Origin of the sequence: Pseudoclavibacter sp. RFBB5 (genome assembly GCF_002931555.1) — a bacterium.
GTDB lineage: Bacteria > Actinomycetota > Actinomycetes > Actinomycetales > Microbacteriaceae > Pseudoclavibacter.
In genome coordinates, this window is the sequence record NZ_PSTZ01000009.1 from 1 (window position 1) to 57,671 (window position 57,671).

General features: G+C 68.2%; 44 protein-coding genes, 1 tRNA gene, 1 pseudogene and 1 riboswitch (1 of these 47 running past the window's edge). Of the genes and pseudogenes, 14 read left to right on the forward strand and 32 right to left on the reverse strand.

Going from position 1 to position 57,671, the window contains the following annotated elements; genetic code table 11:
* Window positions 1–196: 196 nt before the first annotated feature.
* The 3 genes from C5B97_RS13910 to C5B97_RS13920 all read right to left on the reverse strand — a co-directional run bounded on the left by C5B97_RS13910 (window position 197) and on the right by C5B97_RS13920 (window position 4,776).
* Window positions 197–2,965: a phosphatidylglycerol lysyltransferase domain-containing protein gene (locus C5B97_RS13910; RefSeq protein ID WP_104312654.1), complete on the reverse strand. Its 2,769-nt coding sequence runs from the start codon at window positions 2,963–2,965 to the stop codon at window positions 197–199.
* Between the two features lie 140 nt (window positions 2,966–3,105).
* Window positions 3,106–3,423, reverse strand: coding sequence for a hypothetical protein (locus C5B97_RS13915; protein WP_146080824.1), 318 nt, complete (start codon window positions 3,421–3,423; stop codon window positions 3,106–3,108).
* Between the two features lie 48 nt (window positions 3,424–3,471).
* Window positions 3,472–4,776, reverse strand: coding sequence for an esterase family protein (locus C5B97_RS13920; RefSeq protein WP_104312656.1), 1,305 nt, complete (start codon window positions 4,774–4,776; stop codon window positions 3,472–3,474).
* A 434-nt stretch (window positions 4,777–5,210) separates the two neighbouring features.
* Here C5B97_RS13920 and C5B97_RS13925 point away from each other — a divergent pair, with 434 nt between their 5' ends.
* Complete coding sequence (locus C5B97_RS13925) at window positions 5,211–6,641, forward strand: amino acid permease (RefSeq protein ID WP_104312657.1); 1,431 nt, start codon at window positions 5,211–5,213, stop codon at window positions 6,639–6,641.
* 384 nt (window positions 6,642–7,025) lie between these two features.
* Window positions 7,026–7,133 (forward strand): annotated as a pseudogene (locus C5B97_RS18325) (recombinase family protein); the annotation flags it as partial.
* A gap of 206 nt (window positions 7,134–7,339) precedes the next feature.
* On the opposite strand, the gene C5B97_RS13935 reads toward C5B97_RS18325, so the two are convergent.
* A tRNA-Lys gene (locus tag C5B97_RS13935) sits at window positions 7,340–7,412 on the reverse strand.
* A 109-nt stretch (window positions 7,413–7,521) separates the two neighbouring features.
* Between C5B97_RS13935 and C5B97_RS13940 the strand changes: the two genes are divergently transcribed.
* Window positions 7,522–7,953 carry a DUF1801 domain-containing protein gene (locus C5B97_RS13940; RefSeq protein ID WP_104312658.1) on the forward strand — a complete coding sequence of 144 codons (432 nt, stop codon included), beginning with the start codon at window positions 7,522–7,524 and terminating at the stop codon, window positions 7,951–7,953.
* Here the strand turns inward: C5B97_RS13940 and C5B97_RS13945 are convergent.
* Window positions 7,868–9,010 carry an acyltransferase family protein gene (locus C5B97_RS13945; RefSeq protein ID WP_104312659.1) on the reverse strand — a complete coding sequence of 381 codons (1,143 nt, stop codon included), beginning with the start codon at window positions 9,008–9,010 and terminating at the stop codon, window positions 7,868–7,870. The two genes, C5B97_RS13940 and C5B97_RS13945, sit on opposite strands and share 86 nt — an antisense overlap.
* A 77-nt stretch (window positions 9,011–9,087) precedes the next feature.
* Between C5B97_RS13945 and C5B97_RS13950 the strand changes: the two genes are divergently transcribed.
* From C5B97_RS13950 to C5B97_RS13960, 3 genes are all read left to right on the forward strand, one after another.
* Window positions 9,088–10,143, forward strand: a complete 1,056-nt coding sequence (locus C5B97_RS13950; protein ID WP_104312660.1) for a MauE/DoxX family redox-associated membrane protein — start codon at window positions 9,088–9,090, stop codon at window positions 10,141–10,143.
* A gap of 114 nt (window positions 10,144–10,257) precedes the next feature.
* Window positions 10,258–10,533, forward strand: a complete 276-nt coding sequence (locus C5B97_RS13955; RefSeq protein ID WP_104312661.1) for a hypothetical protein — start codon at window positions 10,258–10,260, stop codon at window positions 10,531–10,533.
* 154 nt (window positions 10,534–10,687) lie between these two features.
* On the forward strand, window positions 10,688–12,640 hold the full coding sequence (locus tag C5B97_RS13960; RefSeq protein ID WP_104312662.1) for an amidase: 1,953 nt from the start codon (window positions 10,688–10,690) through the stop codon (window positions 12,638–12,640).
* Between the two features lie 89 nt (window positions 12,641–12,729).
* On the opposite strand, the gene C5B97_RS13965 is transcribed toward C5B97_RS13960, so the two are convergent.
* From C5B97_RS13965 to C5B97_RS13985, 5 genes are all read right to left on the reverse strand, one after another.
* Window positions 12,730–13,617: a bifunctional methylenetetrahydrofolate dehydrogenase/methenyltetrahydrofolate cyclohydrolase gene (locus C5B97_RS13965; protein WP_104312663.1), complete on the reverse strand. Its 888-nt coding sequence runs from the start codon at window positions 13,615–13,617 to the stop codon at window positions 12,730–12,732.
* The gene (glyA, locus tag C5B97_RS13970) at window positions 13,614–14,888 is read right to left on the reverse strand and encodes a serine hydroxymethyltransferase (RefSeq protein ID WP_104312664.1); all 1,275 of its coding nucleotides are present in this window, start codon (window positions 14,886–14,888) and stop codon (window positions 13,614–13,616) included. The genes C5B97_RS13965 and glyA overlap by 4 nt, the downstream gene beginning before the upstream one ends.
* Before the next feature lie 49 nt (window positions 14,889–14,937).
* A riboswitch (ZMP/ZTP riboswitch) is annotated at window positions 14,938–15,021 on the reverse strand.
* Between the two features lie 3 nt (window positions 15,022–15,024).
* Window positions 15,025–15,654: a Pr6Pr family membrane protein gene (locus C5B97_RS13975; protein ID WP_104312665.1), complete on the reverse strand. Its 630-nt coding sequence runs from the start codon at window positions 15,652–15,654 to the stop codon at window positions 15,025–15,027.
* 104 nt (window positions 15,655–15,758) lie between these two features.
* Window positions 15,759–16,643, reverse strand: a complete 885-nt coding sequence (locus tag C5B97_RS13980; protein ID WP_104312666.1) for an AraC family transcriptional regulator — start codon at window positions 16,641–16,643, stop codon at window positions 15,759–15,761.
* 237 nt (window positions 16,644–16,880) lie between these two features.
* Window positions 16,881–20,354: a bifunctional proline dehydrogenase/L-glutamate gamma-semialdehyde dehydrogenase gene (locus tag C5B97_RS13985; protein WP_104312667.1), complete on the reverse strand. Its 3,474-nt coding sequence runs from the start codon at window positions 20,352–20,354 to the stop codon at window positions 16,881–16,883.
* Window positions 20,355–20,436: 82 nt separating this feature from the next.
* On the opposite strand from C5B97_RS13985, the gene C5B97_RS13990 reads away from it, so the two are divergent.
* The gene (locus C5B97_RS13990; protein ID WP_104312772.1) at window positions 20,437–21,420 is read left to right on the forward strand and encodes a LysR family transcriptional regulator; all 984 of its coding nucleotides are present in this window, start codon (window positions 20,437–20,439) and stop codon (window positions 21,418–21,420) included.
* Here the strand turns inward: C5B97_RS13990 and C5B97_RS13995 are convergent.
* Window positions 21,392–22,627, reverse strand: coding sequence for an MFS transporter (locus C5B97_RS13995; RefSeq protein ID WP_258068280.1), 1,236 nt, complete (start codon window positions 22,625–22,627; stop codon window positions 21,392–21,394). The genes C5B97_RS13990 and C5B97_RS13995 overlap by 29 nt on opposite strands.
* A 173-nt stretch (window positions 22,628–22,800) precedes the next feature.
* Between C5B97_RS13995 and purU the strand changes: the two genes are divergently transcribed.
* Window positions 22,801–23,655 (forward strand): formyltetrahydrofolate deformylase, encoded by an 855-nt coding sequence (gene purU / locus C5B97_RS14000; RefSeq protein ID WP_104254092.1) that lies wholly within the window; start codon window positions 22,801–22,803, stop codon window positions 23,653–23,655.
* A gap of 571 nt (window positions 23,656–24,226) precedes the next feature.
* On the opposite strand, the gene C5B97_RS18255 is transcribed toward purU, so the two are convergent.
* Window positions 24,227–24,532: a hypothetical protein gene (locus tag C5B97_RS18255; protein ID WP_258068281.1), complete on the reverse strand. Its 306-nt coding sequence runs from the start codon at window positions 24,530–24,532 to the stop codon at window positions 24,227–24,229.
* Here C5B97_RS18255 and C5B97_RS18380 point away from each other — a divergent pair.
* Window positions 24,515–24,775, forward strand: coding sequence for an endonuclease domain-containing protein (locus C5B97_RS18380; RefSeq protein ID WP_368845303.1), 261 nt, complete (start codon window positions 24,515–24,517; stop codon window positions 24,773–24,775). The genes C5B97_RS18255 and C5B97_RS18380 overlap by 18 nt on opposite strands.
* Before the next feature lie 325 nt (window positions 24,776–25,100).
* On the opposite strand, the gene C5B97_RS14010 is transcribed toward C5B97_RS18380, so the two are convergent.
* The 4 genes from C5B97_RS14010 to C5B97_RS14025 all read right to left on the reverse strand — a co-directional run bounded on the left by C5B97_RS14010 (window position 25,101) and on the right by C5B97_RS14025 (window position 31,411).
* Complete coding sequence (locus C5B97_RS14010) at window positions 25,101–27,251, reverse strand: anthranilate synthase component I (protein WP_258068282.1); 2,151 nt, start codon at window positions 27,249–27,251, stop codon at window positions 25,101–25,103.
* Window positions 27,252–27,275: 24 nt separating this feature from the next.
* The gene (locus C5B97_RS14015) at window positions 27,276–29,066 is read right to left on the reverse strand and encodes a hypothetical protein (protein WP_104312670.1); all 1,791 of its coding nucleotides are present in this window, start codon (window positions 29,064–29,066) and stop codon (window positions 27,276–27,278) included.
* Between the two features lie 16 nt (window positions 29,067–29,082).
* Window positions 29,083–30,081, reverse strand: coding sequence for a malate dehydrogenase (locus C5B97_RS14020; protein ID WP_104312671.1), 999 nt, complete (start codon window positions 30,079–30,081; stop codon window positions 29,083–29,085).
* A gap of 112 nt (window positions 30,082–30,193) precedes the next feature.
* The gene (locus tag C5B97_RS14025) at window positions 30,194–31,411 is read right to left on the reverse strand and encodes an NADP-dependent isocitrate dehydrogenase (protein WP_104312672.1); all 1,218 of its coding nucleotides are present in this window, start codon (window positions 31,409–31,411) and stop codon (window positions 30,194–30,196) included.
* 86 nt (window positions 31,412–31,497) lie between these two features.
* On the opposite strand from C5B97_RS14025, the gene C5B97_RS14030 reads away from it, so the two are divergent.
* Window positions 31,498–31,974, forward strand: coding sequence for a GNAT family N-acetyltransferase (locus C5B97_RS14030; RefSeq protein ID WP_104312673.1), 477 nt, complete (start codon window positions 31,498–31,500; stop codon window positions 31,972–31,974).
* Window positions 31,975–32,005: 31 nt separating this feature from the next.
* Here C5B97_RS14030 and C5B97_RS18260 read toward each other — a convergent pair whose 3' ends face one another.
* The 4 genes from C5B97_RS18260 to C5B97_RS14050 all read right to left on the reverse strand — a co-directional run bounded on the left by C5B97_RS18260 (window position 32,006) and on the right by C5B97_RS14050 (window position 37,355).
* The gene (locus C5B97_RS18260) at window positions 32,006–33,307 is read right to left on the reverse strand and encodes a dimethylarginine dimethylaminohydrolase family protein (RefSeq protein WP_258068283.1); all 1,302 of its coding nucleotides are present in this window, start codon (window positions 33,305–33,307) and stop codon (window positions 32,006–32,008) included.
* Between the two features lie 66 nt (window positions 33,308–33,373).
* Window positions 33,374–35,035 carry a bifunctional phosphoribosylaminoimidazolecarboxamide formyltransferase/IMP cyclohydrolase gene (gene purH, locus C5B97_RS14040; RefSeq protein WP_104312674.1) on the reverse strand — a complete coding sequence of 554 codons (1,662 nt, stop codon included), beginning with the start codon at window positions 35,033–35,035 and terminating at the stop codon, window positions 33,374–33,376.
* The gene (gene purN, locus C5B97_RS14045) at window positions 35,032–35,640 is read right to left on the reverse strand and encodes a phosphoribosylglycinamide formyltransferase (RefSeq protein ID WP_104312675.1); all 609 of its coding nucleotides are present in this window, start codon (window positions 35,638–35,640) and stop codon (window positions 35,032–35,034) included. The genes purH and purN overlap by 4 nt, the downstream gene beginning before the upstream one ends.
* 62 nt (window positions 35,641–35,702) lie before the next feature.
* Window positions 35,703–37,355 (reverse strand): DUF6350 family protein, encoded by a 1,653-nt coding sequence (locus tag C5B97_RS14050; protein WP_104312676.1) that lies wholly within the window; start codon window positions 37,353–37,355, stop codon window positions 35,703–35,705.
* A gap of 32 nt (window positions 37,356–37,387) precedes the next feature.
* Between C5B97_RS14050 and C5B97_RS14055 the strand changes: the two genes are divergently transcribed.
* Window positions 37,388–37,756: a chorismate mutase gene (locus C5B97_RS14055; RefSeq protein WP_104312677.1), complete on the forward strand. Its 369-nt coding sequence runs from the start codon at window positions 37,388–37,390 to the stop codon at window positions 37,754–37,756.
* 194 nt (window positions 37,757–37,950) lie between these two features.
* Here the strand turns inward: C5B97_RS14055 and C5B97_RS14060 are convergent, their stop codons facing one another.
* From C5B97_RS14060 to C5B97_RS14080, 5 genes are all read right to left on the reverse strand, one after another.
* Window positions 37,951–39,813, reverse strand: a complete 1,863-nt coding sequence (locus C5B97_RS14060) for an ABC transporter ATP-binding protein (RefSeq protein WP_104312678.1) — start codon at window positions 39,811–39,813, stop codon at window positions 37,951–37,953.
* Window positions 39,810–41,735: an ABC transporter ATP-binding protein gene (locus tag C5B97_RS14065; protein WP_146080825.1), complete on the reverse strand. Its 1,926-nt coding sequence runs from the start codon at window positions 41,733–41,735 to the stop codon at window positions 39,810–39,812. The genes C5B97_RS14060 and C5B97_RS14065 overlap by 4 nt, the downstream gene beginning before the upstream one ends.
* A gap of 199 nt (window positions 41,736–41,934) precedes the next feature.
* Window positions 41,935–42,819, reverse strand: coding sequence for a succinate--CoA ligase subunit alpha (gene sucD / locus C5B97_RS14070; RefSeq protein ID WP_068479974.1), 885 nt, complete (start codon window positions 42,817–42,819; stop codon window positions 41,935–41,937).
* A 32-nt stretch (window positions 42,820–42,851) separates the two neighbouring features.
* Window positions 42,852–44,021 (reverse strand): ADP-forming succinate--CoA ligase subunit beta, encoded by a 1,170-nt coding sequence (gene sucC / locus C5B97_RS14075; RefSeq protein ID WP_104312680.1) that lies wholly within the window; start codon window positions 44,019–44,021, stop codon window positions 42,852–42,854.
* Window positions 44,022–44,186: 165 nt separating this feature from the next.
* Window positions 44,187–46,646, reverse strand: coding sequence for an ATP-dependent helicase (locus C5B97_RS14080; protein WP_104312775.1), 2,460 nt, complete (start codon window positions 46,644–46,646; stop codon window positions 44,187–44,189).
* 58 nt (window positions 46,647–46,704) lie between these two features.
* On the opposite strand from C5B97_RS14080, the gene C5B97_RS14085 reads away from it, so the two are divergent.
* Window positions 46,705–47,664 carry an aldo/keto reductase gene (locus C5B97_RS14085; RefSeq protein ID WP_104312681.1) on the forward strand — a complete coding sequence of 320 codons (960 nt, stop codon included), beginning with the start codon at window positions 46,705–46,707 and terminating at the stop codon, window positions 47,662–47,664.
* 116 nt (window positions 47,665–47,780) lie between these two features.
* On the opposite strand, the gene C5B97_RS14090 is transcribed toward C5B97_RS14085, so the two are convergent.
* Complete coding sequence (locus C5B97_RS14090; RefSeq protein ID WP_104312682.1) at window positions 47,781–48,806, reverse strand: glycerophosphodiester phosphodiesterase family protein; 1,026 nt, start codon at window positions 48,804–48,806, stop codon at window positions 47,781–47,783.
* 38 nt (window positions 48,807–48,844) lie between these two features.
* On the opposite strand from C5B97_RS14090, the gene C5B97_RS14095 reads away from it, so the two are divergent.
* Window positions 48,845–49,264, forward strand: coding sequence for a DUF3054 domain-containing protein (locus C5B97_RS14095; protein WP_104312683.1), 420 nt, complete (start codon window positions 48,845–48,847; stop codon window positions 49,262–49,264).
* Between the two features lie 108 nt (window positions 49,265–49,372).
* Window positions 49,373–50,251 (forward strand): Bax inhibitor-1/YccA family protein, encoded by an 879-nt coding sequence (locus tag C5B97_RS14100; protein ID WP_104312684.1) that lies wholly within the window; start codon window positions 49,373–49,375, stop codon window positions 50,249–50,251.
* Window positions 50,252–50,331: 80 nt separating this feature from the next.
* Here the strand turns inward: C5B97_RS14100 and C5B97_RS14105 are convergent, their stop codons facing one another.
* The 6 genes from C5B97_RS14105 to C5B97_RS14130 form a co-directional block, all read right to left on the reverse strand.
* A complete protein-coding gene (locus C5B97_RS14105) occupies window positions 50,332–51,222 on the reverse strand; it encodes a hypothetical protein (RefSeq protein ID WP_257023083.1) in 891 nt (296 codons plus the stop codon).
* A gap of 393 nt (window positions 51,223–51,615) precedes the next feature.
* Entirely contained in the window at window positions 51,616–53,223 is a 1,608-nt protein-coding gene (gene guaA / locus C5B97_RS14110) for a glutamine-hydrolyzing GMP synthase (RefSeq protein ID WP_104312685.1), read from the reverse strand.
* A 48-nt stretch (window positions 53,224–53,271) separates the two neighbouring features.
* Window positions 53,272–53,811 (reverse strand): DUF3817 domain-containing protein, encoded by a 540-nt coding sequence (locus C5B97_RS14115; RefSeq protein ID WP_104312686.1) that lies wholly within the window; start codon window positions 53,809–53,811, stop codon window positions 53,272–53,274.
* 5 nt (window positions 53,812–53,816) lie between these two features.
* Window positions 53,817–54,767: an SURF1 family protein gene (locus C5B97_RS14120; RefSeq protein WP_104312687.1), complete on the reverse strand. Its 951-nt coding sequence runs from the start codon at window positions 54,765–54,767 to the stop codon at window positions 53,817–53,819.
* Entirely contained in the window at window positions 54,767–56,611 is a 1,845-nt protein-coding gene (locus C5B97_RS14125; RefSeq protein WP_104312688.1) for a glycerol-3-phosphate dehydrogenase/oxidase, read from the reverse strand. The genes C5B97_RS14120 and C5B97_RS14125 overlap by 1 nt, the downstream gene beginning before the upstream one ends.
* A 92-nt stretch (window positions 56,612–56,703) precedes the next feature.
* On the reverse strand, window positions 56,704–57,671 hold the 3' portion of the coding sequence (locus C5B97_RS14130) for a GuaB3 family IMP dehydrogenase-related protein (protein ID WP_104254001.1). It continues 157 nt past the right edge of the window; the window shows 968 of its 1,125 coding nt (coding positions 158–1,125); the start codon falls outside the window, past its right edge; its stop codon occupies window positions 56,704–56,706.

Here is a 57,671-nt window from a genome sequence, read left to right on the forward strand (position 1 = left end):
GCCGCTTCCCGTGAAGAGCGTCGAGCCGTCTCCGCGGGGGATGAGCGGGGCTCGGTCGATCCTGACGTGCCCGAGTCGCTCCTGGTAGTCGAGGTAGGCCTTGCGAATATCCTGCGCATTCATGTTCATTGTGCTTCGTTACCTCCGGTTGGTCGTGCGAGTGTCAGGGAGTGGCGGTGCAGAGACGGCGGGATGCCTACTTCCCTCCACTGAGTCCAGCTCTGATGATCTGTCCGGTCGTGGCGGTGGGCAGGTACGCGCGGGTCAGTCCGAGTCCGATGCGTGGAAGATCTGCTTCGTCGCGGTAGAGGAGGTACATGGGCTCGAATCGCGGGTTGAACTTCATCTTGAAGTTGTGCAGCGAAGAGAACCCATAGAGCGGCTCGAGGAGCTCGGAGACACGGCCGAGTACTTGGTCGAGCGCTGTCGCCTCCTCCTCCCCCGAACCTGCCAGGGGTGCGCCGGAGAGCGACGCGAAGGCCGCGCCTTCGTCGCGGAAGGCGAGCGCTGAGGAGATGATGAGGAACTCCATGACGGCTTTGAACCCACCGTCGCGGCGGCGCATGAGATCGAGCGTCCATCCGCGGATCTCGCCGTTCCCGCTGTAGACGGGCAGCCAAGAGGTGACGCCATGAACGCTGCCGTCATCGTCGATCGCGAGCCCCAGGCGGACGGCGGGGTCGAGCGCCTCGTCGACGCCCCCGAGCGTGAAGCCCATCTCGGGGAGTCCCTTGTCTCCGACCCAGTCTTCCGATATGGCGCGAACCTGCGCGAGCACGGCCCAGGGCTCTTCGGCGAGGGTGGTCATCTTGAAGCGGATGCCTTCCCGCTCGGCGCGGTTCACGGCGGAGCGCACCGGCTGCCAGGGCTTGCCTTTGAGCTCGAGCCCTGGCAGGTCGATGATCGTGTCCTCTGCCACCTGCACGCGTAGCCAGCCCTTCGGCGCCGCATCGACTGTGGCCTTCGTGGCAGAGAAGAACGCTGGCGTTTGGCCGGCCAGCTCCGCCCTTGACGCGAAGTCGTGGACGAGCTGCTTGAGGTCATCGGCCGGGACAACCGGGTCGCCGAGCGCCAACGCGACACCGGAGTACTCCTGGTAGGCGACGTAGCCGCTCTTCTCGGCGTTCAACAGATAGTTGTTGCGCGGCCACATCGTCATCCAGGAGACACTGCTGCCACCGACCCTGGGGAGAATCTCGCGGGCCTCTTCGAGCGTGCCGCTGCGCTCACCGGAGATCGAGTTCTTCGAAGGCCTCAGGCGTACCCCGAAGGAGCGGCGGGCGACGATGAGGAACGCCACGACGAGCACCCAGAGTAGCGAGCCGGCGAAGTTCATCGTGAGGCCGTCATCGAGGCTGCCGGTCACGAAGACAAGCACGCCGATGACCAGGAGCTCGAGGAGGTTGAAGATACCGAGCGCGAGGGCAACGATCCACGCGAAGCGCTGACCGCGTCGAATGCCGTTGGCGACGAGGAGGATCACGACGACGTCGAGCGCCACACCGATCCACGTCTCAGTTTCCGCGGTCGACGTGCCCAATGGCCCATCCAGCGAGAAGAGGGCAGCGACGACCTGCGCTGCTCCCAGGCCGATGAGGGCCGTGAATGCGATGAGTCGGTCCTCGCGCGTGCTGGTCGCGAAGCCCGTCTCACGGTGCCGTTGTACCGCGTAGATCGTGAAGATAACGGCGACCGGGAGGAAGTGTTCGATGTCTGCCAGGTCGCCGACGTAGAGAAGGCGCAGCGACACGAGCGCGCCCAAGGTGAGTCCGAGACGCAACCGCCACGGCGGGCGCAGCACCCACACGAGTCCTGCCGCGAGTGCGTAGAGACCGCCGGAGGCGCCGACATCGAGGTCGCCCGCAAGGCGCTGTGCCCATTCCCACCCGGTCCGAGCGAGCACCGCGACGATCGCGAGCGTGCCGAGCACCGCAAGCGCCTGGCCGGCGACGAACACGAGGGCAGTGCGCTTCCACCCGAAGCGGAACTCGAAGACGCCGCCGACGATGAGGAGTTGGACGATGATGATCGCGTAGTGCCAGGTGCCCGCGCCGATGAGCGACCCCGTGAGTGGCGTCCACCACAGGCCGGCCTCGATGCTTGGGAGGCCGAAGGCGATATTGCTGAACCAGGCCTGCTCGCGGGCAAGATGCCACATGGCGCCGCTCACGATGCCCACCGCCAGGATGACGATCACGAGCAGTGACGTGAACGGGGCGCGACGCCCGAACGCCACGATCGGCTTGAGCGCAGCCGCGAGGGCATCACGCACTGCATCACCGCCCGGCGCCGAAGCTTGCGCGTCCTGTGCTGCGGGGATGAGGAGGTCGAGTTCCTGCTCTGTTTCGCTCCCTGCCGCGGCATCTACCGGGCGTCGGCGCGCACGGTAGATCACTACCGTGGCGATGACGAGGATGAGAACGCCGCCGATCGCCAGCGCGGCCCAGCCCGACGCGTGGATGATCGCGAGTGCGCTCTTTCCGAGGGCCGCTGTGATGCTCGTGACAGCCGCAGCCCAAGCGATGCCACCGAGTGCGTTCGCGAGAAGGAAGCGACCGTAAGGCATGGCCATGGTGCCGGCGAGCGGCCCCGCGAAGACACGGAGGATGGCGACGAAGCGACCGAAGAAGACCGCGTACGCGCCCCACTTCTGCATGAGTCCCGCGGCTGCGTTGATGCGAGTGACGCTGAAGTACTTCGGGAACCGCTGCGACAGGTAGCGCAGGAGTCTTGACCCCCATCGCTTGCCGATGTAGTAGCCGATCGAGTCGCCGATGATCGCACCGGCAGCCGCCGCAGCGCCGAGGAGCCATGGATCCACGCCCGTGCCAGCGATGCTCATGAGCACCGCGGCGATCAGCACGCTCTCACCGGGAAGGGGCAGCCCGAGGCTTTCCAAGGTGACGACGCTCGCCACCAGGAGAACGACAAGAAGCGGGGGGACGGCGATTAACCAGTCGAACATATTCTCCAGCTGTCCGTGAGAGAGCTCACAGTGAAAGGGGTGGTGCACTCCGCGGATTCATGGCTGACTTCAGATGTGAGCGCAGAACCGCGGCGGCCACGGTTGGCCGCACGTCTGAGGAACTTCGATGTCGACGGTTGCTACATGCTCTGCATAGCTGGAGCAACGACCCCGGCGATGATCGGCACGAGGCTCAGCACGGTCCCGAGAATGCCCAGATACCGAGGGCGAGCGACGATGACGGCGATGAGTCCGAGCAGGACGCCTACGACGCCGACGACCATGGAGGCGTAGTAGCAGACGACCGCCAGGACGGCTGCGCCGGAGAGGCCTTGGCCGTCTGCTGCTGGCCCGATGATCCAGAAGCAGAGCATCATCGCGGTGGCGAGTGCCCCCACGATCACGGAGGTTGTCGCTAAGCCTCGGCGGGAGGTGCGCGGTGCCGAATGAGTGGTCATCAGGGGAGCCCTTCGAGTGTGTGGGGGATTTCGACGCGGTCGCGTCTTCTACGTTCCGGCGGTGAGGCCGAGGATCGGGAAGAGGATCGTGAATCCCTCAGCCAAGCCCCCGGTGACCGCGGTTCCGCCGTGGTCGGCGCCCTGGACGATGAACAGAGTGGTGTTCATGCCGACGGATTTGGTTTCGTTGGAGATGGTGGTCGCCATAGACACGAACGCAGGGTCTTCGCTACCTGCCGTGAAGACGGCGGTCATGCCGGCGTACGTTCCGGGTGGGGCGGCCTGCATGATGCTGATGGGCTTCGAGGCCTCGAAGGCGGCGCTGTCGCCTCCATAGATGTCCGTGGTGACGGCGTCCGAATCTTCGGACCCCGGGTGCTGTTCGCCGGAGACGCTGATGATGTTCTTGAACGTGCCCGGGTCCTTCGCGCCGTACTTGGCCGCGCATCCGCCGCCGTTGGAGTAGCCGGCGATGGTCCAGTACTTGGGGTCCTGGATGATGTTGAGGTTCGCGTTGGCCCAGTTGACGACGTCCGTGGTGACGTAGGTTTCTGCGTTCCCGAACTTCGCGGAGTCGGCGCAGGCCGGGTCTACATCGCCTTGCCCGCCGAGTTGGTCGGCGACGATCACGATGGGAGCGAGGCCGTTGTGCTGAGCCGCGAACTCGTCGAGCACTCCACTGATGATGGTGGGGTCGGGATTGCCGACGTACCCCATCATCATGATGACGACAGGCAGCGCAGGTGCATCCTGCACAAGCGCTGCTGGGGGGAGGTAGATGCCGGCGTCGCGAGCCACGAACCCCGATTCCGTTCCCGGGATGGGCGCAGAGCCGCGGGTACCCGCCGCGGGCATATCCGCTGGAGGCTTCCAGGTGGTGGCGAGCGGCTGGGTTGGCGCCTGCCGGTTGTCAGCGTTGAATTCGGGAAGCGTGATCTGGTCTTCTTCGACGATCCCGAACACGGACCCGAGGGTGGGGTTGAGGCCGTAGAGCGCGTTGATGCCGGTCGCTCCCGCGAGAACATACGCGAGGATCGCGACGCTCGCGACGAGCTTGCGCCAGGGCTTTGCGTCCGGGAAGGACGCGACCGCAAGGCCGATGCCGGCGAGCGTGAGCGCGGCCCACACTCCTACCGGGCCGGGTAGATCCACGCCGAACAGGTCAAGAGCGTTTCCGCCGAGGTAGATCAGGAAGCCAAGAAGTGCACCAGCCGCGACGCCGATCACCGCTCGCAGCACCCATTTCCGGTTCATCTCGCGCACACACAGGGTGATGGTCACGGCAACTGCGAGGGCGTAGATGATCCACATCACCGGGGAATCGATGATGGGCAGCGCCAGGACTCCGCTCATGCGCGTGCGGGAAACGACATCGATGACTCCTCGATCGCGCATCTCGCTACGCGGCCAAGGGGGCCGCTCTGACGACCGGATGCAAGCTGGGGACAATCTCTCACAGGATGGAAAAGAACACCACTGCCGCGCGGAGACGTTCAGACGAATTTCTCGCCGCCCGGGACCATATCCGCGCGTAAACACCCCGATTTGCTCGACCCGGGTCCAGGTGTGTATATTCGCAAGCCATGGGGGACGCGTTCTTGAGACGCCTTGTCTGGTGCGATTCCAGAGTCCTCCACCAATTTTCTCGGTGACCGATACGCGACAATTCGGCATCGGTGCGTGCAAGATTGAACATCTCTCGGCGTAGTCCGCCGCAAGCATTTCTCGCCGTACACTTTGCGCATGTCAACTCTGCGAGTCTCATCGAGTGTCCGGTTCTTGGTTCGATGACTGGCACTGCGGGGTCCGGGCCTGACAGCGCCGCAACCGATGGAGTCACGCTCGAGCGCGCGCTGAGCAATCGGCACATTCAACTCATAGCTGTGGGTGGCGCCATCGGAACAGGGCTGTTCCTCGGGGCCGGAATCGGAATCAACAAGTCGGGCCCATCGATTCTGCTCGTCTACGTCATCACCGGCGCGATGCTGTTCGTCATGATGCGCGCCATGGGTGAGCTGCTCCTCTCGAATCTCGGATACCGCACATTCCAAGACTTTGCCGCCGCGTACCTGGGTGAGTGGGCTCGGTTCTTCCTCGGCTGGTCGTATTGGCTATGCCTCATCTCTATCGCAGCAGCAGACATGGTCGGCGTCCAGACCTATGCGAGGTACTGGTGGCCAGACCTCCCGGGGTGGGTTCCCATGGTCGTGGCCATCGCCTTCGTGCTGGCGCTCAACCTCATCGCGGTAAGGGCATTCGGCGAAGCGGAGTTCTGGTTCGCGCTCGTGAAGATCGTGACCATCCTTGGACTTATCGTGGTCGGCATCATCTTGATCGTGACGGCGTTCACGGCCCCAAGCGGAGACCGCGCGAGCATCACGCACCTCTGGGATGACGGGGGCTTTTTCCCGAACGGATTCGTTGGATTCCTGGCGGGCTTCCAAATCGCGGTTTTCTCCTTCGGCTGCATCGAGCTCATCGGCACGACAGCCGCCGAAGCCAAAGACCCCGAGAAGAACCTCCCGAAAGCGATCAACCAGGTGCCGCTGCGCATCCTCTTCTTCTACGTGGGCGCACTGGCCGTCATCATGTGCGTGACGCCATGGAGCAAGATCGAGCCCGGCACGAGCCCGTTCGTGGCGTTGTTCGTGCTCACCGGCTTCGGGGGCGCCGCGGCGCTCATCAACGCCGTGGTCATGTCCTCCGCCGTGTCGGCCGCGAACAGCGGCTTCTTCTCCTCGAGCCGCATGGCCTATGGCCTGGCGACGACAGCCCAGGCACCTGCACGGCTGGGGCGCCTCACGAAGACCGCCGTTCCCGGCAACGCGCTTCTGCTTTCATGCGCAGTCGTCCTGGTTGCCGGCTCGCTCGGCCTCATCTTCGATGACGCCTTCCAGCTCGTGACGGCGGTGTCTTCCATCCTGTTCATCTTCGTGTGGGCGATGATCCTGGTGTCATATCTCGCATATCGACGCCAGCGACCGGATCTCCACACGGCATCCACCTACCGCCTGCGCTGGGGTGTGCCCCTGGCATGGAGCGTCCTCGGATTCTTCGCATTCATCTTGGTGCTGCTCGCCGTGTTCGAGGACACAAGAGGCCCCCTACTGCTGACCCCCATATGGTTCGGCATCCTGGGCGTCGCGTGGGCAATGGTGCGACGCAGATCACGTCAGACTTCCGAGGCGGCGACCCACCGCTCCCCCGCCGAGGCCTGACCTTAAACGTTCCTTCGACATGGCTCGGAAAGCATTTGATTTCCGAGACGCAGCGGCGACTGTCCGTGGTGTGCCCGCTCCCCCGCAAGTCCGGGCTGAGCTTGTCTCGAAAACTCGCCTCATCATGAGTCGTCTCAGCCTGCACGAGCCACGGGGTTTCTGAGGCAAAGTGCCAAGTGAGACTCCTCAGCTAGGCCCGCGTCAGCACCGCGACTCAGGATGCGCAGCTCCAGCTCGACGCACTCGTCGACGTCGGCGTCCAGGAGCGCGACGTCTTCGCCGACATCACCTCCGTACGCCTGACTGCGATCACACGCCGGGGCGTGACGCGACTCCTCAAGCGCGGAGACCGGCAATACTGTCGTCTCGTCGCGGGTCGATCACGTGGGGCAAGCACTCATCGACGCCCGCGACACCGTCAACTTCTCGCGGGAGTGCAGCATCAACGTGCGCTCAGTCGCCGACGCTATCGATCCGGCGACGCAAACGGGCCGCCTCATGCTGAACATGCTCTCCACCCTCGCCGAGTACGAGCGTGAACTCATCGTCCAGCTACTCTGGCGCAACAAGATGCGCCAGTCGGACTCGTCTAACGCAATCGGAGTAGCACGTCCGAACATCGGCTCGAAGCTGCGAGGCATTCCAGCTGGTATCTCAACGAGACCGCAAGCACTGCAGGTGGTCAGCAGCGAGAAGAGTGGGCCCGGTGGGGCTCGAACCCACGACCCGCGGATTAAAAGTCCGATGCTCTGCCAACTGAGCTACAGGCCCCACAGTCGCCAGGCGCGCGGCGACCGTGGGGAATCCTATCGCGAATCGCGGCCGAGAACGGGCTCCGCGATGCGAGCGGTTTGTCGGCGGCCGGGTCCATACTCTCGTCATGGCAGAAACGAAGACGAAGCCGTCAGATGTCTCACCCGATCTCATCATCGACCAGGCGGAGCCCGCCGGGCGGCGCGAGGATGCGCGCATCCTGAAGGAGATCATGGATCGGGTCACGGGCGAGGAAGCCGTCGTGTGGGGGCCGACGATGATCGGCTACGGCAGCTACCACTACACGTACGAGAGCGGACACTCCGGTGACGCGATAATCCTGGGCTTCTCGCCGCGCAAGGCGTCGATGTCCATCTACGGTCTGCAGATGTGGGCCCCGGAGGGCCTCATCGAGCAGCTCGGCAAGGTGAAGCTCGGCAAGGACTGCATCTGGGCCGGCCGCTTCTCGTCCCTCAACCTCGAGGTGCTGGAAGAGCTGGTTCGGATCGCCTGGTCGAAGCGGAAGGAACTGCAAGCAATGTTTCCGGCGGATGCCTGAGCGACAGCACCCCGATGACCCTCTCGAGCGGGCCAACCCCGAGATACCGGCGCCACAGCGTGGCGAACAGCATGCACACCACCATGATGGCCACCATCGTCAGCACACCCTGCGGCTGCCGGTAGATGAGCCCCGGCCCAGCCAGCCAGTTCTCCTCGCCGAGCAGCAGCTGCGACCAGATAGCCGTCAGGATCAGCACGTGCAGGCAGTAGATCGTGAACGCCATCGTGCCCATGTCAGCAAGCGGCCTCGTCAGCCGCGCAAACCACGTGCGCATCCGCTCACCCGAGAAGTCACCGAGCAGCTGGATGCCCGCGTACGCCAGCAGCGCGAGCCCGAGATCACGAGCCTCATCACCATACGAACCGGACTGGGCGACCCCCGTCGTCGCCTCCTCCCAACGGCGCATGAGCAGTGACCCTCCAAGCAGTACCGCTCCCCCGCCGAACACCCACGCCGTGCGGCGCAGATCGCCGAGCTGCCACCGCGCCAGCAGGAAGCCGATCAACAGCATCGGCAGCAAGTTCGTGAGGCGGTACGCCGAACCCAGCACCGTCCAATCCAGCAGCAGCGCCGTCGGGTCGTACATCGACGTCGGCGAGAACGCCGACGTGAGCGCCCAGTTGCGGGCAGCCTCGTTCACGATCGGCGCCGCCGCCAGGAACACCAGCGCAGCACCCGCAGACCACGCCGCAGGAAGGAAGAGGAACGGCGTCGCCACGAGCATCATGATGCCCAGGAAGTCCAACACGATGAGCACGCCAGAGAAATTGATGCTCAACAGCAGGCCAACGAGGATGAGCACGATCGACTTGATGACCCACGAGATCGCGAAGAAGCTCTTCCGACGCGCATCCCACCGCGAAGCCTCCCGCAGCTGGTAGCCCGCAGTCACACCGATCACCAGCGCGAACAGCGGCGACGCCGCATCGTTGAGGAAGTGGAACAGCACCTCCAGCGCCCGCGGCTCGCGGTCGTCCAAGAACACGACCGTGTGAGCGATGATCATGGCGAAGATCGCGAAGCCGCGCACCACATCGAGGGAATTCAGGCGCATGCGTCGATCTTCGACGGCGCCGAGCCGACGGTCAAGCTCGACGAGGCGACGCGCCGCACACCAGCGATAATGAACGAGTGCTTCCCACCTTCGTGATCTTCCCTGTTCTCGTCGCCTGCGTGCTCATCGCGAGCGGAGCCCTGAAGCTCCCCCAACGCTCCCGCACGCTCCAGTCGTTCGCCGCCTTCGGCGTACCCGCCGCGCTCCGGAAGCCCTGGACCGCCGTCGCCCTGCCCATCGGCGAGATCATCCTGGGGGCAGCACTCCTCCTCCTGAGCGGCCCCGCGTACCTCGTCGCCGCCGGCCTCAGCACCCTCCTCATGGCCGCCTACCTCGCCGTCGTCGCCCGAAGCGTCGCCAAGCGCCAGGCGGTCGACTGCAACTGCTTCGGCGCCCTCAGCACCGAACCCGTCAGCCAGATCACGATCTGGCGCAACGCCGGCCTCACCCTCGCCGCCCTGCTCGCGACGGTCATCCCTGGCATGGCCCTCGGCGTGCCGACCCAGCTGGCCCTCTTCTCGCTGGCCGACTGGATGTGGCTCGTCGCGATCGCGATCGTCGCCCTGCTCGGCATCGTCGCGAGCCTCGTGAAGACACCGGCTCCCACCGTGACGTCGACGGCCGGAGCGGCCAGCTCCGGGCAGGACTTCGAACTCGTCGAGCAGGGCCCCGACCTCATCTCGGACCCGAGCGCGCGCGACATGATCCCCCACAACCTCGAGCTCGTGTCGGGCGACGGCTCCCCCGAGCTGCTCTACAACCTCGTCGTCATCCCCCGCAAGACGACCATCCTCATCTTCGCGAGAGTCGGATGCGGCTCCTGCGGCCCCGTGCTCAGCCAGATCGGCGACTGGTCGCGGCGCATGGGCGACGACGCGCAGATCATCGTCGCCACCTCCTCCAGCCGCGCCTCCATCAAGAAGAGCTACCCGAGCGCCCTCCCCTCCACCTACTTCGGGGCGAAGGCGGTCACCGAGTACTTCGAAGCCGAAGCCACCCCCGCAGCACTCCTCCTGGCCGCCGACGGCACCATCGCATCCGCCCCCGAATACGGCAGCGAGGTCATCACGGAGCGTGTCGAGCAGCTGCTCGCCTCGTTCGACGCGCAGCGCCAGGCTCAGCCTCAGGGCTGAACCGCTCGGCCAGATCCCGCTGCAACTCCGCCGCACGGCCGAAGCGCCCGCCACCTTGCTCCTCGTAGCGTGAAGGTGTCGGGATGCACCCCGGCCGAGCACTGGAGGATCAGCATGAGCGAGCAGTACGTTGTCATCACCGAGACCGTGAGCATCAGCGCGGTCGGCACCAAGCTCGGGCACTCCGAGCCAGTCGGCACCGAGGCCGAGGGGCTCGAGCTGCTCGAGCAGGTCGCCCGCGGGGTCTTCCCCGACCTGCACACGCCCCACCGCCCCGGCCGCACGTTCCGCGTCAGCGAGACCGAGTACGTGGACCGCCGCGAAGGCAAAGCCCTGCCGAAGAAGCAGACCCGCATCACGCTCACAAGGGTCGTCGCGACGCGCGACTGAGCACCCCCGAACGCACGGCCCGGTGGGCGCATCGATCAGGTGCATCCGCCGGGCCGCACCCGTGCGGAAAACAACACACGCTCGAAACAGCCGCGAAACCAGACCAGCCGAGACTGACGACATCCCCGTCGTCCTCTCCTCGCAAAGGTCTCCGTTGCCACACAAGCCCGCATTCCGCCGAGTCACCCAGATCACCGCCGCCACCGCCCTCTGCTCCGGCCTGGCCCTGAGCGCCGCCCTCACCGCACCGTCAGCATTCGGTGCCCCAAGCACCGAGGTCACGCTCCTCGCAGCACCAGAGGTCGTGAACCTCAGCATCACGGATGCGCTCGTGCTCCTCGAAGCGGGACGGACCACCTCCGTCGACCTCACGCAGCGGTACCTCGACCGCATCGCCGCCTACGACGACCCGTACGGCGACCAGCCCGGCCTGGCAGCCGTGATCCTCGCCAACCCGGACGCGCTCACCACGGCCGCCGAACTCGACGCCGAGCGCGCCGCCGGCACCCTCCGCGGGCCGCTGCACGGCGTCCCGATCCTCGTGAAGGACAACTACGCGACGTTCGACATGCCCACGACAGCCGGCAGCGCATCCCTGCACACCTACCAGACCGAGCTCGATTCGACGGCGGTGCAGCGCCTCCGCGACGCCGGCGCGATCATCATCGCCAAGACGAACCTCTCCGAGTTCGCATGGCACGGAACCTACACGCTGAGCTCCGAACGCGGGCGCACCAACAACCCGTACAACCAGGCGAACAGCGCCAGCGGCTCGAGCGGCGGAACCGGAGCGGCCGTCGCCGCTGCCTTCGCACCGGCCGGATTGGGAACCGATTCCTGCGGCTCGATCGTCGGCCCCAGCGCCCACCAGAGCCTCGTCGGATACCGCCCGACGATGGGCCTGACCAGCGTCACCGGCATCGTGCCGCTATCGCTACGGCAGGACGTCTCCGGCCCCATGACCACCACGGTCACCGACGCCGCACTCCTCATGGAGGTGCTCGCCGGGTACGACCCGACCGACTCGCAGACGGTCATCGCCAACGAGCAGGACACCACTTCCTACGTCGAGGGCCTCAGCGACTCGGCCCTCGAAGGGCAGCGCATCGGCTACATCCGCTGGGACTACGAGGAGAACCCGGACCGCCCCGGCCTCGCCGAGACGACGGCCCTCATCGACCAGGCGATCGAAGATCTCCGCGCCCAGGGCGCCGAGGTCGTCGAGGTGCCGGCCTTCACGAGCGAGTTCCTCACCGGCACGCTCAAGAGCGGCGGCTGGATCGACATGCGCCCGAGCATCGACTCGTTCTTCGCGAGCACGGCGGCGACGTGGCCGGAGGGGCTGGCGGAGCTCACGGGCGACCCGGACGAGCTGACCTTCGCCGACGTCATCGCCGACGGGAAGTCGTCGATGACGCAGGACGACATCGACTACTTCCTCAGCAACGAGGACATCCCGAATGCGGCCTACGACGCCGCCGTGGCGGAGCAGGATGCCGGCAAGGCCGCGATGGACCAGTTCTTCATCGACAACGACCTCGACGCCCTCGCGATGCCGACGAGCGCGACCTCCGCGACGCCAGATTGGGCCGGCACCACGTTCTGCGACCTCGGCGCGAACACGGGCATCCCGACCGTATCGCTGCCCGCCGGCTTCACGTCGACGGGCGCCGCGGTCGGCCTCGAGCTCGCCGCACCGCGCAGCCAGGACGCCGCACTCCTCGCGATGTCCTACGACTACGAGCAGGCGACCCAGCACCGGGTCGCCCCCTCGACGACCCCGGAGCTGGCAATCGAAGCGCCGACGCCCACGCCGACACCGACAACAACCGCAGGCCCGGTCGAGACGGTCGCCCCGCCGACGGCAGAACCGACGGCGGAACCCACCGCTGTCCCCACGCCCGGCACGACGGTCGCGCCGACAGCATCCGCTGCCCCGCCCGTGACGGCGCCGACGCCGACGGCTGAAGCCGGCGGCACGCCCACGCTCGCCCAGACCGGCGCGACTGACGCATCGTGGCTCGTGACGCTGGCAGTGGCCCTCGTGGCCGGCGGTGCCGGAGTGCTCGGCACCACCGCGGTGCGCAAGCGACGGCCCCAGGCGTAGCGCGCGGCGGCCGCGGCGCGGGATCCGGGAGCGACGGCAGAGGGCCCGAGCAGTTCGATGAACTGCTCGGGCCCTTCGCTGTGTGGTTGCTAGACCGCCGGGTTGAGGCGCTCGGCCTGCTCGACGACGTTCTCGAGCAGCAGCGCGCGAGTCATGGGCCCGACACCACCGGGGTTCGGCGACACCCAGGCCGCCACATCCCAGACACCGGGGTCGACGTCGCCCGCGACCTTCGACTTGCCCGTCTCAGGGTCGTCGACACGGCTCACACCGACGTCGAGCACCGCGGCGCCAGGCTTGACCCATTCGGGGCGCACGATGCCGGCGACACCCGCCGCGGACACGATGACGTCGGCCTCGCGCGCGAGCACGCCGATGTCGGGCGTTCCCGTGTGCGTGAGGGTGACCGTCGCGTTGTTCTCGCGGCGCGTGAGCAGCGGACCGATGGAGCGGCCGACAGTGACACCGCGCCCGATGACGAGCACGTGCTTGCCGTTCAGCGAGATGTCGTTGCGGTGCAGCAGCTCGATCACGCCGCGAGGCGTGCACGGCAGCGGCGTCACGATCGGGTCGTTGGCGTTGAGCACGAGGCGGCCCAGGTTGGTGGGATGCAGGCCGTCCGCGTCCTTCGACGGGTCGATGCGCTCGATCACGCGGTCCTGATCGATGTGCTTCGGCAGCGGCAGCTGCACGATGTAGCCCGTGCAGGCGGGATCCGCGTTGAGGCGATCGATCTCCGCCTCGAGCTCCTCCTGCGTGGTCTCCGTGGGGAGGTCGACGCGGATCGACTCGATGCCCACCTCGGCGCAGTCGCGGTGCTTGCCCGCGACGTACCACTTCGAGCCAGGGTCGTCGCCGACGAGGATCGTCCCGAGTCCTGGCACGACGCCCCGCTCCGCGAGCGCGGCTACGCGCTCGCGAAGCTCGGCCTTGATGTCGGCCGCGGCCTTCTTGCCGTCGAGTGCGGCAGCGGTCATGCTTCGCCGAGGCCCGGGTAGAGCGGGAACGCATCGGCGAGCGCCTTCGTGCGAGCGCGCAGGGCGGGCACATCCGCGTCAGGGAGCAGTGCCAGCGCGATGACGTCGGCCACCTCGGTGAACTCGACGTCGCCGAAGCCACGGGTCGCGAGCGCGGGCGTGCCGATGCGCAGGCCCGACGTGACGAGCGGCGGGCGCGGGTCGTTGGGGACCGCGTTGCGGTTGACGGTGACGCCGACCTCGTGGAGGAGGTCCTCTGCCTGCCTGCCGTCGATCTCCGCGTTGCGGAGGTCGACGAGGATGAGGTGCACGTCGGTTCCGCCGGAGCGGACCGAGATGCCGGCGCCGGCCACGTCGGCCTGCTGGAGGCGGTCGGCGACGATCTTCGCGCCGCGCAGCGTGCGCTCCTGGCGGTCCTTGAAGTCATCCGTCGCCGCGAGCTTGAACGCCGTCGCCTTGCCGGCGATGACGTGCATGAGGGGGCCACCCTGCTGGCCGGGGAAGACAGCCGTGTTGATCTTCTTCGCCAGGTCGGCGTCGTTGGTCAGGATGAAGCCGGAGCGGGGTCCGCCGATGGTCTTGTGGACCGTGCTGGACGTGACGTGCGCGTGCGGCACCGGGTTGGGGTGCAGGCCAGCGGCGACGAGTCCGGCGAAGTGCGCCATGTCGACCCACAGGTAGGCGCCGACCTCGTCCGCGATCTCGCGGAACTTCGCGAAGTCGAGCTGCCGCGGGTAAGCGGACCAGCCGGCGACGATGACCTTCGGCTTGTGCTCGAGCGCGAGCTCGCGCACCTGCTCCATGTCGATCTGCGAGGTCTCGGCGTCGACGCCGTAGGCGACGATGTTGTAGAGGCGGCCGGAGAAGTTGATCTTCATGCCGTGCGTGAGGTGTCCGCCGTGGTCGAGCGAGAGGCCGAGCAGGGTGTCGCCCGGGCGCGCGAGGGCGTGCATGACGGCGGCGTTGGCGGTTGCGCCGGAGTGCGGCTGGACGTTCGCGAACTCGGCGCCGAACAGCGACTTGGCGCGCTCGATGGCGAGGTTCTCGGCGATGTCGACGACTTCGCAGCCGCCGTAGTAGCGGCGACCGGGGTAGCCCTCGGCGTACTTGTTGGTGAGGACGCTGCCGGTGGCCTCGAGGACCGCGCGCGGAACGAAGTTCTCGCTGGCGATCATCTCGAGTGTCGAGCGCTGGCGGTCGAGCTCCTGCTCGAGGACCGCTGCGATCTCGGGGTCGACTTCACTCAGTGGGGAATTGAACGTATCGGTCACGAAGGCTCCTTCAGAAAACCGGATGGCACGGCGAACATGTGGTCGTGAACCGGCGAGCCCAGGCGAACGGCTCGAAACCCGAAGAGCCGCTCCCCGGTGGTGACCCACCTGAACGCCAGTCGCGGCCGTCAGAAGTCTAGCGCGACTTGCCTGGTCGCCGCGAGAGCAGCGTGACGAGCCAGGTGAGCGCGACCCCGAGCACGACGAGGCCGATGATCGTGAGCACAACCGGCGCGTAGCCCTGCTCCGTGGGGTTCAGGAAGGGGTAGGGGTACCAGCCGATGAGGTTGCCGCGCACGAGCGAGAAGGCCGCGTAGCCAGCGGAGAAGATGAGCCAGATGAGCGCCGTGCCGAACCGGATGCGCTTCGCCGGCCGGTCGATGAGGAGATCGATCAGCATCACGACCGGCATGACGTAGTGGAGCACGGTGTTGTTCCACGGGACGGCGGTGAAGTCGACATCGGTCAGGCCGGAGAGCAGCAGCGCGAAGCCGATGCCCACGATGAGGATGTAGACCGTGACGGCGGCCCGGAACGCGTTGATCCGGGCCCCCTGCGCGTTGGCCGCCGTCGCGACGGCGCTGAGCAGCAGCGAGAGCACGACGAGCATGTTGGTCTCGATCGTGAAGTAGGCGAAGAAGTTCTCCGGCACCCAGGTGCCGCGCTCCACGATCGTCGCGATCTCCGACACGATCGAGGAGAAGGCGAGCAGACCGAACCCGATCTTCGCGGTCACGAGCGCTGGGCGGTGAATGGACGAGGCCACGGTCATCCTTCTGTCGGCGATGAGGGAACAGGGAGCTACGCTGCGCCTGGCGCCTCGGCGAGCCCGCCGCGGGAGCCCGGAGCCGCAGACATGAGGCTACGCGGTCAGGCGCGTTCCTTGCGGTAGTCGGCGGGTGTCATGCCGAGTCGCGTGAGGAAATGTCGCCGCATCGTGGTCGCGTCCCCGAAACCCGCCGCAGCCGACACGTCGCTGAGCGAGAGCTGCGGCTGCTCGACCAGGAGCGCCGCCGCCGATTGGACCCGGCGTGCCGCGATGAGCCCCGCGATGCCGTCGGCCTCATCGGCGAGATCGCGGTACAGCTTCCGTCTGCTGATGTGCAGGGCGCGCGCGATGCTGTCCGCGTCGAAGCCCTGGATGACGTGGTACTTCTCGATGAGTTCGCGCACCGCCTCCTTCATCCGCAGCGAATGCTGGGCGGGTGTCAATGCCGGAAGCGTCACCTGCGCGAGGACAGCCCGCAGCAGGTCGTGGAGCACGGGTTCCGTGCTGGCCGGCGACCGGCGACCGCCCCCGGTGCCCGACGTCGCCTCCACCAGGTAGCGGCCGATGAACGCCAGGAAGGCAGCGGTCAGAGCCGTCTCGGGCAGGCGGACGGCGCGGTCGCTGACGGTGATTCTCGCATCGTTCGCGACATCGTCGAGGGGCACGGCCAAGCCGAGCGTCTCGATGGGGCCGAGACTCGCCGTGACAAGTGGATGCTTCGAGTTCACGACGAGGACGTCGCCGGGGTTGAGCACACCAGAGAGGCTGCCGGTTCGGAACTTGAGCGACCCGCGGATCATTCCGATGACGACGAGCTTCTCGCTCTCGATGCGAGAGATATCCACGCCCTCGCGTTCCGGGCCGGAACTCCGGCGAAGGCTGCCGAAGAGCTGCACGGTTCCGACGTGCGTATTCAGGAGGTACGCGTGGAAATCCGCGCCCGCCGCGGCATTCATCGTCGTCGATGTGCCCGTGAATTGGGCCAAGCCCGACTCTCCGCGGAATTCCTCGAATGCGTCGGGGTCTACGTCATCGGCGGAGAAGAAGCCTGACGACTCCCCCGAGTGCGCGATCCTACCGAGCCGCTCACTGAGATCCTGACGTGCATTCCCCGGCACTGAATACCCCCGACACCAGCCTGCCCAACCTTCGGATCAGAATACCGAGAGAAGACGGGCTGGAGAATCGCGGGGGTATTCAGCGACCTCGATTGCGATCGAACATCACCGAGAGAGAAGACCCTCGGTGAGCGCGTTCGGCGTGCCGAAACGGTGCGCCGTTATGGACACCGCCTGCTCCCGAAGGAATGGCAGCGTCTCCACCCGACCGGATTCGGTCACTGCTCCCGAGTAGATCGCCAGGTCCACCCGGCCGTCCACGGCACGCGCCAACGCGACCGCATCGCCGCCGATGAGACGCATCCGCCCACCTCGAAGCGAACCTGCGGCCGAGAGGAACTCCGCGTCGGACTCAGCCCGCATGCGCACGCCGGCCCCCGCGAGCGCCGCCTTGGCCGCCGAGGGCAGCTCGACCCCCGTCGAGACCCGCAGCTGCGCTCCGGCGACGAGTCCGGCCGCGACGACCCGCAGGAGATCCGCGACGCGTGCACCCTCGGAGAGCCGCACCGTGATCTCACCCGGGAACGTCAGGTACCGGAAGACGTTGCGCTCGGCGTACAGCCCCTGCACGTCGCGGTCGCGCCCGAACTCCTCAGCCCAGGCCTGCGCGTCGCTGCCGAGCGCGCGTTCGAGCATCGCGGTGTCACCACTCGTCAGCACCGCCGGCTGCGCCTTCGCGATCGCCACCGCCGCATCCAGGAGCGTCTGCGCGCTGGCGTTCGAGACCGGGGCGATGTCGACGGCGCGAGCCCGCTCCCACGTCCCGAGGCCGACGAGGTAGTTCGGCCCGCCCGCCTTGGTCGTGCATCCGACCACCGACTTCTTCCACCCGCCGAACGGCTGGCGCTGCACGATCGCGCCCGTGATGCCCCGGTTCACGTAGAGGTTTCCCGCCTGGATCGTGTCGAGCCACTGCGCCACCTCACCGCGGTCGAGCGAGTGGATGCCGGACGTCAGCCCGTAGTCGACCTCGTTGACGATCTCGATCGCCTCCTCGAGCGTGTCCGCCGTCATGATGCCGAGGATCGGGCCGAAGTACTCGACGAGGTGGAACTCGGAGCCGCGCTGCACGCCCGCACGCACGCCAGGACTCCAGAGCTTCCCGCTGTCGTCGAGCTGGCGAGGCTCGACCACCCAGCGCTCCCCCGCGCCGAGCGTCGTGAGCCCGTCGAGCAGCTTGCCAGAGGCCGGCGTGATGATCGGCCCCATCTGCGACGGCGCGTCCCACGGGTAGCCGACCGTGAGCGAGCGCACCGCGTCGAGCAGCTGCTCGCGGAAGCGGCGTGAGCGCTGCGCCTGACCGACCAGCACCACGAGGGAGGCGGCGGAGCACTTCTGCCCTGCGTGGCCGAACGCCGACGCCACGACGTCCTTCGCCGCGAGGTCGTAGTCCGCGCTCGGCGTCACGATGATGGCGTTCTTGCCGCTCGTCTCAGCGAGCAGCGGCAGCTCGGGGCGGAACGACCGGAACAGCTCGGCCGTCTCGATACCACCAGTGAGAATGACCCGGTCGACCGACGGGTTCTTGATGAGCTCGCTGCCCAGCTCGCGGTCGGAGAACTGCACGTACTGCAGCACCTCCCGCGGCACGCCAGCCTCCCAGAGCGCCTCGACCATGACGGCACCGCAGCGAGCCGCTGGCCGCGCCGGCTTGATGATGACGGAGGCGCCCGCCGCGAGCGCTGCCAGGGTCGATCCAGCCGGGATGGCGACGGGGAAGTTCCAGGGCGGCGTCACGACGATGACCTTCGACGGCACGAAGGATGCGCCGTCGACGTTGTCCAGCCCACGGGCGAGCTCCGCGTAGTAGTGCGCGAAGTCGATGGCCTCAGAGATCTCGGGGTCTGACTGGTCAAGGGTCTTACCCGCCTCGGACGCGGCGACCTCCATGAGATCAGCCCGGCGCCGCTCGAGCGCATCCCCCGCCCGGTGCAGGATCTCGGCACGCGCTGCGCCGGACAGGGCACCCCACGACTGGCTGCCCGTGACGGCACGCGTGACGCGGGCATCCAGTTCGCCGGCAGTGCCGATCGTGTTCGCCTCGATGGTCTCTGCGCCGAGCGTGGACGCCTCTGCGCGTTCGCGGATTCCACGCGCCCACGCCTGGTTGGCGGGCAGCGACGGGTCCGTGTCCGGAGTCTCCTCGAAGCGATCAGCGGGCAGCGGGGCTGGCTGCGCCGTGCGGTCCTGCACTCGGTTGCTCGCTGGCACCTCACGGTCGAGCACGTCGAGCGACGCGATGAATCGCTGCGATTCGCGCTCGAAGAGCTCCTCGTTGTCAGCCAGCTCGAACACCGCCGACATGAAGTTGTCCTGGCTCGCCCCCTCCTCGAGGCGGCGGATGAGGTAGGCGATCGCCACGTCGAACTCCTGCGGGTGCACGACCGGCACGTACAGCAGCAGCCCGCCGACTTCGCGCTTCACGACCTCGGCCTGGCTCTGCGCCATGCCGAGCAGCATCTCGTACTCGATGCCGTCGGTTGCGCCCCGGCGCTGGGCGAGCAGCCAGGAGAACGCGACGTCGAAGAGGTTGTGGCCAGCGACACCCACGCGCACGTTCTTGACGCGCTCAGGCGTGAGCGCGTAGTCGATGACCCGCTTGTAGCTCGTGTCCGAATCCTGCTTCGTGCCCCACGTCGCGAGCGGCCAGCCGTGCAGCGACGCCTCGACGCGCTCCATGGGGAGGTTCGCGCCCTTCACGAGCCGCACCTTGATCGGTGCACCGCCACGCGCGACGCGCTCCGCTGACCACTCCTGCAGTCGGATCATCGCCCCGAGCGCGTCTGGGAGGTAGGCCTGCAGCACGATGCCGGCCTCGAGGTTCAGGAACTCGGGGTCGTCCAGGATGCGCGTGAAGACCGCCATGGTCATCTCGAGATCCTTGTACTCCTCCATGTCGAGGTTGATGAACTTGCGCGTCGGGCTCTTCACGGCGAGCCGGTAGAGCGGAGTCAGCTCCTCGACGACATCGGCGACGGCCTCGTCGAACGCCCACGGCTGATGCGGTGCGGTTGTGGAGGAGACCTTGATCGAGACGTAGTCGACGTCGTCGCGAGCCAGGAGCTTCGTCGTGCCGTCGAGACGACGCGCCGCTTCCTTCTTGCCGAGCACCGCCTCGCCGAGGAGGTTCATGTTGAGCCGCACGCCCTTCCCGCGGATCTTCTCGATCGCGGGCCCGAGCTTCGAATCCGTCGCGTCGATGATGAGGTGCCCGACCATGTCCCGCAGCACCTTGCGTGCGGCCGGCACGACGACGCCAGGCAGGACGGGCGCGACCGTGCCACCGACCCGCACGGCGCTCTTCATGTACCAGGGCAGGAAGCCGGGCACCTGATCGGCGATCGCGCCGAGCTTGCGCGCAGCGACCTTGAGGTCCTCGGGACGCACCACCCCGTCCACGAACCCGACCGTGAAGTCGAGACCCTGCGGATCCTTCAGCACGCCGGCGAGCTGAGCGGCGGATGCATCCACCGGGATCTCGGCCGCCTCGGTCAGCCATCGGCGCACGAGCGCGACAGCCTCCGGAGCGAGCTCGGTGAGGGAATCTGTGGGGAAGACAGGCGTCTCGGTGGCGGTCATGTGACCAGTATCGGCACCCGACTTCCGTTAGGTAAAGTGAAGGAAATTGACGCGTTTCCGTCAGCGCGTGTGATGATTGATCATGCTCGACGTACGCAAGCTCCGACTCCTCCGCGAAGTACAGCTCCGCGGCACCCTCGCCGAAGTCGCCAAGGCGCTCAACTTCTCGCCGTCGGCCGTCTCGCAGCAGCTCTCGGCCCTCGAAGCCGAACTCGGCGTCGAACTCCTCCGCAAGCACGGGCGCCGCGTGCAACTCACCCAGCAGGCCGAGATCCTCGCAGGGCACACGGCCGAGATCCTCGAACGACTCGAGATCGCAGAGCAGGAGGTCCTCGCCTCCACCAGCCGCGCCGTCGGCACGGTTCGCATCGCCGTGTTCCAATCCGCGGCCCTCACGCTCATCCCGCCGCTCCTCCGCGTCCTGGAAGAAGAGCACCCGGGCCTCCGCATCGAGATGGTGCAGCACGAACCGGAATCCGCGCTCTTCGACACCTTCGCGGGAGACTTCGACGTCGTCGTCGCCGAGCAGTACCCCGGCCACGCCGCGCCCCACCACCCCGGGCTCGACCAGCGGCTCCTCACCGGCGACGCGCTGCGCCTCGCCGTGCCCGTCGACTCCCCCGTCACCACCCTCGCCGACGCAGCGGAGCTCGCCTGGGTCATGGAACCGCAGGGCTCAGCATCCCGCCACTGGGGAGAGCAGCAGTGCCGCGTCGCGGGCTTCGAACCCGACGTGCGCTACGAGACCGCCGACCTGCAGGCGCAGATGCGGTTCATCGAGACCGGCCACGCCGTCGGCATCCTCAACGACCTCACCTGGGCCCACTCCACGCCCAACGTGCGATTCCTCAGCCTCGCGGGTGCACCACGGCGCGAGATCTTCACGTCGATCCGAACCGCGAGCGCAGCGTCGCCGACCATCGCCGCAGTGCGAGACGGACTCCAACGGGTCGCCGACGACCTCAGCGCGACCGGCCTCAGCACCGCCGCCATCACCCTGCCAGCGGCGACCCCGGCGGCGTTCAGCTCGTCCGGCGTCAGCTCGTCTGCTGCAGCGGACGCCTAGCCAGCACCGCGTCGAGCACCAGCGCGCTCACCAGGCCGAGCCCGACCATCGCCAGGAAGAACACCGGCAGCGCCACGAGACCCGCCGCATCCAGCAGCAGACCGCCCACGAGCGCACCCGAGCCGATACCGAAGTTGAAGCCCGACGTGTACAGCGCGCTCGACAGGTCGCGGTGGCGCGACGGGGCGGCGTTCAGGATGCGCGACTGCAGCAGCGGCGGCAGCACGCCCATCCCGAGCCCCCAGATGACCAGCGCGATGAGCGCCACCGTCGTGTCGTGCGCGAACAGCAGCAGCGTCACGGCGATGAGCATGAGGCCGTAGCCGGTCGCGAGGCCGACGCGCGGCCGTGCCGTGAAGAACACACCGGCGAGCGCCGTCCCGCCCGCCGAGGCGATGCCGTAGGCGAAGAGCACGAGGCTCAGCGTCTCGACGGGGAAGCCGATGACGTCGAGCGAATACGGCGAGATGTAGGAGTAGAAGGCGTACTGAGCCGTCATCGTGATGAGCGTGATCACGCACAGCAGGATCACCGTCAGTAGCGAGCGCTGCGCGAAGCGGACGCGCTTCGCAGGCACCGCATCCTCGTCCGAGTCATCCGGAAGCGCGATCGGGCGCGTGTAATAGGAGTCGTCGAGGTGGTTGACGCGTGGCAGCAGGAACCAGAGCAGCACCGCCACGAGCAGCGTCACGACCGCGAGCGAGCCGAAGGCGAACCGCCAGCCGAACGCCTGCCCGAGCGCGGTGCCGATCGGCACCCCGAGGACGTAGGCGATCGCGCCGCCGCCGAGCGTGATCGACACCGCGCGCGTCAGCAGCTCCTTCGGGGCGATGAGCGAGATATAGGAGGCGACGACCGCCCAGAACACGCCGTGGGCGAGGCCCGTGACCACGCGCGTCACGACGAGCCACGCGTACGTGGGCGCAAACGCCGAAGCTATGGAGCCGATCGCGAAGACCGCGAGGACCACGACCAGCAGCGCGTGTCGAGGGACGCGCTTCGTGAGCGCCGTCAGCGGGGTGCTCGTCAGCACGACCGTGAAGGCGAAGATCGTCATGAGCCAGCCGATCTCCGCACGCGTCGCGCCGAGGTCGACGGTCATGAGCTCGAGCAGGCCAGTTGGCAGCATCTCGATCGTGACGCTGATGAACGTGGAGAACGCAAGCGCGATCAGGGGGACGAGCGGCAGCCTGGGGGCAGACGTCATCACAGGAGCAGAGAGAGAAGTCATTCGCAATATCCGAACGGCGCACTCCGGGCGAGCGGGAACCCTCGCCAGGGAGTCGACTGCGTGCGTACCGGCACGCCGGGGGCCGAGCGATACGCACGACCACAGTGAAGTCTACCCCTCAGGCGCAGGACGGCTACCCTGATGTGGTGATTCAAGAAGCAACTCGATGGGTGCTCACCCTCAACTGCCCAGACCAGCCCGGCATCGTGCACGCCATCACGGGAGCCATCGTCGACTCCGCGGGCAACATCGAAGAACTCCAGCAGTTCTCCTCGACAGACACCGGTCGCTTCTTCATGCGCGTCGACATCCGCACCGACGCCAGCCGCGAGGACCTCCTCGCCCGCCTCGAGCCAGTCGCCGAGCGCTTCAGCGCCGAGGTCTCCCTCGACGAGGCCGGCCGCCCCGTTCGCACCCTCATCCTCGCGACGAAAGCCGGCCACTGCGTCAACGACCTCCTCTTCCGTCAACGCTCCGGCCACCTCCACATCGACGTCCCGCTTGTCCTCGCGAACAACGAGGCCCTCGCGAGCCTCGCCGAGTTCTACGAGGTGCCATTCGAATACCTCCCCGTCACCGGGCCAGACGAGAAAGCGGCCTTCGAGGCCCGCATCCTGCAGGTCGTCGAGGAGCAGCAGATCGAGCTGGTAGTCCTCGCCCGCTACATGCAGATCCTCTCCCCCGAGCTCTGCGCAGAACTCGCAGGCCGCGCCATCAACATCCACCACTCCTTCCTGCCCGGCTTCAAGGGCGCGAACCCGTACCGTCAGGCGCACGCCCGCGGCGTCAAGCTCATCGGCGCGACGGCGCACTTCGTGACGAGCGACCTCGACGAGGGCCCGATCATCGAGCAGAACGTCGTCCGTGTCGACCACACACGTGCGCCCCAGGAGCTCATGGCCATCGGCCAGGACGAAGAATCGCGCACCCTCACGCAGGCCGTGAAGTGGTTCTCCGAGCACCGCGTGCTGCTCGACGGGCAGCGCACGATCATCTTCCACTGACCCGAATTCCGCTCGCTTCGGTCAGTCTGCTGCTGCTGCTGCTGCTGCTGGCCAACTTCCGTGATGAATCGGCCACTTCGGGCACGCCGGCGCTCTGTGCTCGCCTCCCATCACGGAAGTTGGACACGTACTTCGCAGCAGGCGAGCTGTGGATGGCGACGACTCCACAGGAGGCCAGCTTCCTGTTCACGGGTCGGTAGATCTGCGCTGTGCTTGGCGCATGCCAGAACCAGCAACTGCGAGAGCGCCCGCGCGAACCAGCGGAGGGGTCTTCTCGCGCGCTGAATGGAATGGAGAGGGCGGAACTCGCCGCGGGTTAGAGGCGTCGCTCAAACAAGGGACCTTCTGGCGGGTTTCGCCTGGCTGGTTTGCAACGCCAGACGCGTCCGCCGCAGTCGTTGAAGCTGTGCGCCTGCACGGTCGCGCCACTTGCCTCACGGCTCTCAGTTCGCAAGGAGTATGGACTCCGCCTCACTCCGGGGTGCATGTGCGAATCGCAGCGAGCGCGCTCGGCATCACGCGCACAACGTCTTCCAACCCCCGCACGGGTGAAGTGGTCCTGCATCGAGCCTCAGTCCATCAAGCTCGCCCGCTTGAGAAGCATGCGGTTGACGACATCGATCTTGCTCTCGAATGCGCGCTCCTGTGCCTCCCCGAACGCGACCTTGTCGTCGTCGCCGACTCGGCGCTCCAGTTGCGCCTCATCACGCGAAGCTCGCTCACCGAGCTGGCCGCCCCGCTCGCCGTGAGCGCGCGCGAGAAGCTGAAATTCGTGGATGCGCGGAGCCAATCCGGCACGGAGAGCATCGTCCGGTTGTGGCTCCAGCTGCGCGGCGTGCGCGTCACTCCGCAGTTCCACGTGGTCGGCGTCGGCCATGTGGACCTGCTTGTCGGCGATCGCCTCGTCATCGAGTGCGACTCTAAGGAGTTTCATTCCGCGGAGTGGCACTCTCGGAATGACCGCCGTCGAGACCTGGTGCTGAACAGGCTCGGATACCGAGTCCTGCGCTTGACCTACGAGCAGGTGATGTTCCAGTGGCCGCGTGTCGAGGCCACACTGCGGGCACTCCTCGCCGAAGGCAGCCACCTACGCGGCTCGCGCCGACGGCCCGGCGCCTGACCCGCTTCCGGGACGAGACGACGCCAACGGGCCCCGGGCGCCTCAGCCACGCGCATCCATCACGGAAGTTGGACCGGCCGGTCTACTGCGGGTGCCGTTGGCAGGCGTCAAAGGTCGTCGCTGAGTGCTCCGCTGCCAACGAGCAGCGCCGCGGCGCTGCCGCCCACGGCCTCTTGACGCCCAAGGCACCCGTGACGGCGCCCGGCATCCGTGCCTGACGCTTGCCCGGACCGACTTGCGTGACGAAAACGCTCCCGACGCCCGTCAGCACGCCAGATCTTCCCGTCCATCACGGAAGTCGGCCACGCGCTATGACGGACGTGGCTCAGGCCGCAGGCACCCGCGCGGGAATGCGCTCCATGACGGCCTCGATGATGCGCTTCCCGGCGGAGTCGCGGAGCGTCATGAGCGATTCCGGGTGGAACTGCACCGCGAAGATCGGCAGGTCTCGGTGCTGGATCGCCATCGGGATGCCGTCGTCGTCGGATGCGACGAGCACGAGGCTCTCCGGCATCGTCGCGGGGTCGATGTGGAGCGAGTGGTATCGGCCCGTGACGAAGCGCTCCGGCAGGGCGTCCAGGAATCCCGGGTTGGTCACGACGACCTCCCGCTCCTGCCCGTGCAGCGGGTACCCGAGCTGGCCGAGGGATGCGCCGAAGTACTCCCCGATGGCTTGCTGCCCGAGGCAGACGCCGAAGATGGGAAGCGAACGGTCGACGATCTCGTCGAGCAGCTCGGACGACTTGAAGTCGCTCGGCGCGCCGGGCCCGGGCGACATGACGACAAGCGATGGCTGCTGCTCGTCCAGGATGCGGGCCATCTCCTCACGCTCGATGCCGCCCTTGGGGATGCGCACGGTGCGCACTTCTGCGCCGGTCTCGCGCATATAGCCGGCCAGCATCTGCACGAACGAGTCCTCGTGGTCGAGGAAGAGGATGCGGTGACCGCGGCCGCTCAAGGAAGGCGCCGGCTCGGCGGCGACCTCGGGGGATGCGGACTCGGCGGCGGCGTCGAGCGCCTCGAGGAGCGCGGAGGCCTTCATCTCGGTCTCGAGCTCTTCGGCGGCTGGGGTCGAGTCCATGAGCAGCGTGCCGCCGGCACGGACCTCGGCGATGCCGTCGCGAATCATGGCGGTGCGGATCGTCAGCCCGGTGTTGACGTCGCCGTTGGCGTGCAGCACGCCGATGGCCCCGCCGTACCAGGTGCGCGGGCTGCGTTCGTGCTCGTCGATGAAGCGCATGGCCCAGATCTTCGGGGCCCCGGTGACGGTGACGGCCCACATGTGGGTCGCGAACGCATCCAGCCCGTCGAATTCGGGGCGCAGTCGCCCCTCGACGTGGTCGACCGTGTGGATGACCTTCGAGTACAGCTCGACCTGGCGTCGGCCGATGATCTTGATCGACTCGGGCTCGCAGACGCGCGACTTGTCGTTGCGGTCCACGTCGGTGCACATGGTGAGCTCGGAGCGGTCCTTGTCGCTGTTGAGGAGCTCGAGGATGCGGTCGGCGTCTTCGATCGCGTCGGCCCCGCGGGCGATGGTGCCGGAGATGGGCACGGTCTCGACGCGGCTGCCCGCGACGCGGACGAACATCTCGGGGCTGGCGCTCACGAGGAACTCCTGCCCGCCGAGGTTCATGAGCGCGCCGTACGGGGCCGGGTTGTTGCGCTTCAGGTAGGCGAAGACGTCGGCTGGGGTGGTGCGGACGGGGCGTCGGAAGGCCTGACCGGGCACGACCTCGAACAGGTCGCCGCGGGCGAAGGAGGCCTTGGCCGACTCGACGAGCGCCGCGTACTCCCCCGGCTCGTGGTCGCGCGATGACTGCGCGGATGCTGCGGGTGCGACGAAGGGGCTCGGCACCTGGGTGCGTGGCATGCCCTCGGTCGAGGTGATGCCGTCGGAGAACTCGAAGTCGTGGCGCGTGGCGTCGCCGCGCTGGCGGTCGACGGCGAGCACGGAGTCGGGCAGGAACACGACGAGGTCGCGCTGGTCGCCGCCGTTCGGGGCGTCGAGGGCCTCGATCTGCCGCACGAGGTCGTAGCCGAACGAGCCGTAGAGGCCGAGGTGGGGCGCGTCGTCCGGCATGGTCTCGATGATGGCTCGCAGCACGCTGAAGCTGGAACGCCTCCGCGTGCGCTGCTCTTCCGGGATGATCTCGTCGCGCTGCGAGGTCACGTCGATCTTGACCTCGCCGTCGGCGAGCACCCGCACCGTGACGCCATCCAGGCGCTCGAACGCCTCGGTGAAGGCTTTCAGCGGGATGCTGCCGCGCTCGTTGAGGGCGCGCATCCGCAGGGCGAAGCCTCGCCCCTCGATCATGAGCGGTGGATCGATGAACCCGATGTCCCATCGCGTGTACCTGCCCGGGTACTCGACGCCGGACGAGAGGACCACTCCGTAGCGGTCGTTGAGACCGGTCTGGATGTCGTCCATCTCCTCCGGGCTGGCAGCACGGGAGGTGTGGGTGATCGTGAGCACTGGGTTCCTAGGTCTGGGATTCGGTCAGAGGCGTTCCGCGATGGCGGCGGTCGCGGTGCGCCACGCGTCGCGCGTCGCGGGCTTGAGGCTGGACACGCTCAGCTCACCACCGCCGACGAAAGCCTGGTCGTACGGTACCTCAACGACGGCGCGGGTGAGCCGTTCGAAGTGGTGACGCAGACGGACGGTGAGCGCCTGGTCCTCCTTCGCGGAGGGGCTCGAGAGGATCGTGACCGCGTTCTCGAGCTTGTCCCCGAAGCCCCGCTCTCGGAGGCCGTCGGCGAGCCAGGCTGCGGATGCGGCGGTGTCCTCGCGTGCGGTGGAGACGATGACGAGCTGGTCGGCGACGTCGAGGGCGGCTTCCCAGTTGCTGGCGCGCATGTTGTTGCCGGTGTCGACGACGAGCACGCGGTAGAAGCGGCTGAGGGTGCGGTGCATGCGCGAGAACGCCTCTGCGTCGATGATGGCGGCCGAAGCGGCGTCGTCGTCGGATGCGAGCACGTCGAACTGGGCGTCGCCCTGGGGTCGTACGAAGCGGTCGACGTCGGCGATGGTCGCGCCTCCGGAGACCTCGAAGCGTGGCAGCTGCCTGAGGAAGTCGACGGCCGTGTTGCGGTGGCTGCCTGGGTGCGAGCGCCACCCGAGGGTGCCGCGCGTCTCGTTGTTGTCCCAGGCGAGCGTGTAGCCGCCGCGGATCTCACCGAACGTGGCGGCGATCATGAGCGTGGCCGTGGTCTTGTGGGCGCCGCCCTTGGGGTTCATGACGACGACGGTCCTTGATCCGTCGAACTGGCGCTGCACTCGACGGATCTCGTCCCGCTTGATGCGCTCAGCTTCGCCCGGGCCGAGCTTGATGAGCCCTCCGGTGCCGACGCGCAGCGCGCTGCGCCATCCCTGCTGGGCGGGCGCTTCGGGCGCCGCCTGCTTGTCGGCGAGGAGGTCGGCGAGGGTCGGCGCGGAGGTGTCGCTCTTGCGACGCTCCGGGGCGGTGCTGGATGCGGCCTTCGACACGGTGCCTGCCGAGGCGGATGCGGCGACCGGTGCGGTGTTCGTCGGTCTGGGCGGCAGGCCGGGTCGGATGATGTCGCGCGGTCCCGTCTCGACATTCTCGACCTCGTCGAGGTCGCGCTGCGCGCGGGCGTCGCGGGGGAAGCGCGGCTGCCACGGCTGGGTGTCCTCGAGGCCGTCTTCGTCGATCCGGTCCTCGAACCACACGGGTGGGGTCTCCGCCTGTGGCACGGGCGCACCCTGCGTCGCGTCGCGTCGTCCGTCGTCGAGCTCCGGCGCGGGGGCTGGCCCGTCTGCCTGTCCCTGCGGCGGGCCGGGGATGACGCCATCGTCGTCGGACTCGTGGTCGAGCGCATGGTGCATCATCTCGACTCGAGGGATGCGCACGGTCTCGTGCACGTTGCCCTGCGGGAGGAAGCCATCGCTGTTCGCGCCTGTCGAGGCCTCGTAGCCGCCGTCGACGGCCGGCTCAGCCGAAATGCCCGACTCCGCTGGCTCGGCGTGCGCGAGCCGGTCGGTCAGCTGGTCGTCGCCTGGTGCGAGCTCGCCGACGTCGCCCGTCTCGACGAGGCTTCCATCTGGCGACACCCGGAGGGGGAAGACGCCGTCGATGTCGATCGTGCGGAGGTCGATCACGATCTCCTCGCGCGTCGCGCGATCGACGACGCGCGTCATGATCTCCGAGCGAAGCTCGTCCGCGTCGGCCGCGATGATGCGCTCGACAGCGCCGCCTTCCCGGATCTCGCCGACGCCGTCACGACGGATCAGCACCTCCAGTGCGAGGACGCCCGGTTCGGCATTGGTCATTGCTGCTCTTCTCACTTCAGGAGGTCGACGGAACGAATCCCAGACGGACAACGCTATCGCGTTCCGCTTCGAGGTCCGCGACGGTCGCGGCGAGGCGCGTCCGCGTCAGCTCGCTGACCTCGAGGCCCTGCACCACCTCCCACTGGCCGCCACGCGAGATGACCGGCACTCCGGCGACGAGCCCCTCGGGGATCCCGTAGTGGCCCTCCGACGGCAGGGCCGCCGTCGTCCAGTCCCTCTCCGGTGTGCCGAGCACCCAGTCGCGCACGTGGTCGACCGCGGCCGAGGCCGCAGACGCGGCGGAGGACGCCCCGCGGGCCGCGATGATGGCGGCTCCGCGCGTCGCGACGGTCGTGGTGAAGTCGCCGTCGATCCACGCGTCATCGGCGATGCGCTCACGAATCGGGACGCCGCCGATCGTGCCGTGGTCGACATCCGGCACCTGCGTGTTCGAGTGGTTGCCCCAGACGTGGATGCGCGACACCTCTCCGGCGCCAGCGCCTGCTTTGGCCGCGAGCTGCGCGATGGCGCGGTTGTGGTCGAGGCGCATCATGGCCGTGAACCGCTCCCCCGGCACGTCGGGGGCTGCCGCGCGCGCGATCAAGGCGTTCGTGTTGGCCGGGTTTCCGACGACGAGCACGCGGATGTCGTCAGCGGCGTGCTCGCCGATCGCGCGCCCCTGGGGCGCGAAGATGCCGCCGTTCGCCTCGAGCAGGTCGGCTCGGTCCATGCCGTCGCGCCTCGGCATGGAGCCGACGAGCAGCGCGATGCTCGTGCCGTCGAAGGCCGCATCGGCGTCGTCGAAGACGTCCACGGAACGGAGCAGCGGGAAGGCGCCGTCCGCGAGCTCCATCGCCGTTCCCTCGGCGGCCTTGATAGCCTGCGGGATCTCCAGGAGCCGCAGCTCGACCGGGGTATCGCCGAGCATGGAGCCGGATGCGATGCGGAAGAGGAGCGAGTAGCCGATGTTGCCTGCTGCTCCCGTGACGGTGATGCGGACTGGCGAGGTGCTCATGCATCCACCCTATTCTCCGCAGGCCAGGAGCCGGCCGCACGCAGAAGCCCCGCACCCTGCCGAAGCAGGATGCGGGGCTTGTGAGGCGAGAGCCCCTGTGCCGTGGTGTCGCCTACGCGGACACTCGTGCGGCGAGGTTCTCGGCGATCGAGTTCATGAAGTCGTCGGTCGTCTGGTACGGGGTTCCCTCACCGACGAGCGCGGCGAGGTCCTTCGTCATCTTGCCGGACTCGACGGTCTCGATGACCACCTCTTCGAGGGCCTGCGTGAAGTCGATGAGGTCCTGGTTGCCGTCGAGCTTGCCGCGGTGCGCGAGGCCGCGCGTCCAGGCGTAGATCGAGGCGATCGGGTTCGTCGACGTCGGCTTGCCCTGCTGGTGCTGACGGTAGTGGCGCGTGACCGTGCCGTGCGCGGCCTCAGCCTCGACGACCTTGCCGTCGGGCGTCGTGAGCACGCTCGTCATGAGCCCGAGCGAGCCGAAGCCCTGCGCGACGGTGTCCGACTGCACGTCGCCGTCGTAGTTCTTGCAGGCCCAGACGTAGCCGCCCTCCCACTTGAGGGACGCCGCGACCATGTCGTCGATGAGGCGGTGCTCGTACGTGATGCCGGCAGCCTCGAACTTGTCCTTGAACTCGGCCTCGAAGATCTCCTGGAAGATGTCCTTGAAGCGACCGTCGTACTTCTTCAGGATCGTGTTCTTCGTCGACAGGTACACGGGGTAGCCGCGCGTGAGTCCGTAGTTGAGCGACGCGCGAGCGAAGTCGGTGATCGACGCGTCGAGGTTGTACTGCACCTGGGCGATTCCGTCGCCCGGCGAGTGGAAGACCTCGAACTTCTGCGGCTCGGAGCCGTCGTCCGGCGTGAACTCGACCGTGAGCTTGCCCTCGCCGGCGAAGCGGAAGTCGGTAGCCCGGTACTGGTCGCCGAATGCGTGGCGGCCGACGATGATGGGCTTGTTCCAGCCCGGCACGAGGCGCGGGATGTTCGAGATGATGATGGGCTCACGGAAGATGACGCCGCCCAGGATGTTGCGGATGGTGCCGTTCGGGGAGCGCCACATCTGCTTGAGGCCGAACTCCTCGACGCGTGCCTCGTCTGGAGTGATCGTCGCGCACTTGATGCCGACGCCATGCTTCTGGATCGCGTGAGCCGCGTCGACCGTGATCTGGTCGTCGGTCTCGTCGCGCTTCTCGATGCCCAGGTCGTAGTACTCGAGGTTCACGTCGAGGTACGGGTGGATGAGCGTGTCTTTGATCTTCTGCCAGATGATGCGGGTCATCTCGTCGCCGTCGAGCTCGACAACCGTTCCTTCGACCTTGATCTTCGCCATAAAGTCCTCCTTCTGCGCGCGGTTTGCCTCCAGCCTACCGGGGACGCATTCGGAGAAATACTCAGACGGACCGCTACTCTGCATCCATGAGCGAGCTGTATATCGAAGAGCTGTCCGCCGACAACATCGTCGCCGCCAACACGCTCACGCTGAAACCAGGCCAGGAGGCGTTCGTCGCGCCCGTCTCGCACTCGATCTCGGAGGCCTACGTCAACCAGACGACGTCGTGGCCGAGGGTCGTGGTGCTCGACGGTCGGGTCGTGGGCTTCATCATGGCGAACTTCGATGAGGACGCCCCCGACGAGCTGTTCAGGGCCACGATCATGCGCATGAACGTCGACGCGGACTTCCAGCGCCGCGGCGTCGGGTCGTTCGCCGTCACGGCGATCCTCGACGAGGCCGCACGCCGCGGGTTCGACAAGGTGACGACCATCTGGGAAGAGGGCGACCTGGGGCCGGGAGATTTCTTCCGGAGCCTGGGCTTCGTCGTCACGGGTGAGACGCAGTACGGCGAGACGATCGGTGAGCGCGTGCTCAACGACCACGGCACCGGCTCGCTGTGACGCGAGCTGTGCCGCCGCCCTCGGCTTCCGCCTAGTAGGCGCGGGCCGAGAGGCAGGTGACGCCGCCCTCGAGCTTCTCGAACTCCGAGATGTCGAGGGACACGACACTGTAGCCGAGGCGCTTCACGAGCTTCGCGGTCGCCGGGGCCGCCGCTGACACGAGAACGGTCTCGGAGTCGAGCGGCAGGACGCTGGCTCCCAGCAACTCTGGTGCCTCGATGTAGCCGCCGAAGAGCGACGGCTGCTCGAGGGCCGGCGTCCACGCGATGATGGTGCCGTCCGGCAGCGCCGTCGCGACGGTCTTCAGGTGCAGGGCACCCCTGATGGGCACCGCGACGACCCGGTATCCGAGGTCGAGCGCGATCTCGCGGAGCGCGCGGATGCCCTCCGCGTTGGTGCGCGTGGAGGCACCCACATAGACCGTGTCGCCAGCCAGGAGCACGTCGCCGCCATCCAACGTCGCCGGGGCCTCGATCTCCATCGTGACGAGCTCGGTCTCGGCGAGCGCCGCGCGCACGCCGGGCAGCTCGGCGCGCCGGGACGCCGCACCGCTGCGACCCAGAATCGCGACCTCACCTAGCACGATCACCTGGTCCTCGGTGAAGACCGAATCCGGCATGGTCTCGGCCGCAGGGACCTCGCGCGTCTCCCAGCCGTGCTCATCGAGCAGCGCCACATAGGACTCCCACTGCTCGTTGGCGCGATCCCGATCGACCTCGGCTCGCTCCTGGAACGTGACCTGGGCGTCCTGCGGGTTCGCGGCGGGGATGCGCACGAGTGCGAGCTTGCTGTTCGACTCGGAGAACCGTCGGAGCTCCCCGGCGTGCGCGACCCGCCCGGACACATCCCGGAGCATGTCGGCGACCTGCCGACGGAACAGGGCGGGCCCGATGATGGCCGTGTACACCGTGGCGGACACGAGGAACACGAAGTTGAGTCCGAAGAACTCCATGAAGATCGCCGACCAGGTCTCGCCAGTGAAGTCGGCACCGCCCGTCGCGAGCCGCACGACGTACCCGACCGTGCCAGCGATCAGCGCCAGCACGAACCCGGCGATCGCGGCGATCCACCAGCTCCTGAGCCAGCCGAGCCAGCCGACGAGCGTGACGAGGAACAGCAGAACCAGCACCGGCAGCGAGTAGAAGTCGAACGTGTTGCTCAGGGTGGTGAACGGCGAGAGGACGAGGGTCAGGTCGCGCTCGTTCATCACGACCAGGCAGGTGAGGAGCGTCGCCAGTGCAACCCCCATGGCGCTCACGAGCGCCGCGTTGAAGCGTGTTCCGCCGTCGAGCTCGCTCACGCGGGTGACGGGTTGGGAGGTGTTGGTGCTCAATTGCTGCTCTCGTGGAAGTCGGATGCGGGTTCGGGCGGACCTGCGCGACACGCAGATCGGCGCGGGTCAGTGGAAGAAGTGGCGCTCGCCCGTGAAGTACATCGTGACGCCTGCTTTCTCTGCGGCGGCGATGACCTCCTCGTCGCGGATGGACCCACCCGGCTGGACGACGGCGCTCACGCCAGCTTCAAGCAGCACTTCGAGGCCGTCCGCGAAGGGGAAGAACGCGTCGGACGCCGCGACGGATCCGGCGGCGCGCTCCCCCGCGCGCGAGACGGCGAGGTGGCAGGAGTCGACGCGGTTGACCTGGCCCATCCCGACACCCACGGAGGCTCCGTCTGAGGCAAGGAGGATCGCGTTCGACTTCACGGCGCGGCATGCTCGCCACGCGAACTCGAGGTCCTCGACGGCCTGACCTGCGGCAGGCGCACCCGCCACGAGCGTCCATCCCTCGATGAGCGACGCGTTCGGCTCGAAGCGATCTGCGCTCTGCACGAGGAAGCCGCCGGAGATCTGACGCACCTCGCGCTCCTCGAGGGCGGGGTTCGCCGGGAGCTGCAGGAGACGGATGTTCTTCTTCGCGCTCAGCACCTCGAGCGCCTCCGGCGCGAAGCTCGGAGCGATGACGACCTCGGTGAAGATCTTGGAGAGCGTCTGCGCCATCTCGAGCGACACCTCGCGGTTCGCAGCGACCACGCCGCCATACGCGCTGACCGGGTCGCAGGCGTGGGCGCGACGGTGTGCCTCGGCGATTGCCTCAGCGGGTGCGAGCCCTTCCGGTGCCACGGCGATGCCGCAGGGGTTGGCGTGCTTGATGATGGCGACGGCTGGCGCGGCGTGATCGAACGCCGCGCGAAGCGCCGCATCCGCGTCGACGAAGTTGTTGTACGACATCTCTTTGCCGTGGAGCTGCTCAGCCTGGGCGATTCCCCGACCGTCGGCGCGGCCGTAGACGGCGGCGACCTGGTGCGAGTTCTCGCCGTACCGCAGCGTCGCGAGCTGGGTGCCCTGAAGCGTGAACGAGTTCGGAAGCGTGTCGGAGGAGGCTGCCGGCGTCGATCCGGTTCCGGCCTCTGCTCCCCCGACCTCTGCGATGTGGGAGACGAACCATGCCCCGACCGCCTGGTCGTAGCTCGAGGTGTGCTGGAACGCGGCCGCCGCGAGCGCGCGACGCGTCGACAGCGTGACGCCGCCGCCCTGGATCTCCTCGAGCACCTTGGCGTAGTCCCCAGGAGACGTGACGATCGTGGCGTTCGCGAAGTTCTTCGCCGACGCGCGCACGAGCGCTGGCCCGCCGATGTCGATCTGCTCGATGATCGCGGGCGCATCCGCCCCTGACGCCACCGTCTCCACGAACGGGTACAGGTTGACGACGATGAGCTCGAACGGGGCGATGCCGAGCTCCTCGAGCTGGCGGACGTGGTCGTCGATGCGGCGGTCGGCGAGGATGCCGGCGTGCACCCCGGGGTGCAAGGTCTTCACGCGGCCGTCCAGCGATTCGGGGAACCCCGTCACCTGCTGCACGTCGGTGACGTCGAAGCCGGCCTCACGGATGGTCTTCGCGGTCGACCCCGTCGAGACGATCTCGACCCCGGCGGCCTTCAGGCCAGCCGCGAGCTCGGTGAGGCCGCTCTTGTCGCTCACGGAGACGAGCGCGCGCTTCGGCTCGATGCGCTCGAGGGTCGTCAACGACCCGTGGGAAGGTCCGTGGGAGGCGGGGGTGCTCATGCGGTGGCTCTTTCCTCGAGTGCGATTTCGCCGGAGGCGACGCCTCTGACGGTGTCTTCCAGCAGACGGCGCTCCACGACCTTGATGCGGTCGTGAAGCAGCTCCTCGGTGTCACCAGGGAGCACGGGGATGCGGACGCGATCGATGATCGGTCCGGTGTCGACACCGTTGTCGACGACGATGATGGAGGCGCCCGTCTCGGCGACGCCGGCCTCGAGCGCATCGCGCACGGCGTGGGCACCGGGGAACTCGGGCAGGTACGCGGGGTGGGTGTTCAGCAGGCGCGGGGCGAGCGCATCCACCACGGCAGGCGGCACGAGGCGCATGAACCCGGAGAGCAGCGTCAGGTCGGGTTCGAATCGCTGTATCTGCGCCAGCAGTTCCTCACCCCAGGCCGCCCTGTCGGCGAAGTCCTTCGGCCGCACGACGAACGACGGGATGCGGAACTCCTCCGCGAGCGCGAGGCCAGCGGCCTGCGTGTCCGCGCCGATCGCGACGACCTCGGCCCCGATGGGCGAAGCGGAAGCGGCAGATGCCTGGAGTGCCTCGAGCAGCGCACGCAGGTTCGAACCAGCGCCGGAGATGAGGACAACGACCTTGAGCACCGGGTCAGTCTAGTCGAGTGGACATTCCCGTCATCCCGAGAGTCGTCGCAGGTCGGGGCTCGTCAGTCGTCGATGTCGATATCGGCGTAGATGTCGGGCTCGTCGTCGTAGCGCGGGTTCTCGACCTTGAGCCGCTTCGCGCGGCGGATCTCCGACGTCTGGCGTTCCGCCGGCGGGTCGTCGGCCCGCACCTCGAGCGCGGTCCCCGGCTTCTTCTCGGACTCGCCCGGGTCCTCGAAGCGCTTCGAGACGGCGTCAGCCACCCACGGACGCTCGTCGGCGCTGTCCCTTGACGAGCGACGCTTCGCGGCCGACGACTTGGCCGCGGCGCCCGCGCCCTTCCCGGACGAAGCCGGCGCAGTCGATGCGCCTGCAGGCGCATCTCGCTTCGCGGCGTTCGCACTGGCGCGAGAACTCGCTGTCCTTGACCCTGCCTTCGTCTTTGCTGTTGCCTTCGCCGTCGACGTCGCGTCCACCGGCTCGTCGTTCTCCCGCGCATCGCGGCGGCGGTCGGACTCATCCGCGTCGTCGTCGAACTCCTCGGTGGAGAGCGGCACGAGCGCGCCGACCAGCGCGCCAAGCGCAAGCGTCCCGAAGGCGCTCGCACCAGTGAGGAGCGGGAATGGCCCGACGTCGGCGAGCCGCCCAGGGCCGGCGGAGCCCCCCGCGGCGAGCGCCAGGACCCCGATAGCGACAGCGGCGACACCGGCGGCGACAAGCGCGACCGAGATGCGCGACCACACCCCGCGCGCGGCACCAGCTGGCGCGTGCATCCGTACGCCGACCATCGCCGCGAGGCCGACGAGCACGGGGACCGCGATGACGGAGATCGCGAGCAGCGGCGGCGAGGCGGAGATCGCACCGAGGAGCGGCACGACCGGCATCGGGCCGACCAGGGTCTCGGTCGGGGTGACACTCGAGCCGGTGCCGAGCGCGAAACCGGTGCCGAGCATCCACGCCGCAGACCAAACGACGCCGTTGACGGCGATCACGAGCTGGCTCAGGCCCACGACGATCGCACTGGTCACGTCGAGCGGCAGCGATTGGAACAGGGCTAGGACGCTCGCGAGGCCCACCACCACGGCGATGACGAGGAGCACCACACCAGCACCAAGCACGCCCGTGATCATGATGCCGGCGGCCCGGAGACCCTGTGTGAGGAGCGCGCGGCCGCGCGTTTCAAGGCTCGAGACGGCGGCTTCGATGGGGGCGACCTGCCAGGCCCTGGCTCCGATGAACGCGGAGCCGAGGAAGATGACTGCGCCCACGATCGTGGTCTGCCAGACGCCGATGTCGATGCCACGACCGGTGGCCGCAATGGAGACGCCGGCCGCGCAGGCTGAGAAGACGGCGGTCGTGAAGAGCAGGCCCGGCCAGACCATGTCGGAACCGGCACGGATGCGCACGCCCGTCACGCGAGCCAGCCACACGGTGATGAGCGTCAGGCCGAGCGGCATCACCCGCAACGTGAAGGCAATCGCCTCGCTGCCAGCAGGCAGGAGGCCTGAGCTCGGGTCGATCGCAGCGTTCACGAAGCCGCCGAGCGAGAGCGCCCAGACGGCGGCCGCGTACTGGAACCCAGCCAGGAAATCACTGCCGAAGCCAGCCGTCGCCAACTGCACCGCGACGACCGCGATCAGCGGGACGCCGAGGCCGACCGCGGCCGCGACAAGCGCGTCGACGGCCGAGTACAGGTACGTGATCGGGCGAGGCATAGCACCCCGACGATAGCCGCTAACCTGCCGGAATGACTGGATCAACAGGCCCGCACGACATGACCGGCATCCGCGCGGCGATCGACTCCCTCGACGCGCAGATCGTCGCCCTCATCGGCCAGCGGCAGCGGTGGGTGGAGCGTGCAGCCGTCGCGAAACGAGGGCAGGATCAGGGCGCCGTTCGCGCTCCGGCGCGTGTGGAGCAGGTCATCTCCAAGGTGCGCGGGCTTGCCGAGTCGGCCGACGCGTCACCCGACGTCGTCGAGGCCACGTACCGTGCCATGATCGGTGCCTTCATCGAGCTCGAGCTGCGAGAGCAGGCCGGCGAGGCCCTCAAGTCCGACTCGGACTCCGCCTCCGCCTCGGACTCGGACTCGGACTCGGCCTCGGCCTTGGCCTGACCAACTTCCGGGATCGCTCAACCCGCGGGCGAGCGAAGACGCCCCAACGGCGCCATCCATCACGCAAGTTGGCCAGGCCCGCGGCGGCGATCCTGCGGGCGGCTGACAAGCGGCGACCCGTGGGCGCGCGCGGCGTGCGGAGCGGCGAAGTGGCGTGCAGAGGGGGGTGCAGCTGCCGATGCCGCCGCGGCGGCTCAGCGCTCGAGGAGCTGCTGGAACGGGCCGCCCGCGTGGCGCAACCGCTCGGGCGAGCCGACCTCGACGATGCGCCCGGCGTCGAGGACGAGCACCCGGTCGGTGTCGCCGAGCGTGTCGATGCGGTGGCTGATCTCGAGGATGCTGCGTCCAGCGGCCCACGCGGCGAGGCGCTCACGGACGGTCTGCTCGGTGGCCGCATCGAGCGCGCTGGTCGCCTCATCGAGCACCAACAGCTGCGGGTCGGCCAGCACGGCTCGCGCGATCGCGACGCGCTGGCGTTGTCCGCCGGAGAGCCCGCCGCCGCGTTCCCTGACCGGGGTGTCGAGACCCTTCGGCTGCTGCAGCACCCACTCGTCGAGTGCTGCGACGCGCAGCGCGGCGAGGATCTCCTCGTCGCTCGCGTCGGGCTTCGCGAGCGACACATTCTGGCCGACCGTGCCGTCGCTCAGGTAGGGACGCTGCGGGACGAGGGCCGTACGGGTTCGCAGTTCGTCGAGCGTGATGTGCTGCAGCGGCTCTGGCGCGACGTCGGCGTCGGCGTCGCGACGGAGCGAGACCACCCCTCCGAGTGGGTCCCAGAATCGCAGGGCGAGGGAGGCGATCGTCGACTTGCCGCTTCCGGAGGGGCCGACGACCGTCAGGTGCTCGCCGGTGCGCAGGTCGAAGGTGACGTCGTCGAGCACGACCCGGTTGGCGGAGGCGTGGACTTCTGGATCGGAGCCGACTCCCGCCGGATACGCGAAGGTGACTCCATCGAAGGCGAGGGCCACCGGATGCTCGCGGTGCTCATCCCGAACGGAATGGGCGTGGCCAGTTGCACGCGTCTGCGCGCGTGCATCCGTGACGATCGGCGACCGTTCGATGACCTCGTACAGGCGAGCGGCGCTTGCGAACGACGCGTTGAGGTCGGTCACGAAGCTCTCCACGGCTCGGGTCGGCACGAAGAGGCCGACGGCGACGGCGAGGGCGACGAGCAGCTGCGACCAGGTCCGGTCACCGGCCACCACTGCCGAGCTTCCGATGAGGAGGGCCGTGAGCACGGACCCCCACTGGAGGACGACGACAAGCGCGCCGCGCGCGGCGGAGATGCGGGATGCGAGCGACGACGAGCGAGCACCAGCCTCACCCCGCGCATCCAGATCGTCGAGGCGCGCTTCCGCATACTCGAAGGCCAGAATCTCCCGAGCTCCCTGCACGGAGTCGCTCACGTGCTGGGCGACGACGCCCTTCGCGGCGCCGGCCTCCTGCGAGGCGCGCCAGCTCGTGCGGCCACCAAGCGCCGGGACGACGAGCACGACGAGCGCGACGAAGGGGGCGAGCGCGAGCGCGAGCGCCACCCCCTGTGTGACGCCGAGCCACGTGAGGGCGATGCCCGGGACGAGCACTGCTGAGATGGCTGGCGGCGCGGTGTGGGCGAAGAAGACTTCAACGCGGTCGATGTCGCGCGTGGCTCGCTCGCTGAGCTCCCCGCTGCCGGCTCCCTCCGTGGCCGCGGGCGATTGAGGCGCGAGCCGGGCGTAGAAGAGATCTCGCAGTCGAGCGAGCGCGGCGAACGCCACGAAGTGGCCGCTGAACTGCTCGAGGTAGCGCAGCACGGCTTTTGCCAGCGCGAGGCCGACCATCGTCACGACGGTGACCGAGAGCGAGAGCCCGCCGGAGACCCCGATCACCGCGACGACGAGGATCGCGATGCCGGCCAGCTGACCGACGACCCGCAGCACGGTCGCCAGGGCGAGCGGCCACAGCAGCGGCGCTGTCTGGCGCAGCAGCCATGCGACCAGCTGCACCCTGTTCGGTCGCTGTGGGGTGGACTGCTGCGGAACCGCTGGGGGCTGCTGTACGTTCGTCGCCGCGTTCATGCGCGCTCCCCCGTTCGGGCAACGCTCGGGGAACCCCCTGGGTTCGGGCTCACCGCACCATCGCTCGCGGCGGATGCAGCGGGTGGGGCATCGACCGGTGCGTGTGCGTCGGGTTCGACGGATCCGAGACGCACGACGCGGTTCGCCGCAAGGATGCTCGTCGGCCGGTGAGACACCATGATCACGGTCCGCCCCTCGGCAAGGTTGCTCAATGCGCGCGTGATGAGCCGCTCTGAGCGCAGGTCCACCTGGGCTGTCGGCTCGTCGAGGAGCAGCACGCTCGCGTCACGGAGGAATGCCCTCGCGATCGCGACGCGCTGCGCTTGGCCGCCGGAGAGCGCGAGTCCGCTCTCGCCGACCTGCGTCGCGAGTCCGTCTGGCGCACGCTCGAGGTCGCCGCGCAGCTCAGCCGCTTCGAGCGCGGCCCACAGCTCGTCGTCGCTTGCGTCCGGCTTCGCGACCCGCAGGTTCTCCGCGACGGTGCCGGTGAAGAGGAACGTGCTCTGCTCGACGACGGCGAGCTCGGCGCGGGCGTCTGCGCTTCCGGCGGGCGCTCCACCGACGAGAACCTTCCCTTCGCGAGGGGCGAGCAGCCCCTGGGCCAGGGTCAGCAGCGTCGACTTTCCCGAACCGCTTGGCCCCGTGATGACGATCCGCTCACCGGCCTCGACGCGGAGCGAGTAGTCGGTGAGGATGTTTGGCGCCTGGTCGTAGCCCGCGGTGACGCCCCGAAGCTCCAGGGCGGCGGGTCCGCCCGCGGCTGCGGGCTCACCTGTCGCTGGTCGTTCTGCAGGCCTGCCCGCCCGCATGGCGATCGCGGCGCTCAGCTCCCGCTCGGCGCTCCGGCCCGTCATGCCGATGTAGAAGAACTGTCCGACGATGTCGACCGGCCCTGTCAACAAGGTCGACAGAAGCACGATCGCGACTGCCTGCCCCGGCGTGATCGCGCCGTCGCCGAGGCGCCACACCGCGAGCGCGGCGGCGCCCGTGATCATTGCGAGCGAGAAGACGGCGTCGACGGCCAGGATCAGCACCTGGTTGCCTGCGAGCAGGCGCATGACGTTGCGCCGGTTCTGCTCGCCGCGGACCCGGAGCTCGTCCCCGACGCGCGTCGCCGCGCGGTTGAGGGTGAGCGTCGTGAGTCCCTGGATGGCGTTGAGGAACGCGGCGGAGAGCTGCGCGGCGCTGCGCCGGTAGGCGCCGGTCGAGGAGCGGAACGCCCGCTGCACGCCGATGATGATGAGTGGGATGAGCGGGACGAGCAGCAGCAGCAGCCCGGCGGTGAGCGGGTCGATCGCAACCGCGATGACAAGCAGCACCAGGAGGGGCGTGGTCAGCGAGGCGATGATCGGCCCGAGGAAGCCCGCCCGGTAGGCGGCTGCTCGTTCTACGGATGCGGTGGCGGTGCTCACGAGCGCTCCCGTGCGCTCCCTCCCGAGAGCCAGGGGCCCGACGGTGAAGAGCTCGCCGACGAGGAGGCGGCGGAGGTCACGTTCGGTCGTGCTCTTGCTGCGCTGGACGAGGATCGTCGAGCCCGCTGCGGTGGCCGCGGCGACGAGGACCAGGACCACGAGCAGCGCGACGACGCCCCCGCTCGGCGACGCACCCGCGAGGACGCCGTCGAGGACGCGCCCGACGAGCAGGAGCGCGCATGCCAGCGCGAGGGCCTGGAGCCAGCCGAGCGCAAGGGGCCCGGCGATGCGCGGCCGCGGGGTCGCCGCGACGATGCGCTGGTCCAGCGGGACGGACGCGGCACCAGGGTGTCCGCCAGGGTGTCCGCCTGGCCGGCCGCCAGGATGGCCTCCTGGAGTTCGGGCGGGGCGCCCGCCTGGGTGGGGGCCGGGGCGCGCCCCGGGATACCCGCCCGGATGCGCGCCGGCGTGACCGTGCGGTCGTGCGGGGGCCGACTCTGGTCGTGACACGTGCATCCTGTCTCGAATCCTGACCCGTCGGCGTGAATCCGGCGGAAGTTCAAGCGCGCGACGCGACGCGGGGGCGTCGAGTCGCGTTGAGACGAATGGGCTGCAGCCCGTGTTTCCACGTGACTGCAGCCCACTTCATCGTGTGCAGAGCCGATGCTCTGCGCTGGTTGCGAGGCGCCTCGCGGCGCCCGGCCGCTCGCTAGAGCGCTGCGTAGACCTCGCGGAGGAGGTTGGCCGTCTCGGTGGGCGTCGTGCCCACGCGAACGCCAGCGGCCTCGAGGGCCTCCTTCTTCGCCTGAGCGGTTCCCGCGGAGCCGGTGACGATGGCGCCGGCGTGGCCCATGGTCTTGCCCTCGGGGGCCGTGAAGCCTGCGACGTAGCCGACGACGGGCTTGGTCACGTGTGCCTTGATGTACTCGGCCGCACGCTCTTCGGCGTCGCCGCCGATCTCGCCGATCATGACGATCGCCTTCGTGTCGGGGTCAGCCTCGAACGCTTCGAGGGCGTCGATGTGCGTCGTGCCGATGACGGGGTCGCCACCGATGCCGATGGCGGTCGAGATGCCGAGGTCGCGGAGCTCGTACATCATCTGGTACGTGAGCGTGCCCGACTTCGAGACGAGGCCGATGGGGCCAGCACCGGTGATGTTCGCGGGCGTGATGCCGGCGAGCGACTTCTCCGGCGAGATGATGCCGGGGCAGTTCGGGCCGATGAGGCGGGTTTTGCCGACGCTCTGCGCGTGCGACCAGGCCTCGGAGGAGTCCTTGACCGGGATGCCCTCGGTGATGGCCACGGCCAGCGGGATCTCCGCGTCGATGGCTTCGATGATGGCGTCCTTGGCGAAGGCCGGCGGCACGAAGATGACGGTGACGTTCGCGCCGGTGGCCTCGATGGCCTCCTTCACGGTGCCGAAGATGGGGAGTTCCTTGCCCGCGAGCTCGAGCGTCTGCCCGGCCTTGCGAGGGTTGGTGCCGCCGACGATGTTGGAGCCGGCTTCGAGCATGCGCGTGGCGTGCTTGGAGCCCTCCGAGCCGGTGATGCCCTGAACGATGATCTTGGAGTTCTCGTCGAGGAAGATCGACATTGTTGTTCCTTCTCTGCTTTTCTTCTGGCGACTCAGGCGCGGGCGGCGAGTTCGGCGGCCTTGTCGGCTGCCTCGTCCATGGTGGCGACGACGGTCACGAGGGGGTGGTTCGCCTCGGCGAGGATGCGACGGCCCTCCTCGACGTTGTTGCCGTCGATGCGGACGACGATCTGCTTGGTGGCTGCGTCGCCGAGCGTGTTGAGGGCGCCCACGATGCCGTTCGCGACGGCGTCGCACGACGTGATGCCGCCGAAGACGTTCACGAAGACCGACTTGACCTGCTCGTCGCCGAGGATGACGTCGAGGCCGGCGGCCATGACCTCAGCGGATGCTCCGCCTCCGATGTCGAGGAAGTTGGCGGGCTTCTGTCCGCCGTGCTTCTCGCCTGCGCCGGCGACGACATCGAGCGTCGACATGACGAGGCCTGCGCCGTTTCCGATGATGCCGACGGAGCCGTCGAGCTTCACGTAGTTGAGGTCGTGCGCCTTGGCCTTGACCTCGAGCGGGTCGAGTCCGCCTGCCGCCTCGGCGAGCGCGACGTGGTCGGCGTGACGGAACTCAGCGTTCTCGTCGATCGTGACCTTGCCGTCGAGTGCGACGATGTCGCCGCCCTTGGTGAGCACCAGCGGGTTGACCTCGACGAGCGTCGCGTCTTCCTGGTTGTACACCTCGTAGAGCTTGACGAAGACGTCGGCGACCTTCGCGACGAGCTCTTCTGGGAAGTTCGCGGCGCGCGCGATCTCTTCCGCCTTGGCTGCGTCGATGCCGCGGATGGGGTCGACGGCGATGCGCGCGAGGGCCTCAGGCTTCTCGACAGCGAGCTGCTCGATCTCCATGCCGCCTTCAACGCTCGCCATGGCGAGGTAGGAGCGGTTGGCACGGTCGAGGAGCACGGAGAAGTAGAACTCCTGGTCGATGTCCGCACCCTGCGCGATCATGACCTTCTCGACGATGTGGCCCTTGATGTCGAGGCCGAGGATGGCCTCCGCAGCGGTGAACGCCTCATCTGGGGTCTTCGCGAGCTTGACGCCGCCGGCCTTGCCTCGACCGCCGACCTTGACCTGCGCCTTGACGACGGTCACGCCGCCGATCTTCTCGGCTGCGGCCTTCGCCTCCTCGGGCGTGTAGGCCACGAGTCCCTGGAGAACTGGAACACCGTGGGCGTCGAATACATCTCGCGCCTGGTACTCAAAGAGATCCACGTTTCATCCCATCCGCGACGCGTCGTCGCGTTCGTTCGCCCGAGCCTTCGGATTCTCGCGCTCGAGCCTTCAGAATTTGCAGAGCGGACCGCATCGCCGGCAGGCAGTGTGTGCCCGCCGCCCGGCTAAACACGTCCGTCGTCCAGCCTAGTGCCCGCGCGCGCCTCAGTTGGTCAGCTTCTCGATCGGCGCGAGCTTCACGAGCAACTTCTTGCGCCCGGCACTGTCGAAGTCGACCTCCGCGATCCGCTTCGCCTCGCTGCCGAGGATCGCGCGCACCGTGCCCTCGCCGAAGTCGACGTGCGAGATGCGATCGCCGGCGACGAGCTCCATGCCGCTGTTGTCGCGCATCTGTCCCGTGACCTCGTTGATCCACTTCTGCTTCGGTTTCGCCTTGGGGGCCGTCTCGCGACCCGCATCCGAGTCTCGGAAGCGGACCGCGCTGGAGAAGCCGGCGCTGCCCGCGTCAGAGGAGCTCCTGCCGTAGCCGCCCGCCGTTCCGTAGCCTTCGCTGCCGAGCGGCTTGCGTGCTGAGGTGACCGATCGCTGCTCGTAGCCGCCACGGCCGCCTGCGGCACCGGGCGAGACCCGCCACTCGATGAGCTCCTCGGGAATCTCCTGCAGGTAGCGACTCGGGAGCGAGGCGGCCGTCTCGCCGAACTGCGAGCGCATCATCGCCAGCGAGAGGTGGAGGCGCTTGCGGGCGCGCGTGATGCCGACGTAGAACAGGCGTCGCTCTTCCGCGGGGCCGCCCGGCTCGTCGGCGGCGATGCGGTGCGGCAGCAGCTCCTCCTCGACACCCGTGATGAAGACCGAGTCGTACTCGAGCCCCTTCGCGGTGTGGAGCGTCATCAGCACAACCGCGCCTGACTCGTCGATGAGGTCGTCTGCGGCTGCGACGAGCGCGACGTCGGTGAGGAAGTCGATGACCGAGCCGCCAGCGTTGTTCTTGTCGAACTCGGCTGCGACCGAGATGAGCTCTTCGACGTTCTCGGCACGCGCCTCGTCCTGCGGGTTGCCGGTCTGGAGCAGCTTCTCGAGGTAGCCGGTGCCCTTGACGATCGTCTTGAGCGTCTGGCTCACGGTCTTGCGTCCCGTCGGCGAGTCGATGTCGAGGCCGGCCGTCGCGTCGTCGAGCAGCTTCGCGAGCTGCGCGATCGCACCGGTGACCTTCGGACCGAGCCCGAGCTCGCCGGCACGCCGCATGGCGTCGCGGAAGGTGATGCCGTACCTGTTCGCGAAGTCCCAGATCGCCGTCTCGGTGGCTGGGCCGATCGAGCGCTTCGGGGAGTTGAGGATGCGTCGCGTCGACAGCTCGTCCGCCGGGTTGACGAGGGCGGTCAGGTACGCGATGAGGTCCTTGATCTCGGCGCGCTCGTAGAACTTCGTGCCGCCCACGAGGCGGTACGGCACGGCGGAGCGGATGAAGATCTCCTCCAGCGCACGCGTCTGCGCGTTGGTGCGATAGAAGACGGCCATGTCGTTGTAGCTCTGGCCGGCGTCGCGGAGCTTGTGGATCTCATCGGCTACGAACTGCGCCTCGTCGTGCGCCGAGAACCCGGTGAAGCCGACGATCTTCGCGCCCTCGCCGCCGTCGGACCAGAGCTTCTTGTCGACGCGATCGAAGTTGTTGCGGATGACGGCGTTGGCTGCCGAGAGGATGTTCTGCGTCGAGCGGTAGTTCTGCTCGAGCAGCACGACCTTGGCGTTCGAGAAGTCGCGCTCGAACTCGCTGATGTTGCGGATGTCGGCACCGCGGAAGGCGTAGATCGACTGATCGGAGTCGCCGACGACCGTGAGCGATGCGCCGGGGATGCCGCCGCGCTCGTCGAGCTCCATCCGGGTGTCGAGCGGCACGTGCTGCGGCTCGACGGGCCTCGTGAGCTCCCGGATGAGCGAGTACTGGGCGTGGTTCGTGTCCTGGTACTCGTCGACGAGCACGTGACGGAACCGACGCTGGTACTGCGCCGCGACGTCGGGGAAGGCGCGCAGCATCCACACCGTCTGCGAGATGAGGTCGTCGAAGTCGAAGGCGTTGGCGCGGCGCAGCGACTGCGTGTACTGCCGGTAGATGTCGAGGAACATGGCGTCGCGGGGGTCGCTCATGTTGGCCTGGCGGGCGAACCCGTCGACGTCGGTGAGCTCGTTCTTGAGCTTCGAGATGCGCGACTGGACGCTCGAGACCGTGAAGCCAAGCACATCAGCCTCGAGCGACTTCACGATGCGCTTGATGAGCGCCTTCGAGTCGGCGGAGTCGTAGATGGTGAAGCTCGTGGTGAAGCCGAACTTGTCTGCCTCGCGGCGCAGGATGCGCACGCAGGCCGAGTGGAACGTCGAGATCCACATGCCATCCGCAGCACCGCCCACGATGTGCTGGATGCGCTCGCGCATCTCGGCGGCGGCCTTGTTGGTGAAGGTGATCGCGAGGATCTGGCTCGGCCACGCCTCACGGGATGCGATGAGGCCGGCGATGCGGTGGGTGAGCACCCGCGTCTTGCCGGAGCCCGCACCCGCCACGATGAGCAGCGCGGGGCCGCGGTAGGTGACGGCTTCCTTCTGTTGCGGATTGAGTCCGTCAAGGAGGTCGTTTTCAGAGGGATCGAAGACTGGTGGCAGTAGCGTCATGACTCGTTGATTGTAGGTGCGGCCACCGACATCGCGTGGGCCGCGGAAGGGAATCACCTTGACCACGCAGCTCTCCCCCGCCCGCCGCGCGCTCGGCGGCACGCTCTCCGTCTCCCCCGTCGCGCTCGGCGGCAACGTGTTCGGCTGGACCGCCGACCGCGACGCGTCGTTCGCGATCCTCGACGGCTATGTCGAGGCCGGTGGCAACTTCATCGACACCGCCGACGTCTACTCGGCCTGGGTCCCCGGCAATTCGGGGGCCGAGTCCGAGACGATCATCGGCGAATGGCTCCGCTCGCGCGGGCGTCCGGAGGATCTGGTCATCGCGACCAAGGTCGCCCAGTTCGCCAAGCGGCCCGGACTCAGCGCCGACAACGTGCGTGCAGCGGTCGACGACAGCCTCAAGCGCCTCGGCGTCGAGCAGATCGACCTCTACTACGCGCACCGGGACGACCCGGAGACGCCCATCGCCGAGACGGCGGGGGTCTTCTCCGAACTCGTCGATGCCGGCAAGATCAAGGCCATCGGCGTCTCCAACTACTCGCCGACCCGTCTGCGCGAGTGGCTCTCCGCCGTCGAGAGCCACCGACTGCACCAGCCCACTGCGCTGCAGCCCGAGTACAACCTCCTCGAGCGCGACATCGAGGGCGAGCTCCTGCCGCTCGCCCGCGAGGCGGGCCTCGGGGTCGTCCCGTACTTCGCGCTTGCGCACGGCTTCCTGACCGGGAAGTACCGCAAGGACGTCGAGGTCGACTCGGCCCGTGCGAGCTCCGTGGAGCAGTACCGCACCGATCGCGGCTACGCGATCGTGGATGCGGTTGCGGACATCGCGCAGGCCCACGGCACCCAGCCGGGAACGGTCGCGCTCGCCTGGCTCGCAGCTCAGCCCGGCGTCGTGTCCCCTATCGCCAGCGCCCGCACCGCTGAGCAGCTGCCGCTCATCACGGACGCGTTCACGCTCGCGCTCACCGACGACGAGCTGCGGACGCTCGACCGCGTCTCCGCGCAGGTCGCCTAGGCGCAGTCAGCGCCCGCTCGCTCCTCGCTCGAGCAGAGAGGTGCGAGAGATGCAGGTTCTCGGTCGCGGGAACCTGCATCTCTCGCATGTCTCGTCCGGGCGGCCGGGTCCGAGCGCTACGCGCGCCGCGTCTGCGCATCGACGAGCGCGCGGACGCGGTCGGGCGCATCCGCGAAGACGCCGTCGACACCCGTGCGCAGGATGCCCCGCCAGTACGCCTCTGGGCGCCCCTCGAACGTCGTCGGCAGGAACGCGTCCTCCGGACGCAGGGTCCACGTGTACACCGCGAGGCCGCGGGCGTGAGCTCGCTCGACGAGCCTCCGGCCCGCCTGGGGATGCGCGGCGCTGGCCTCGTCGCGGACCCCGAGCAGCAGGTGGCTGAGGCTGATACCGTCCGCCCACCCCGCAACCGCATCCAGCCCCGGCCCCGTCAGGTCGCTGGCGTAGCTCTGCGCGCGGGAGCCGTCCCGCGCGAGCCGATCGTGCGGGGCCCCCTCGTCGTCGATCAGGTAGACCAGCGATGCGTCCACCGCGATGCCTCGCCGCCGAAGGTCGCGCAGCACCTCGCCCTCGAAGCTCTCGATGACGAGTCCCTCGAGCGCGGGTGAACCCCACAGCCCGGCCAGCTCGCGTTCGAGCAGCGCAGCCAGATCGAACCCGAGCTCGCGGAACCAGCTCGCGTGCTTGAGCTCGATCACCAGGCGTGGCCGTGCTCCCGCCGCGGTCCGCTCGTGCTCCACCAGCTCGACGAGCTCGCGAAGCCGCATCAGCGCTGACGTCCCGTCGCAGACGGCGTTGGCGGGGCGGATGTGGGGGATGCGCTCGACCGCCCGCAGCGACCCGAGCTGTTCCCACGTGAAGTCGTGCGCAAACCAGTCGGTGAGCGACCCGTCCGGTGTCGAGCGGGTGCGAGCGTGCCCGAACTCGGTTGGGCGTGCGGCGATGTCGGTGCTCGCCCCGAGCATGGGCTCGTGGCGGATCAGGAGCACGCCGTCGCGAGTCGGGACGACATCCGGCTCGAGCGCATCAGCGCCCTGCCGCACGGCGAGGAGGTACCCCTCGGCCGTGTGCTCCGGCCGGTACGCGGGGGCACCGCGGTGGCCGATGACGAGGGGACATTTGTGCTGGCTTGGCGCGTTCACGCGCGCAGTGTGCCGGACCCAGGCGTACGGTTGGTGTCATGCGGCGAACACGTTCGGTCTATCGCGCTGGCGGCGGCTACGCGCTCCCCCTCATCGTCGACCTGCTCCTTGTCGTGGTGTTCGCGGTCATCGGGCGGATGAGCCACGCAGAGGGCCTCTCCCTTGCGGGCATCGTGACGACCGGTTGGCCGTTCGTCCTGGGCCTGCTCCTCGCCTGGGTGCTCGTGACGCTCTTCCGCTGGAAGCCCTGGCGCCCGTTCCCGGCCGGCGTCTTCGTCTGGATCGTGACCGTCGGCGGCGGGATGCTGCTTCGCCTCATGATCGGCGACACCGCGGAGGTCGCCTTCATCATCGTCGCCTCCATCGTGCTCGGCGCGTTCCTGCTCCTGCCGCGACTGCTGCTCGGCACGGGCCGCGACGCCCGCTCGACAAGCGACGCGAGGACCGCCGTCCGCTGAGGGCGCACACCTCCAAGTCGTATTCACGAACTCTTTCGTTAGAATCCCGGCAACCCCGTCTCTGGCGGGCATCTTGACCTTCGAGACAGAACGGACTCACGGACAGCCATGGCGAATTCCGCGCTAGAACGCAACCCCTACTTCAACGGGGAGGCACGCAGGCAGCACGGCCAACAGTTCGGCCAGGCGCCCACCGCTCCCTCCTACGGCAACGCACCGTCCGCGTCGGCCTACGGGCAGCAGCCTCCCGCGCCGCTCACCGCCGACCAGCTGAACGCCCAGTTCCAGGCACCGCCCGCGACACCTGACCAGATGGAGCGGATGTCCTACGAGGACACCATCGCGAAGACCGCTGGCCTCTTCGGCATCGTGCTCGTCGCGGCTGCTGTGGCCTGGTTCGTGCCGATGCTCATGATCGTCGGCGCGATCGGCGCGCTTGTGCTCTCGCTCGTGCTCGCGTTCCAGCGCGAGCCCAAGACGGGCCTCATCTTCGCGTTCGCCGCGGCTGAGGGCCTCCTGGTCGGTGGCCTCTCCTCGATCCTCGAGGGGATGTTCCCGGGCATCGCCATGCAGGCCGTCCTCGCGACGTTCTCCGTGGTCGCCGTGACGCTTGTGCTGTTCCGCTTCGGCAAGGTCCGCACCTCGCCGCGCATGACCAAGATCGTGCTCGTCGCGATGCTCGGCTACGCGCTCTTCTCGCTCATCAACTTCGGCATGATGATGTTCGGGTTCGAGAGCGCGGCTGGCCCGTGGGGCATGCGCTCAATGGAGGTCTTCGGCATCCCGCTCGGCGTGATCCTCGGCATCTTCGCCGTCCTCATGGGCGCGTACATGCTCGTCATGGACTTCGAGCTCATCAAGAACGGCGTCGAGGGTGGCGCTCCCCGCAAGTACGGCTGGATCGGTGCGTACAGCCTCGTCTCCACCGTCGTCTTCATCTACGTGGAGATCATCCGCGTGCTGGCCATCCTGCGAGGCAACAACTAGCGCAGGACATCCCCTGGGATGTGAGAAGGGCCGCTCCGAGAGGAGCGGCCCTTCGTGCGTCCGACCTGCGGTGCGTGGCGTTACCGGCGCGCCGGCAGCGTCCGGTCGTCGAACCCCGCGTCGGGATCGACGTCGAGCAGGTACAGCTCGTCTTCACCGACGAGCTTGTTGCGCACGGCGTAGTCCACGAGTCGAGCGCGACGGTTGGTGGCGTACGAGCGAGCCCCTCCGCGGAGCCCTTCCACGCCGATGCGGTCGAGCTTCTCGCACACGTTGTCGAGCTTGCGGTTGAAGGCGGTGACGGTCCAGCCGAGGCGTTCAGCGGCGCGAGCGCTCGTGGGGATGTCGCCGAGGCCGTGCTCGCCTCGCAGCAGGACCGATTCACAGAGCGCGAGCAGCAGGAGGCGCTGTGCGGGGGTCAGCGCGATGTGCGTCAGCTCGCGCCCGGCGGTCTCCGGAGCTGAGCCGGGGCCGCCCGGCAGATCCATGTACACCGGTGAGGCGGCGTGCACCTTGACCTCGTACTGGCGCTCGCCGGCGGAGAAGTGGATGCTCGTGCGTTCGAAGACGATCGGAAGGTGCGCGCCTGGCAGCAACCGCCCCTGGACGCGCCCTGAACCGTCGACGACGCTGAGCGTCATCCGGGTCCCGATGTTGGACACGAACCAGAGCCCATCCTTCGCGGCGATGCGGAGCAGCTTGCGGTGCAGGAACGGGTTCGCGTCGAGGCGGATGTCGGCGTCGCGCCCGATCTCGATGCGCTCGCCTGGCCGCACTGACACCCACTGGCCCTGGTATTCGACGGAGAGCCCGTGGTCGGGGTCCGCCTCGAGGAGCTGACCCGCGGCGTCCTGCAGCAGCTCGTGATCGACGAGGTGACCTGAGGTCGAGTCCTCGCGCTGGGGCGTCGAGATCAGCCCTGTGTCGGCGGGTACCTGGGGAAGCGGGTCGGCTGGGAAGCGTGGTGCCATGTCGCGAACTCTCTGAGCGGGGAGGTGAAGTTGCACATCTGGGAACCCCTCAACCATGCCACCACCCAACGAGCATCACTAGCCACGATTCGCCCACCAAACAGGCGTTTTCTCCCGTCCGGGCACTCGAGGTTCCCGGGTCGGAAATCCGGAATCCCTGACTCGGAAACCGAAAACCTTTCGCCTTCTCGGTTTTGATCACCCCAACCAGGCCTTTATGTCCGGGCACATTTGCCCGGGGCGTTGCACCCAGACACCGGTCGACCGCCGCCGCGCCGCGAGCTCCGGAACGCTGGTGTCGCGATTCTGCTCAGATTTCACCTGATCTGGCACAGAATGCACGAACGGGGATGCACAGTGTGCATCCCCGCTCGGCTCAGCTTTCGCCGAGGACTACTCCCACTCGATGGTTCCCGGCGGCTTCGACGTCACGTCGAGCACCACGCGGTTCACGTCGTCGACCTCGTTCGTGATGCGGTTCGAGATGCGCGCGAGCAGATCGTAGGGCAGGCGCGTCCAGTCGGCCGTCATGGCGTCCTCGCTGGAGACGGGACGCAGCACGATGGGATGCCCGTAGGTGCGGCCGTCACCCTGAACGCCCACCGAGCGGACGTCGGCGAGCAGCACGACCGGGCACTGCCAGATCTCCGTGTCGAGCCCAGCCGCGGTCAACTCCTGGCGCACGATCGCATCGGCCTCGCGCAGCAGATCGAGCCGCTCCTGCGTGACCTCGCCGATGATGCGGATGCCGAGCCCCGGGCCAGGGAACGGCTGGCGAGCGACGATCTGCTCCGGAACTCCGAGCTCGCGGCCGACAGCCCGGACCTCGTCCTTGAAGAGCGTCCGCAACGGCTCGACCAGCTCGAACTGCATGTCCTCCGGCAGGCCGCCCACGTTGTGGTGACTCTTGATGTTGGCCGTGCCGGTGCCGCCGCCGGACTCGACGACGTCAGGATAGAGCGTGCCCTGGACGAGGAAGCGGATGCGCTCCCCCGACTCCTGCGCTTCCTTGATGAGGTCGACCTCGGCCTGCTCGAAGCTGCGGATGAACTCGCGGCCGATCGTCTTGCGCTTCTCCTCCGGGTCGGTGATGCCCGCGAGTGCCGTGAGGAACTGCTCGCGTGCATCCACCGTCACGAGGCGCACGCCGATCGCGTCGACGAAGTCCTCCTCGACCTGACGGCGCTCGTCCTGACGGAGCAGGCCGTGGTCGACGAACACGCACGTGAGCTGGTCGCCGACGGCCTTGTAGACGAGGGCGGCGGCGACGGCGGAGTCGACACCACCGGAGAGGCCGCAGATGACCTTGGCGTCGCCGATCTGCTCGCGGATACGTGCGACCTGCTCGTCGATCACCGACGCGGGGGTCCAGTCGCTGGGAATGCCGGCGGCTCGGTGCAGGAAACCCTCGAGGAGCGCCTGACCGTGCTCGGAGTGCAGCACCTCGGGGTGCCACTGCACCCCGTAGAGGCCCCGCTCAGTGTTCTGGAACGCCGCCACGGGGGTGTCCTCCGTCGTGGCGAGCACCGTGAAGCCCTCGGGCGCGCGGGCGACCGAGTCGCCGTGGCTCATCCACACCGTCTGGTCGTCGGGCTGACCGTCGAGCAGGCTCGACTCGCCGCCTGCGAGCTTCACCGCGGTGGAACCGTACTCACGACGACCGGTCTTCGCGACCGCGCCACCGAGCTGCGTCGCCATGACCTGGAAGCCGTAGCAGATGCCGAGCGTCGGCACTCCGAGGTCGAGGATGCCCGAGTCGAGCGATGGAGCCGCCTCGGCGTACACGCTGGAGGGGCCGCCCGAGAGGATGATGCCGACGGGGTTCTTCGCGGCCACCTCCTCGGCCGAGATGGTGTGCGGCACGATCTCGGAGTAGACGCTCGCCTCGCGAACGCGCCGAGCGATGAGCTGGGCGTACTGCGCGCCGAAGTCGACGACGAGCACTGGGCGCTGATCTGTCGACTGCTGCGGAGCTGTGGCCTGCGGGTCGGTGGTTGCCATGGACACCTTTCGGGTGGTGCGGAGAGTGCGGCTGGGAAAGTTGGCGCGTCAGTTCGCGCGGCGCTGGTGCTCGGCGAGTGACTGCTGCACATCGCTCTCGAGCTGCTCGCGTTCCGACTCGCTCAGGCTCGCCTCGAAGTCGCGGAGCTTCTGCTCCTCACCGGCGGCGGCGAGTCGCTGTTCTTCTCGCAGCACGAGGTCGCGCTTCGCTCGTCGCGACATGAACCACTCGGTGACGAACGACAGGAACGGCACGACACCGCCAGCCGCCATGGCGAGGAGCCAGACGATGGGCCAGCGCATCTGCTGCCAGAGCACATAGGAGGCGACGAGGTACACGACGTAGAACCAGCCGTGCACGATGAGCACCCACAGGCTCAGGTTGAGCGCGGTCGTCGTGCCCTCCTGGACCAGCGCGATGACCCCGAACGGGCCGAACGCCTCGACCTCGAGGTGGAAGGCGTACTTGAGGAACATCTCGATGCACAGCAAGAGCAGGAGGATGCCGGTCACGTACGCCGTCACCTGATAGAAGCGGAGCGCCCGTCGGAAACCGGGGTTGGCGTTCAGGAGGGCGTCGTGAGGCATGGCCTCTAGTCTAGGCGAAGGGCCTCGCCCTTCGTTCGCTCGTCGAGCATGGCCTTGAGCCGGTCGCGCTTGAGCTGCTCGGCGAGCACGCTCGGCGCCTCGGCCGCTTCACGGCGCTCCTTCTCGTACTCGTCGCGGGCGAGCCGCCACCACATGAAGATCGCGAACCCGGCGAAGAGCGCCCACTCGATGGCGTAGAAGATGTTCAGCCAGTTGAGCTGCGGAGCCTCGAGGGCCTGGGGCGTGATGGCCTCGAGCTCCCCGCTGCCAGAAGCTGGACCGAGAACCGCCAGCATCGAGGGCTCGTCGAGGCTCACGTAGATGCCGTAGTTCTGCGCGGCCGGCTCTGCCCAGCGGTTGATGAGGTGCGTCGGCGCCATTGCGGTGAGCGCCTGCGCGTCGTCACCGCGATTTACCTGCGGCGCCTGCCCGTACTCGAGCCTGCCGGAGAGCTCGAGCTCTCCATCGCCCGCCGAGGCCTGCAGCCTCGTCACCAGCTCGGTCGCCGAAGCCGCATCCTCCGTCCACCCGACCGCGACGGCAAGCCCCGGGGCCATCCCAGCGGCACCGGACCCGCCGGCCTCGTCATCCGTGACCGCCACGTGCCCGATCACCCAGTAGCCGAGCCGCTCCCCCTGGAGTCGTTCAGCGACGACATCGAAATCGCGGGCATCCACGACACCGGCGAACGTGACCTGCCGGCCGACGGCCGCATCAGCAACCCGCTGCTGCGGCTGCGCCAGCTCTCCGAGACCCACGGGCGGCTGCGTCGCCTCCTGGGCGACGGTCCTGCCGTGCTCGAGTGAGAGGAACGCGGATTCCAGCTGCCAGCGCCCGAGCCACGCGAAGACCGACGCGACGACGAGTGCGAGGGCAAGCACGCCTAACCACTTGGGGCGCACGAGCACTCGACCCATCGACGGCGGCGCGGGATGAGCGCTGGCAGCTTCGGACATCAGGACTTCTGGGCGTCCTTCGACTCGGCCTTGACCGTCGCGGCCTCGACGTCTGCAGTCTCGTCGACCTCGATCATCGGCAGAGCCGGAGCAGTTCCGAAGGGCGTGTTGTCACCGGCGTGGCCGAGGACCGAGTCGATGTCGGGAGCTTCGAGGCGGATGCGGTCGGCTGACTCGTCGTCGGGCTGCTCCTGGCTCGCGATCTCTGCCGCCACTCGCTCGACGTAGGTGTCGATCTCGCGCTGGGTGCGCTCCTCGTCCCACCCGAGGGCGTCCGCCATGAGACGCGCGGCGACCGGAGCCGCCGAGATGCCGCGGTCCCACGCCTCGATGGAGATGCGGGTGCGGCGCGCGAGCACGTCGTCGAGGTGCAGGGCACCTTCGTGCGTCGCCGCGTACGTGATCTCCGCCTGCAGGTAGTCGTCGGCACCGGGCATGGGCTCCGCCAGCTTCGGGTTCTGACGGATGAGGTCGAGGATCTCGTCCGTGAGCGTTCCGTAGCGGTTGAGGAGGTGCTCGATGCGCACGCGGTGCAGGCCGAAGGCGCGGGCGATCTTCCCGCGACGGTTCCAGGCGGCCTTGTAGCCGACGGCGCCGAGCAGCGGGATGTCCTTGGTGGTGGAGGCGGGGATCTTGCCGTCGAGCGCATCCGCTGCCGCGTCGATCGCGTCCTTCGCCATGATGCGGTAGGTCGTGTACTTGCCGCCGGCGATGAGCACGAGGCCGGGCACGGAGTGCGCAACCATGTGCTCGCGGGAGAGCTTCGAGGTCTCATCCGACTCGCCGGACAGCAGCGGCCGAAGGCCCGCGTAGACGCCCTCGACGTCGGCTCGGGTGAGCTTCACCGCGAGGACCTCGTTGACGTGCTTCAGGATGTAGTCGATGTCGGCGGCCGTCGCGGCGGGGTGCGCCTTGTCGAGCTTCCAGTCGGTGTCCGTCGTGCCGATGATCCAGTGGCGACCGTTCGGGATGACGAACAGCACGCTCTTCTCCGTGCGGAGGAGGAGGCCGGACGCCGACTGGAAACGGTCACGGGGCACGACGAGGTGGACGCCCTTGGAGGCGCGGACCCGGAAGGAGGCGCGCTCGCCGACCATCTTGTTGGTGTCGTCGGTCCAGACTCCGGTGGCGTTCACGACCTGCTTCGCACGGATCTCGAAGCGCTCGCCGGTCTCGAGGTCGACGACCTGGGCGCCGACGACGCGCTGGCCGACCTTGAGGAAGCCTTCGACTCGCACGCGCGGCGCGACGTGGGCGCCGTAGAAGGACGCCGTGCGGGCGAGGACCGCGACGAACCGCGCGTCGTCGACGCCCGCGTCGTAGTAGGTGAGCCCGCCCGAGAACGAGTTCTTGGACAGCCCGGGAGACATCTTCGCGACCTGGCTGCGCGTGTAGTGGCGATGCATGGGCACGCCCGGCTTGACCTCTCCGGTCTTCGCGAAGAGGTCGTACATGAGCATGCCGGCGCCGATGTAGAAGCGCTCGAGCGGGTTCTTCAGCGGGTAGAGGAAGCGGATGGGCTTCACGAGGTGCGGGGCGAGGCGCTGCAGGAGCAGACCGCGCTCGAGCAGCGCTTCGCGCACGAGGCCGAAGTTCATCTGCTCGAGGTACCGGATGCCGCCGTGGATGAGCTTCGACGAACGGCTCGATGTGCCGGATGCGAAGTCGCGCGCCTCGACCATGCCGACGCTGAGGCCTCGGGTGACGGCATCGAGTGCGGCGCCCGCACCGACGACGCCGCCGCCGACGACGAGCACGTCGAGGTTCTTGGTCTTGAGGGACTCGATCGCCGCAGCACGTTCCTGCGGGCCGAGCTTGTCGCTTCGAGAGACGCTGTTCGCCATAACCTGCTCCTCGTTCTCAGTTGCTGCTTGTAGGGGAAGTCTGAACGCTCAACCTTTGACCGAGCCGTCAGCCGGCCCGACCGCGGCTCCGGCTAGGCCGTAGGCGTGTAGGGGGCGACGACCATCTCGGCGCGCTGGAACTCCTTGAGTCCCGAGTAGCCGGTCGTCGCCATCGAGTGGCGGAGGGCTCCCGTGAGGTTCGAGATGCCGTCGGCGCTGTCAGCGGGGCCCGCGACGATCTCCGCCATGGGAGCCACCTGCCCGACCTGCACGCGGTTTCCGCGCGGGAGCTTCTCGTGGCGCGCCTCGGCACCCCAGTGCCAGCCGCGGCCAGGCGCATCCGTCGCACGTGCGAGCGCCGCGCCGATCATGACCGCGTCGGCGCCGGAGGCGATGGCCTTCACGAGGTCACCGGACGTGCCGATGCCGCCGTCCGCGATGACGTGCACGTAGCGTCCGCCCGACTCGTCGAGGTAGTCGCGTCGAGCACCCGCGACGTCGGCGATGGCCGTCGCCATGGGGGCGTGGATGCCGAGCACGCGACGCGTGGTCGACGCCGCTCCGCCGCCGAAGCCGACGAGCACGCCGGCGGCGCCCGTGCGCATGAGGTGCAGGGCGGCCGTGTACGTCGCGGCCCCGCCGACGATGACGGGCACGTCGAGCTCGTAGATGAACTGCTTGAGGTTCAGGGGCTCCTGGTTGTGCGAGACGTGCTCGGCCGACACGGTCGTACCGCGGATGACGAAGAGGTCGGTGCCTGCCTCGAGCACATCGTTCATGAACTGCTGCGTGCGCTGCGGGGAGAGCGCACCTGCCGCGGGCACACCGGCCTCGCGAATCTGCTGCAGGCGCTCCTTGATGAGCGTGCCCTTGACGGGCTCGCGGTAGATCTCCTGGAGCTTGGCTGTCGCCTGCTTGGCAGGCAGATCCGCGATCTGCGCGAGCAGCGGGGCCGGGTCGTCGTAGCGAGTCCACAGGCCCTCGAGGTCGAGCACGCCGAGGCCGCCGAGCTTGCCGAAGCCGATCGCCGTCTCGGGCGACATGACCGAGTCCATGGGAG

Bases quoted from the DNA above. Each gene is read 5' to 3' on its own strand.
- C5B97_RS13910 (WP_104312654.1), bottom strand. From the start codon at position 2,965: ATGTTCGACTGGTTAATCGCCGTCCCCCCGCTTCTTGTCGTTCTCCTG.
- C5B97_RS13915 (WP_146080824.1), bottom strand. From the start codon at position 3,423: ATGACCACTCATTCGGCACCGCGCACCTCCCGCCGAGGCTTAGCGACA.
- C5B97_RS13920 (WP_104312656.1), bottom strand. From the start codon at position 4,776: ATGAGCGGAGTCCTGGCGCTGCCCATCATCGATTCCCCGGTGATGTGG.
- C5B97_RS13925 (WP_104312657.1), top strand. From the start codon at position 5,211: ATGACTGGCACTGCGGGGTCCGGGCCTGACAGCGCCGCAACCGATGGA.
- C5B97_RS13940 (WP_104312658.1), top strand. From the start codon at position 7,522: ATGGCAGAAACGAAGACGAAGCCGTCAGATGTCTCACCCGATCTCATC.
- C5B97_RS13945 (WP_104312659.1), bottom strand. From the start codon at position 9,010: ATGCGCCTGAATTCCCTCGATGTGGTGCGCGGCTTCGCGATCTTCGCC.
- C5B97_RS13955 (WP_104312661.1), top strand. From the start codon at position 10,258: ATGAGCGAGCAGTACGTTGTCATCACCGAGACCGTGAGCATCAGCGCG.
- C5B97_RS13965 (WP_104312663.1), bottom strand. From the start codon at position 13,617: ATGACCGCTGCCGCACTCGACGGCAAGAAGGCCGCGGCCGACATCAAG.
- C5B97_RS13985 (WP_104312667.1), bottom strand. From the start codon at position 20,354: ATGACCGCCACCGAGACGCCTGTCTTCCCCACAGATTCCCTCACCGAG.
- C5B97_RS13990 (WP_104312772.1), top strand. From the start codon at position 20,437: ATGCTCGACGTACGCAAGCTCCGACTCCTCCGCGAAGTACAGCTCCGC.
- C5B97_RS13995 (WP_258068280.1), bottom strand. From the start codon at position 22,627: ATGACGTCTGCCCCCAGGCTGCCGCTCGTCCCCCTGATCGCGCTTGCG.
- C5B97_RS18255 (WP_258068281.1), bottom strand. From the start codon at position 24,532: ATGGCCGACGCCGACCACGTGGAACTGCGGAGTGACGCGCACGCCGCG.
- C5B97_RS14015 (WP_104312670.1), bottom strand. From the start codon at position 29,066: ATGACCAATGCCGAACCGGGCGTCCTCGCACTGGAGGTGCTGATCCGT.
- C5B97_RS14020 (WP_104312671.1), bottom strand. From the start codon at position 30,081: ATGAGCACCTCGCCAGTCCGCATCACCGTCACGGGAGCAGCAGGCAAC.
- C5B97_RS14025 (WP_104312672.1), bottom strand. From the start codon at position 31,411: ATGGCGAAGATCAAGGTCGAAGGAACGGTTGTCGAGCTCGACGGCGAC.
- C5B97_RS14030 (WP_104312673.1), top strand. From the start codon at position 31,498: ATGAGCGAGCTGTATATCGAAGAGCTGTCCGCCGACAACATCGTCGCC.
- purH (WP_104312674.1), bottom strand. From the start codon at position 35,035: ATGAGCACCCCCGCCTCCCACGGACCTTCCCACGGGTCGTTGACGACC.
- C5B97_RS14050 (WP_104312676.1), bottom strand. From the start codon at position 37,355: ATGCCTCGCCCGATCACGTACCTGTACTCGGCCGTCGACGCGCTTGTC.
- C5B97_RS14055 (WP_104312677.1), top strand. From the start codon at position 37,388: ATGACTGGATCAACAGGCCCGCACGACATGACCGGCATCCGCGCGGCG.
- C5B97_RS14060 (WP_104312678.1), bottom strand. From the start codon at position 39,813: ATGAACGCGGCGACGAACGTACAGCAGCCCCCAGCGGTTCCGCAGCAG.
- sucD (WP_068479974.1), bottom strand. From the start codon at position 42,819: ATGTCGATCTTCCTCGACGAGAACTCCAAGATCATCGTTCAGGGCATC.
- C5B97_RS14080 (WP_104312775.1), bottom strand. From the start codon at position 46,646: ATGACGCTACTGCCACCAGTCTTCGATCCCTCTGAAAACGACCTCCTT.
- C5B97_RS14095 (WP_104312683.1), top strand. From the start codon at position 48,845: ATGCGGCGAACACGTTCGGTCTATCGCGCTGGCGGCGGCTACGCGCTC.
- C5B97_RS14100 (WP_104312684.1), top strand. From the start codon at position 49,373: ATGGCGAATTCCGCGCTAGAACGCAACCCCTACTTCAACGGGGAGGCA.
- C5B97_RS14105 (WP_257023083.1), bottom strand. From the start codon at position 51,222: ATGGCACCACGCTTCCCAGCCGACCCGCTTCCCCAGGTACCCGCCGAC.
- guaA (WP_104312685.1), bottom strand. From the start codon at position 53,223: ATGGCAACCACCGACCCGCAGGCCACAGCTCCGCAGCAGTCGACAGAT.
- C5B97_RS14115 (WP_104312686.1), bottom strand. From the start codon at position 53,811: ATGCCTCACGACGCCCTCCTGAACGCCAACCCCGGTTTCCGACGGGCG.
- C5B97_RS14120 (WP_104312687.1), bottom strand. From the start codon at position 54,767: ATGTCCGAAGCTGCCAGCGCTCATCCCGCGCCGCCGTCGATGGGTCGA.
- C5B97_RS14125 (WP_104312688.1), bottom strand. From the start codon at position 56,611: ATGGCGAACAGCGTCTCTCGAAGCGACAAGCTCGGCCCGCAGGAACGT.